Source organism: Lysinibacillus sp. NPDC096212, assembly GCF_044763105.1.
In the GTDB taxonomy this organism is placed as follows: Bacteria; Bacillota; Bacilli; order Bacillales_A; family Planococcaceae; genus Lysinibacillus.
The window spans coordinates 1-57671 of the sequence record NZ_JBIWFQ010000033.1 but is presented as its reverse complement, the minus strand read 5'-3'; the positions used below and the strand labels follow the sequence as shown (position 1 = coordinate 57671).

Below are 57671 nucleotides of genomic sequence, written 5' to 3'. Positions count from 1 at the left end.
ATAATGTAGCCTATCAATAACACTAAAACTAATACGACCGTCTCTTTCCAACCCATACCATTTAAATTTCCGCTAGTTCCCCTATTTATCCCATCGTTTAAAGATCCAGTAGGATTGTTTTTTAATTCACTTTGTTTTAAATGCTCTCTTTTTTCTTCAGGTGTTTCCGTTTTCTTTGAATTCATACGATAAATACCTCCTCAAAAACGAATTATTAAAAGATATATGCATAATTATGCTTTGTCATGCAGCTCATCGGACGTCCAAAGGAAAGCGACCTGTCGGAACGGAAATCAACGACACGTTTTGGTGATAAGCTTAATATTCGACATAGAGTATTCAGTTTCCCTTTTGGAAGCCACTTAAAAAGAAAGACAGAATCACACATTTGTAATTCTGCCTAAAATATTATCTATGAAATGTTGTCTTGAATGATTTAATCATACAATACTTTATGCCTCTACGTTTTCTTTTTCATTCTCCAGCATTTTGTGTAAATAATTTATTATTTCACGAATACCTTCTAATGAATTCACAAGTATCTTCGGGTCAACGTATGTGATCATACGATTTTCAAGATTAGCCACAGCTGTAAAGTAGCGTGTTTTTGAATAATTGACAAGTCCCATCTGCTTTAATACTGACTCATCAAAATCAAGAATTTCACGAGCTTCTGTTACAAGTAATCCATAATTCACAACATCCGTGTTCAACACTATAATCCGTGCTGTTGCAGCATTAGAAGAACGATTATATAGAATACGCTCAAAATCAAGCACAGGGACAAGCTCGCCACGAATTCTTGTGAAGCCTAGAAGATAATTAGGCAAGTGAGGAATCGGTGTTACTTGCTCTAACTTTTCAATCGAAATCGCTTGTTCCACAGGCACTGCATATTCCTCTGTACCACAAGCAAAAACTACTGCCTTTACACTTTCCATGCGTTCACATCCTCGATTTTCATGGTTATTTTTTCGCAGACTCTTTGACGATTTCAACAAGTAAATCCGCTAATTTTTCTAATTCTTCGACTGGGATTTTTTCATTTGTTGTATGAATGTCCTCATACCCAACAGAAAGATTTACTGTAGGGATGCCAAAGCCCGCAATAACATTAGCATCGGAACCTCCGCCAGAAATACCAAGCTTTGGCGTACGATCGATGTTGTGTACAGCCGCCATTGCCACTTGAACAACTTTATCTGATTCTGTTACACGGAATCCAGGATACATTAGCTTCACTTCAACTTCAGCTTTTGCACCCAATGAAGCAGCGACTTGCTCAAACGTCTCCTGCATATGCTTCGTTTGGGCATCTAGCTTCGCTTTGTCGATCGAACGAGCCTCTGCAAGAATCGTTACTTCGTCACACACAATATTTGTTGCCTGACCACCCTCAAAGCGACCAATATTTGCTGTTGTTTCTTCATCTAATCGACCTAGCTTCATTTGTGCAATACATTTGGAAGCAACCGTTATCGCTGAAATTCCTTTTTCTGGAGCAACACCAGCGTGTGCTGTTTTCCCAATTATTTTAACGGAGATTTTCGCTTGGAATGGAGCTGCTGTTACAATTCCTCCTACTTTGCCATCACTGTCTACAGCAAAGCCGTACTTCGCTTTAATTTTAGAAGGATCTAACTCTTTAGCGCCAACAAGTCCACTTTCCTCGCCAGCTGTAATAATAAATTCAATATCACCATGTTCAATATTTTGTTCTTTTAAGCGTTTAGCCATTTCAAATAATGTGGCGATACCAGCTTTGTCATCAGCACCTAAAATTGTTGTACCATCTGAAACGATATAGCCGTCTTCACGAAGAGAAGGTTTAATACCTTTCCCCGGGACAACTGTATCCATATGAGAAGTAAAATAAATTGGGTCGATATCTAATGAACCCTTTAGCGTAGCAAGTATATTACCTGCTCCATGCCCGTTACGAGTATGTGCATCATCTTGTTCTACTGTAAAACCAAGCGTTGTTAATTTGTCGATTAAAATCGGCGCAATCACTTCTTCATGTTTTGTTTCTGAATCGATTTGTACGAGCTCAAAAAACTCTTCTACTAAACGACTTGTCATGTTGTAGGACTCCCTTAGTTTACGTGTTTTTCCACGTCATAGTATATGTATTATTTTAGCACAACGATTAAAGAGTTGAAATAATTCGCTAACATGAAATACGCTATTTTATGAAGGAATAGCAATTATTTCTTAGCGTAATTATACTGACACTTCGTTTAGATAAATAGCTTGAAATCGACTACCCTCAATTTTGGGATAAAAATAAGCCTCGTATTTTGAACAAAGTTTGATCAAAATACGAGGTTTTACCTGTTTATCTCTAATCATTTTTTATAATAAAGATTTATTATTCTGGAATATGAATCTTCAACTAAAGTACCCCATTTAGTTGAACAATGGAAAGCATTAAAAAATTTTTTCCACTGTTCCGTGAATAATTCAGGTTTGAAGATATTTTTCTAATAAATTTAAAAAGTGCTCTATATCATCTTTGCTAATATCACCAATGTTGGCTACCCTAAAAGAATTTAATTGATAAAGTTTTCCAGGATATATTGTTATTCCATTAGCATAAAAATAATCATGCATTTCTTTAAAATTATACTTTTCACTTTCGGGCTCTACTATTGCTGTAATAATTTTTGAATGATGCTCGACAGGGACGAGATTTCTTAAACCAAGTCTAGAGAGGCCTTCTATTAAGGTTTCCCAACATTGAGAATATCGTTCATATCTTTCTTTCACTCCTTCTGCTTTTAATTCTACAATCGCCTGTTTTAGCGCATAGATGGTTTGCACAGGTGGAGTAAAACGCATCTGACCTGTCTCGATGAAATGGTAATATTGAGAATAAAGATTCAAGTAATAATTTGTCGGCTTTTTTGTTTTTCCTTTTTCTAGTTCGCTTTTTTTTGCTATCACAAAAGAGACTCCTGCCATTCCTTGAAGGTTTTTATTGGAACTAGCTGCCAAATAACTTATTTTCATTTTACTCATATTAATAGGAATAGCCGCAAACGAACTCATTGCATCAACCATCATATTAATCCCATTTTCTTCACAAATGAAGCCAATCGATTCTATATCGTTTAATAATCCCGTTGTTGTTTCATTATGCACGACAGCTAGAAAGGAAACTTTTCGCGGAATTGTTTGAATGAATGAATGTAACTGATCTAATTTAATCGGTTGATCGGGTGGACTTAAAAACTCAATCCAATCCAGCTGATAAGCTTCTGCAATTTCACACATTCTTTTCCCATAGGCTCCATTATTAATGATTACTAAAACCCCATCAGTCATAACTGAACTCAAGATTGACTCTACAGCAGCAGTACCTGAACCACCGAATAAAACGGTTGTATATTGATTCTCTTCTGAAACTAAACTAGTAATTTCAGAAGTAACAAATTGCAATAATTGGCTGAAGTCATCTTCACGAGGGCAAATATCAGGTACCACTTGTGCGTATTTAACCGTATCTGTTGTAGTAGCAGGTCCAGGATTCAGTAATATATTTCTTTTAATATTCTTCACGGTACTCCTCCCTTTAATTTTATTACATTTCTATACGCGGTTCGGATTATCTCCCTCCAACTAAGTTTTAGTACGGTAAAGAGGCTTCTTATAGGCAAGTTCAACCTGCTAATATTCATTTTCAGAACAATTATTTAATAAATCTCTGTAGACGAGTTTTAACTTCACTCGGAGTAACTTTTGGGCGTCCTAGATTCTGTTTAGATCCCTTTGAGATTTTCAAATAAATAAAAGTCAGCCCTTTTGTCATTTTCCATTCTTGAATACACCTTTCAAGTTCATGTAAATTATGGATATAGTATGACTTTTCATAACCGCAATCTGCAGCAATATTGACAAAATTAACATTGTGAGAAATGGTATTTTGTCCCCCAGTTGAATCGTGAACTTGATTATCTAAAAGAATGTGGAGCATATTTTCAGGTTGATAGTAGCCGTTTGTAGATAAGCTCCCCATCCGCATAAGGAGGGAACCATCTCCATCAATAACAACTACATCTATATCTTTTCGAGTATAGGCTAAGCCTAAGCCTAAAGAACCGACACAACCCATGGAACCAACCATATATAGATTATTATCAGAATCCTCAACCTCATATAGTTCTCTTCCTGTTTTACCAGTTGTGGCCATTAATACTGTTTTCATATCTTTGATTCCATTTATCACTTTTAAAGTTTCAAAACGACTTGGCAGTTCATCTAAGTCAGTTTTTTCACTTTTTTTCATATTTTTATGATTAAGACGTTGCTCTATCTTCAATTTCTCACTATTAAATGTTTCTTTTTTCACTACAAAAAAGAATGGTTGATTTGCTTCAATCCACTCGTTAGCTTCTTCAAGCTGTCTCTTTGCCTCACTTTCATCAGGAGATAAGAACTGCCATTTTATTTGCATGAGATCTAATAGTTGTGTCGTAATTTGTCCCATTAATTCATGCTGCGGTTCATCATTCAATCCGGGTTCTCCACGTAGACTAACAAACCCAAGTATAGGTATTTGGAAGGGGTAGTTTAAGGAAGTCAAAGGAGAAATACAATTGGTTAGACCGGAGTTTTGCATTAAAACAACGGATTTCCTCCCCCCAAGGTATGCTCCTGAAGCAATGGCTACAGCATCACCTTCGTTGGCTGCAGCAATATATTCACACTCATTTATGGAATAGTTAATAAGATTCTTTAAAAATGAACATGGGACCCCACTGTAAAAATCAAAACCAAGTCTTTTAAGCTCATTTCCAAATTCGTTTGTATTTAACATACCATCACTCCGTTCCGGGTTGTGATTGGTTATTAGTTGACGGCAAATATTTTATTTCCGCTTTTTGAAGCTCCTCAGCATTTTGGAGTCTAAAAATCTCTTGCACACTTACAATCGATTTTTCTACTTGAATGAGACTTTCATCTTTTAGGATTTGTTTGGAGATGTTCTGCATAGCAGTGATCGATGCTCTTAAGTTATGGTTAGCCCAGATTGCAGTACTTATTCCTACTTTTCTGAATTCATTAGTTGGGGTTGTATAATATTTTGTTGGCACAATAACCACTGGATGCCTTCCCCTCCATTCTTTCATAAATGCTTCAATTTCTTTAAAATCTGACTTTTTACTATGCACAAGAATTGCATCGGCGCCTGCCTTCCTGTAGGCTTCCGCACGTTTAAGGGCTTCATCTAATCCTAAGCCTGCAATAAAAGCCTCGACTCTAGCTACAACCATAAAGTCTTCATCCTCTTGAGTATCTTTCATTGCTTTTATTTTCCCGCAAAATTCTTCAATCGATGCGAGAGGTTGTGTTTCTCCATTAATAAATGAGTTCGTTTTTGGAAAAATTTTATCCTCGATACAGACTCCAGCAATATTCAATTGCTCTAGTTTTCTAACTAACCTCCGAGCATTATTAAAATTCCCATATCCTGTATCCCCATCTAATAGGATGGGAATTGTTGTCGTATCACTCATAAATTCAAGTATATCTAATACCTGCGTCCATGATGCTTCATTATTATCTCTTACACCCAATGATCCTGATATCGATAGACCACTCGCCCAAATCCCTTTAAAACCGACTTCTTCTACAATTTTTGCGGAAAGACCGTTATGTGCTTCCATTAAAAACTCCAGTTTGTCTGAATATATTATTTCTTTTAATTTCGTTGTTTTTTTCAATATATTCCCTCTCCTTACTCGACATGTCATATTATCATATGGCTAAAAGTAAAGATTTGTAGGGCAGTTACATTAGAAACTAATACTTTTGAAATCAAAAAATGAATGTATAGAGAACAATCATAACGCTACTTATCTAGTGTAGTAAATTTAATATGGGACTCTAGCAGAAAGATGGGAGAGAATAATTGCGTTACCAAGTCCTACCCACCCATGCAAGATAAATCTATTTCCATACAATACAGTAATCACCATAAGTAGAGAGGACTACCCTATTTATACAAAAGAAATAAAAATACCTTACGAAATGAGGCGAATTTATTGAAAAACGCACTAGGAAAATGGGAACAATTCTTACTTTTAAATCAAAATTCTTTAACAACTAACTTCATTCCACAATCAACACTTTATAGTCTAGAAAACCTAATTTATTTATTAAATAGCTATGAGTATGTTTATGTGAAACATGATAGCACTGGACAAGGTAGAGCAATTTATAAAGTCTACAAAAGAAAAGATGGACAGTATTGTTTTAACGGATTTAACATGCAAGGTGAAGAAATAAATAAGTGTTTGGCAACAATTGAGGATTTCCATCAAGTTCTACATCCATATGAGAAACACGATAGATTAAGCGGAATTTATATTATACAGGAGGGGGTCATGAGTCTTACCCCCGATGGGCATTCTATATCCATTCGTGTTCATGTTCAAAATCTAAAGGGAGAATGGATAATTGGTGGGATTTACGGAAGGATCGCAACTGAGGATCATGGGATTGTCAATTCAAATCGGGGTTCTCAAGTAATACCGATTGATGAATTATTATCAGATTATATGATGATGGATAATACAGAGAAAGATAAAACAATAGATTCTCTAAAAGAAAATTCAATTTTAGCATCTGAAGTAATAGCATCCCACTTTCCTTGTAGAGAATATGGCATTGATTTCGGGATAAATCTTGAAGGCGAAACTATATTATTTGAAGTAAATACAACGCCAAGCATAAGTAGTTTTGCCAAAATTGATAGGGCGATCTGGAAGAAAATTATTGAAATTAGGAAAATGCAAAATGAAGGCGAAGTTTGAAATGTAGTTATTTTTCATGTTAGTCACCAGCATATTTCTATTCAATAGACATACATCAAACAATTACTTTCCCTACTATATTTATAGAAAAAAAGAAACTTAATTGCACCGTTATTTGTGAACGTTTAGGAATTTACCTTTTTAAAAAAATGGATTATGGTTGGGTAGGCTACACTTGGTTAGACAGCTCTTATAGGGACTAGTACACTAAAAAGACTACCCAAAGAAGTCTGTCAAAAATGAGACGAGAACATAAAACCTAAAAAGCAGATTTTAAGTTATAAATGGTGAAACTTTATGAAAATGACAAGTCTCGTACAGACATTGCCAGAGAATCAACAAGTTCATTGATTTGGCGAAGTATATTATCCTTTGGCACAACAATATCGTAGATCGCCATATATGGACCTAAATTAAGGGTTTCTTGATTTGAAATCATCGGGGGCACCACCTGCACATTAATTCTTTTATTATAAAGGAAAGCGTGACTAAAATAATAGAGTGATACATTGCGTTGTTTGGAGAAGCATCGCTCGACTCCTGCGGGAAAGCGAGACAGACGAGACCCCGCACGAAGCGAAGCGTAGGAGGAGGCTCGGCGCTCGCCCGCGGAAAGCGAGCGGAATGCTTCGGAAAACAACAGTAGAGTCACAGTGCCAAATGAAAAAAGCGAGGTATTCAACGATTTAATCGTTGAATACCTCGCAATGTGAGAAGATATGGACTTTTTCAGTGCCCTCAAAAAGAGGGGAACTCTTTTCACAGGTTACTTAATATCTACGTTTTGAAAGATCGCTTCTTTTTCTTTATGTAGAGACTGCAAATAGTCATCCGCCTTATTATGTTTATCCTGTAGACGCAAGATCGTATTATGTACATCATCTTGTACACGAGAAACCTGCTCTCTTGCGGTAGATATTTTAGAATGGACAGACCAAGCTGAAAAAATATCATCAAAGAAATAGTCCGCAAATTTTACAAATCCATCTGTTTCAACTGCTAATGATTTCGTTGACATATCTTGCACATCCAGTAGTTCGTTTTGGAAGCGCTGTAATGCAATTTGAGCATTATGAAGATAATTTTCGGACTCATCAAGTGCATCATGCTTTAAATGTGTAGCAATGAGACCTCCACCAAAAAACGTATCCCACGCTGAATAACCACTTGCAGAATGCAAGGACTCTGCAGCTTGTCCAAGCTTAGTAAGTGCTGCTTCACCAGCTTCTTCTGCTTCTTTTATCTCTATAATAAGTTGTTTCGTTAACATTTCTTCATGCGCTAATTGTTCAAGCCTTTTTGCCTGTTCAGGTTCATGTATTTGGAAGTAGCCTTTCTTTTTAGCATTTAATTGCCTTAAAGCTTCTTGCAACTCTTGTTCATTTATTTGAGTAAGTTTAGTGTTTATTTGTCGTAAATCATCTGTCAAATCAAGTTCCATCTTCTTTGCTTCATTTATTTTTAATTCAAGAATAGCTGCTTCATCAATTTTTTCAGTACGTAGCTCATCTCGTTGCCCTGTCCACGTACGAATCATATTCATAAAAGAAAAACCTTCTAACTTATCGAGTTTCAAACGAATTTGATTGAGTGCTTTAGAATGTTTGTAAATTTCCTGTTGTGCACGCTCGATTTGCCTTTCAATTAAATCCTTTTGTTCACTTAACCTACTAGCAGTTCTTAATTGTGCATGAATCATTTCTTGCTCTTTTTGTAATTGTTTCCATTCCATTTATCTCAACTCCTCTTACATATATGTACGGATGAAACGTGGATATGTTTCAATTATCTGTAATTTTTAATAGATCTTTTATTATCGAAAATTAGTTCAAGTCAAAAAGAAAAGCCTAGTAATCCTCATGGATACTAGGCTTGTACATTTTTATAGAGGAATGTTTCCGTGCTTTTTATCTGGACGTGTTTCATGTTTGTTCGATAACATATCTAGCCCTTGAATTAGCTTAATACGTGTATCACGTGGGTCGATAACATCGTCTACCATACCACGAGATGCTGCCACGTATGGGTTTGCGAACTTTTCTTTATATTCTTCAATTTTCGCTGCACGTGTTGCTTCTGGATCTTCTGATTTTGCAATTTCACGCGCGAAGATAATGTTAGCTGCACCTGCTGCACCCATAACAGCAATTTCTGCGTTAGGCCAAGCAAATACTAAGTCTGCCCCAATTGATTTAGAGTTAAGAGCAACGTACGCACCACCATATGCTTTACGCAGAATCACTGTAATTTTTGGTACAGTTGCTTCTGAATATGCATAAAGGATTTTCGCTCCGTGACGAATGATACCGCCATGCTCTTGTTTAACGCCTGGGAAGAAACCAGAAACGTCTTCAAATGTGATAATTGGTATATTGTAAGCATCACAAGTACGAATGAAACGAGCAGCCTTGTCTGAAGAGTCAATGTCTAACCCACCAGCTAATACTTTAGGTTGGTTACATACAAGACCAACTGATTCACCAGCAATTCGCGCAAAACCAACTACTACGTTTTTTGCAAATTCTGCATGAACTTCCATAAATGAGCCTTCGTCCACTATTTGCTCGACTACTTTACGTACATCATAAGGACGAGTTGTTTCGATCGGTACAGTATCCACGATTTCCGGACGATAGTCATCACCCTCTGGACGTGCTTGACGAGGAGCTTTTTCTTTATTATTTTGTGGTAAGTAGCTTAATAGTTTTTTAATTTGATCAATAGCTTCTTCTTCAGATGGTGCGCGGAAGTGTGCATTACCACTTACAGCGTTGTTTACTTTTGAACCACCTAAATCTTCAGCAGAGATTTTTTCACCTGTTACTGTTTCAATAACTTTCGGTCCTGTAATAAACATTTGAGATGTTTTATCAACCATTAGAATGAAGTCTGTAATTGCTGGAGAATATACCGCTCCACCAGCACATGGTCCCATGATAACTGAGATTTGAGGAATTACCCCAGAGTAGATTGCATTACGATAGAAAATATGACCATAACCATCAAGTGAAAGTACACCCTCTTGAATACGAGCGCCACCTGAATCATTAACACCGATAAATGGTGTACCATTTTTTGCGGCTAAATCCATCACTGTTGCCATTTTTTTGGCGTGCATTTCACCAAGTGCTCCACCAAATACTGTGAAATCTTGAGAGAATAAGTATACTGGACGTCCATTAATTTTACCGAAACCAGTTACTACACCATCACCAGGACCTTCCATCTTGTCCATGCCAAAGTCTACTGTACGGTGTGTAATGAATGGGTTGATCTCGAAAAATGTACCTTCGTCTAGTAATAATTCAATACGCTCACGAGCAGTTAATTTGCCTTTATCATGTTGCTTCTCGATGCGCTCATAGCCGCCACCAAGTTCAATTACTGTCTTACGGTCATACAAGTCATTAATTTTGTCGAACATATCCATACTGATCACTTATCCCCTTTTCCACTTTTATCGCATAATTCATATAACACACCGAAAGATGATTTCGGATGCATGAAAGCAACTTCTGCACCACCAGCACCTGGTCCTGGCTCTTCAGATAAAAGGCGGACGCCTTTTTCACGAAGCTCAGCCATACGCTCACGAATACCTGTTACACCGAAAGCTACATGGTGAATACCTTCTCCACGTTTTTCGATGTATCCGTGAATAGTACTTTTTTCACTCATCGGTTCTAATAACTCAATTTTTACATTACCCGCGTCAATGAATGCAACACGAACCTGTTGAGATTCTACCTCTTCCACTTTCAGCAGCTTTAAGCCTAAAGTTTCTGTATAATATGTAATGCGTTCATCAAGATCACGCACTGCAATCCCAATATGATCTACTCTCTCCATGGTGACATCTCCTTCTGTTATGGTACATAATCTATTTTACAGACTTTTTCGTCAAAACTCTACTACTTGAGAAATTTTTCAGATTTGATAAACTATTTATAAGAAAAGAAGGAGCGAACGAGCATATGAGTAATAAAAAATTTCAAAAAATCGTCGTTTATACGATGGTTGCAATCATGGTAATTTCATCTCTAGCATTCGGCTTATCAATGTTTGTGTAATGAAAAGCTAGGCGTCCGCATTACTGCGGGCGCTCTTTCTTTACCTTTATCCCCTTGAAAGACTGCTTAATTTCTAAATATCGATCCATTTCCTCTAGAAATTGATAGAGTGCTGCTTGTGCTAGAAATTGCTCATGATTTTTTGGCAAAGGTAATTGGGCGAAATCTAGCTTTACTTGCTCTAACTTCTCCCTAAAATGACTAGCCGTATTTCCTGAATGAACATGCTCACCGAGGTCTTGTAAAAAGTCAGCGACGATCACTGCCTCTTGTACTATAACAGGAAGTGCCGTTATTTTTGGAAGAACCCTATCGATAATTTCTAGCTGCTGTTCACGCATATCAAAATACACGTAGTAGTCATTTTCACGTCTCGTAAAATGATTTTCAACATCTTTAAACGCTAGGGATTTCGCACTATTTAATGCTTTTATCGCGTCTATAATTTCCTGCCCATCCCACAATGTATCGCCTTCTCTTAAATAGTTGGCAATTTCTAAAAAAATCTTACTGTAAAGTTCCTCAATTTTAACTCGATAGTAATTTAATTCCTTTTGAATGTCTGGCATATACATATTTATAGCTATTCCTGTACCATAACCGATTGCCATTAATGCGAATTCATTAGAAACAAGTGCCCATGAAAAGCTTTTTGCTGCATAAATATGCATGATAATTACTGCACTTGAGACAAAGCCGTCTGCTACTTTTAATGACACAATTGTTGGTATAAAAACAATTAACATACATGCTAATGTAAGCGGATGATAGGAAAATAGCTCAAAGCTCAAAAATGCATAAAGCATACCGATAATACTTGCGACGAATCTTGTATAAGCTGCATGAAGAGATTTTTTCTTCGTTGGCTGTACACATAATATTGTTAGAATACCAGCAGATGCATAAGAAGCTAATTCAAAGTATTGGGCAATGGCAATAGCGATTGCTGCACCAAATGCCGTTTTTAATGTACGATAGCCGATTGAAAACTTCTTCAAGTCGACTGCCTCCTATCTTTCAGTACTCTAATTTTACAAATGTGTTGAAGGCTTTATATCACTACAAACATAGGCACATCACCATAACGTGGGGTTGATTTCCGTTCCGGCTGGGCGCTTTGTTGCTGTCGCTTCGCTTTCGCACAGAGCAAAGCTTCCTGGGGGCGTCCGATGAGCCGCTTTTCCCCAAGGAGTCGCCCAGCCTCCACTCCAATCAACTAATATTCATTGAATAGGTTTTTACAAATGTCACCCACAACTTTTAGCGATGAGCCGCAATATATAGTTTTAGAAAAACAATGGGTTTCACCACAATAATGCCCAATATTTCTAATCAACACACCTGTTAATTTTATTCATTTCGAACTTTAGGTGAATCATTTAGCCAATATTTCAAATATTCCGAATGTCAATTGACTAGTATCTTGAATATAAAAGAAGATTATCTATGAAGTCATGCAAATCGGGGATCATCTATCATGGCTAAGTAGTAAGCCTCCGCAGATGTTTTCTAACTGCGGGGCTTCCTACTTATAGAATAGCTTCTCTTTTATTTCTATGAATAAAATTAAAGTTCGTCGCAATATTCCTCAAAGTTTGCTTGTAAGTTTGTTACTACTGACATTGGGTCATGTCCCTCAATTTCATAGCGTCCAACTTCTGCTACTACTTGTCCATCCTTTAATAACACAAATGATGGGGAAGATGGTAAATGATCTTCACCGAAGTGATAACGAGCAGCTGCAGTTGCTTCTTTATCTTGACCAGCAAATACCGTTACAAGATGGTCTGGACGTTTATCGTAATGTACGGATTGTGCTGCTGCTGGACGTGCAATACCGCCTGCACAGCCACATACTGAGTTTACCATGACTAATGTTGTACCTGGACGAGCAAACGCCTCTTCAACAGCTTCTGGCGTGCGAAGCTGCTCATAACCAGCACCCTCAATTTCTGCACGTGCTGTTTTTAAAATTTCTTGCATAAATAAATCGTAATCCATATTCATATAGCGATAGCTCCTTTCAAGTTCGCGTCATCATCAATCATGCCCCGGCATAATTACTTCCGGAAGCCTTAACTTCTTTCAGCTGAAAGAAGTTAAACTTACTAGCTTTAGATAGTCGACGCACATACATCTCCTATCATAGCAGTTAGTGACGAATTTGTGCACCTAGTTGCTCATATTAAGGATCATATTATTTCTGTGATTGTTCATCGCTAAACAAACGATCTACACCTTGCGTGACTGTCAGCTGTCCATTTAAAATTTGACGTTCTAAAAGTTGCACCTGTACTTTACGTTCTGGATTACCATAAAACATATCGATTAATTGGTCGGTAATCATCGATTGGAACCAATCTCTCGTCTGATTTTGGCGTCTAATTGACCAGTAATTATTTGCCTCAACGATTTGTCTGAACTCCCCTATTGTACTCCATACTTTGTCGAGACCACGTTTTTCCCATGAGCTTACCGGCATTGCTGTAGACATCCAACCTAGAGTAGCAGGCTGTAAGAAATGTAAAATTTGCTTATACTCAGATACCGTTTTTTTAGCAAGGCGAACATTATCACCATCAGCCTTATGAACAACAATGGCATCCGCTAACTCCATAATGCCCTTTTTCATGCCTTGTAACTCGTCCCCGGCACCTGTTAAAACTAACAGCAAGAAGAAATCAACCATACCACGGACATACGTTTCACTTTGTCCAACACCAACTGTTTCTATTAAAATGACATCATAGCCAGCCGCTTCACAAACAAGCATCGTTTCACGTGTCTTTTTATGAACACCCCCTAGGGTACCTGCTGTTGGAGAGGGACGAACAAATGCATTAGGCTTTCTCACGAGCTCCTCCATTCGAGTTTTATCGCCTAAAATACTTCCTCCCGATAAAGAAGAGCTTGGATCAATCGCAAGGACTGCCACTTTTTTCCCCATCTCACAAAGCATCGTTCCGAAAGCCTCAATAAACGAACTCTTTCCCGCACCAGGAACGCCTGTGATCCCAATACGGACACTGTTTCCTGTATGTGGTAGAAGCTCTTGTAGCAGTTCTTGTGCTTGCACTTTATGTGTTGCATTTGAACTTTCAATGAGTGTAATGGCTTTTGACAAGTGTGTACGAGAGCTTGCACGTACTTCTCGTGCAAGCTCCTGTATGTTTACATTGTCGGCTTTTTTCTTTCGGAATTTTTTAGGTGTACCATATTGCATTCCGTCGTGAGTTGCCTCTACTCCGTCCATAACAAATAGCGCACTTTCAGGCATTCCTTTGTTTTTGTCCATTATTCAGACACTTCCTCATAGCCTAAACGTTTGTAAATCTCCTCAATAATCTTTTGTGCCGATACAGGAATAACTGTACCAGGTCCAAATATCGCTACTGCGCCAGCTTCATAAAGGAAGTCATAATCTTGTGCTGGAATCACGCCTCCAACAATAATAATGATATCTTCGCGGCCCAGTTTTTCTAACTCTGCTACTAATTCAGGAACTAGCGTTTTATGACCAGCTGCTAATGAAGATACACCAATGACATGAACATCGTTTTCCACAGCCATTTGAGCTGCTTCAGCAGGTGTCATAAATAATGGTGAAATATCTACGTCAAAACCTAAGTCAGCATATCCCGTTGCCACAACCTTCGCACCGCGGTCATGTCCATCTTGTCCCATTTTCGCTACTAAAATACGTGGGCGACGACCTTCATTCTCAAGGAATTCCTCTGTCATTTGTTTCATTTCAGCAATTTGCTCTTCATCTGAGAAGTTTGCAGAGTAAACGCCAGAGATTGAACGAATCACTGCCTTATGGCGACCTGAAACAACTTCGATTGCATCAGAGATTTCACCTAAAGAAGCACGAGCACGCGCTGCATCAACCGCTATTGCTAATAAGTTTTCTTCACCATCTTGCGCCGCTTTCGTTAATCGAGCTAGATGTTTTTGTACTTCTGCCTCATCACGAGCTGCCTTCATTGCTTCTAAACGTTCAATTTGCTTTTGACGAACTAATGTATTATCAATGTCAAGAATGTCGATAGGTTCTTCTTTTTCTAAACGATATTTATTTACACCAACGATTGTTTCTGTTTTAGAGTCGATTTTCGCTTGACGTTTTGCCGCAGCTTCCTCGACTTTCATTTTCGGAAGACCTGTTTCAATCGCTTTCGCCATGCCGCCAAGTTCTTCGATTTCTTCAATTAATGCCCACGCAAATTTTGTAATTTCGTCTGTTAATTTTTCCACATAATATGAACCGCCCCATGGATCAATAACCTTTGTCATTGCTGTTTCTTCTTGTAGGAACAGCTGTGTATTACGTGCAATACGTGCAGAGAAATCAGTTGGTAGCGCAATCGCTTCATCAAGTGCATTAGTATGCAGGGATTGTGTATGCCCCATTGAAGACGCATTCGCTTCGAATAGTGTACGTGCCACATTATTAAATGGATCCTGCTCTGTTAAAGACCAACCAGATGTTTGTGAGTGTGTACGAAGTGCTAATGTCTTAGGGTTTTTCGGATTAAACGTTGACATCATCTGTGCCCAAATTCGGCGTGCAGCACGCATTTTTGCAACTTCCATATAATAGTTCATACCGATTGCCCAGAAGAATGATAAACGCGGTGCAAAGGCATCAATATCGATTCCAGCTTTTAGCCCCGTACGAACATATTCAAGACCATCTGCTAATGTATAAGCAAGCTCAATGTCATTTGTTGCTCCCGCTTCTTGAATATGGTAACCAGAGATCGAAATTGAGTTAAATTTCGGCATATATTTCGCTGTATATTCAAAAATGTCTGCAATAATTTTCATCGACATTGCTGGTGGATAAATATATGTGTTACGAACCATGTATTCTTTTAAAATATCGTTTTGAATCGTACCCGCTAATTGCTCTGGTGTAACGCCTTGCTCTTCAGCAGCAACGATATAGAATGCAAGAACTGGTAATACAGCGCCATTCATTGTCATAGAAACTGACATTTGATCCAAAGGAATTTGGTCGAATAAAATCTTCATATCTTCTACAGAGTCAATCGCTACGCCAGCTTTACCAACATCCCCTGTTACACGAGGATGATCTGAGTCATAGCCACGGTGAGTTGCTAAGTCAAAGGCAACAGAAAGACCTTTTTGACCCATCGCTAGATTACGCTTGTAGAATGCATTTGATTCTTCAGCTGTTGAGAAACCTGCATATTGGCGAACAGTCCAAGGACGAGCTACATACATAGTAGGGTATGGACCGCGCGTATTTGGCGCAATACCTGCTACATCATTTAAATGTTTTGCCTCTTTAATATCTTCTTTTGTGTATATATCTTTAATTTCGATTCCTTCATTGGTCATGAATTTTTCTTCTGACGCTTGAGGAGCTTCTGCTGCTAAAACTTTTTCGATTTCAACTGCACTAAAATTTGGCTTGCTCATCGTTGGACCTCCTTCATGCTAGCGAACACTGAGTTTAATTTTTCGATGATGTTCTGTCCTGCGAAAATAAAGCCGTTTAAGCCATTTGCTAACCAAGCTTCTTCTTCGTCTTTAAATTTACCTGCAACGTCAACAATGACGTTAGCTGGTTTGCCTGCTAAAATTGCTTGTACTAATTCTTTTGTATCGTCATCATTACCTGCAATTACCACATATGTTGCTTCTGTAGCGTTTAACCAAGCTAATGCTTCTTCAGCCGTAGCAACTGGTTCGCTTTTTTCTGGAACTAGACCTACAGTGTTTAAGAAACCTGACACGAAATCAGCACGTGGTTTTGAGCTTTTAAGTGTACCTAATGATAAGATTCCCGTTTGCACATTTGCCGCAGTCATTACCGCACGTAATTCCTCAAAAGGTTTAGCAATTCGCTTAATTTCTGCGAACGCTGGGTTTGTTTCGCTTTCAAGCACATCTGCTGGATTAGCATAAATATTTGTACCTATTAATGATTGCTTACGCGTTTGTACCGCTTTGATACGAGCTTGATAGGATTTTTCTAGTTCCTCCATAAGCTTTCCAGATACAGTGTAAGCGTCGATGCCTCCAGCTGCTTCAATTTCTAAGAATAATGCCCAAGCTTCTTTCACAAAATCTGCTGTTAATGACTCAATAAAGTAAGAGCCACCAGCTGGATCTATAACTTTTAAAACATTTGTTTCTTCTTTTAAGATTAACGATACATTACGTGCAATACGAACTGATTGATCGGTTGGCTTCGTTAATGCATCATGAGGGTGAACTGTAAAGACATCCGCACCGCCAATTAAGCCTGAAAGAGCTTCATTCGCTGAACGTAATAAGTTTACATATACATCCAGCTTCGAGAAGCTTCTTAATGATGTTTCAGCAATAGTTGGAACTTTTACGCCATTAGATACTCCATATGCGGATGAAAACGCTTTCCAAAGTACTTTAAAAGCACGGAGTTTTGCAATCTCTGTAAAGAACTGTGTATCCACTGCAAAGGATACATAAAATTTCTTCGCGAACGCTTCAAAGCTTTCTTCTTGATTTGCGTATTTTGCGGCTAATGCAAGGGCATATGCTAACTCTTGTACTGTGTTTGCTCCTTCATTATGATAAACCGTCGTGTCCGCACCGATTGAGCGCACGCTCGGGAAATTATTTAAAGTGATAGAGATAGGGTATTTCGATACGATGAAACCTTTTACAGCTTCTCGCTGATCAATTGCTATTTTGTCGAACACTGCTAATAATGGGTCATTTGAATTTTCAACCGTAATTTTAAACGAATATTCAGAGAAATAAGTCGCTAATTGTGCCAATACTTCTTCAGTCCATTCAAAATTCACACGGCTATCAACTGTTACTACTTCATTGCCTCGAGCTAAGCTATCATCAAGCTGTACAAAAAATGCCTCGCTTGTTTCAGCATATACTTGCTGTGCCACTCGAAATGCTTCGTTATTTTGTAGGGAACGGATTGTAGCAACTTGTTTATCAAGTTCTTCACCAAGTTTTGCTACTAAACTTTCTTGGGTGTAAAGAGGTTCTAATGTAATACCTTCACTTGTTTTCGTTAAAAGAGACTCGAATGGTTTCCCTTTTAAAGCCTTGATTGCTGCATCTTGCCATTCTGAATAGGACGGCTTTTCAAATTCAATATTTTTCATGTTGTTTGACATGCGGACGCTTAATCAGCTTCCCCCCTTAGTAGTTTCTATTTGTTATTCTACATGACAAATTGCGACTCGAAAAGTAAAAAAAAATCGGAAACCGTTATATAACAGGTTTCCGAGAAGTCATCAGTAGACTGACGTCGAAGATTTATTTGCATTTTCGAGTATTTCTTTTACTCTATTAAGGAATTTACCACATACAAGTCCATCGAGAACGCGATGATCTAAAGATAAACATAAATTCACAATATCTCGTGCAGCAAACATTCCGCCAGGTAAAACAACTGGTTTTTTTACAATACTTTCCACTTGGAGGATAGCTGCTTGTGGGTAATTAATGATGCCCATCGACTGTACAGAGCCGAATGCACCCGTATTATTGACCGTAAATGTACCACCTTGTATATCATCCATCGTTAGTTTTCCGGCACGAACTTTCACTGCAAGCTCATGAATTTCCTTAGCAATACCTTTAATTGACTTTTCATCAGCGTGTTTTATTACAGGAACAAATAGTGCATCATCTGTTGCGACTGCAATGGAAATATTTATGTCATGTTTTTGGATGATTTTATCTTCTGCCCACATGGAATTCATCATCGGGAATTCCTTTAGAGCTTGAGCAACTGCTTTTACGAAGAAAGCAAAATACGTTATATTAAAGCCTTCTTTTTGCTTAAACTCTGTCTTAATGCTATCACGATATGTTACTAAATCTGTTACATCTACTTCCATCATCATCCATGCATGTGGCACTTCATGAACGCTTCGTACCATATTATTGGCAATAGCACGGCGCACCTTTGTTACCGGAATTTCAATATCGCCTGCTTGAATTGGTTGTGTCGGTGTGGCTGGTTTAGTATTCTCCTGTGATGCTTGTACCACAACAGGTACTGACTGCGGAACGGCTGAATCGATTGCAGGCGGTGTTTCCACTAGAGAAGTTGGCACATTTCCTGCTTCAATCAGTTTCATTAAGTCTTTTCTTGTTATACGTCCCCCTTCACCAGTACCTGTGATTTGATCAAGTGCAATTTCATACTCTTGTGCAAGTCGAAGAACAGCTGGTGAATAACGCACTTTATCCTGTCGAACTGTTTTTTGTGGGGCTACTGTTGCTGTAGTTGGCTGCTGAGCCTCCTGTTTCTTTTGTACACCTGCATTTAAAATTGCTGTACTTACCGCTGATTTTTTCGGCGGAGGCGGAGGTGGTAACTCACTGTCGCCTGCTATTTCAACGGAACAAACGACTGCACCAACTGGTAACGTTTGCCCTTCCTCTGCAAGTAGCTCTGTAATGACTCCTTCAAAAGAAGACGGGATTTCTGCATTAACTTTATCTGTTACAACTTCTGCTAATGGATCATATTTTTTTACCGTATCACCTGGCTTGACAAGCCATTTTTCAATCGTACCTTCTGTTACACTTTCGCCGAGCTGTGGCATTGTAATATTTTGAATAGCCATCATCTATTCCCCCCATCAATTATGCCTAGGTGTATTTGTATCTATCAAATTACTATCATATTTATAATAAACTCATCACAATAAAGTGGGGGTTGATTTCCGTTCCGACCGGACGCTTTCCTGGGGGCGTCCAGTCTCCACTCCAATCAAGTTATATACATGACATAACGTTCTAAGAAATGTCATCCCAAACTTTCTATGAAGAGTCTTAAAATACCTGTGATATTTATAAGCTTTAGGCTATGACGCGTAGATAAACAATCACACGGATTTTAACTTTTCATAAGCTTCTATTTACTACAATGAGTAGATAACGTTTTACTTCCAGTCAAATTTTGTAGATCCGCCAGAGGTATAAACTTTTAAGCTCTTCTATATTAGAATGCTGCAAGTTCTCGCATCGCACGCTCTACTTTATCAGGGTTGATCATAAAATATTTTTCCATCGTTGGTGCATACGGCATAGCTGGAACATCTGGTCCTGCAAGGCGCTGAATTGGTGCATCGAGCTCAAATAAACAATGCTCTGCAATAATTGCTGCAACCTCACTCATAATGCTACCTTCTTTATTATCCTCGGTAACTAGTAAAACTTTACCTGTTTTACTAGCCGCTTCAATGATCGCTTCTTTATCAAGTGGATATACCGTGCGTAGGTCAAGAATATGCGCTGAAATACCATCTGCTGCTAGGCGCTCTGCCGCTTGTAATGCAAAATGGACAGCTAAACCATACGTAATGACAGTAACGTCTTCCCCTTCCCGCTTAACATCTGCCTTACCAATGGGCAATGTATAATCGTCGACAGGAACTTCACCTTTAATGAGTCGATATGCACGCTTATGCTCAAAAAACAGTACTGGATCCTCATCTCGGATCGCTGCTTTTAACAAGCCTTTTGCATCATACGGTGTTGATGGTATAACAATTTTCAATCCTGGTGTTCCTGCAAAAAGTGCCTCTACAGACTGCGAATGATAGAGCGCTCCGTGAATACCGCCGCCAAATGGTGCTCGTATAACCATTGGGCAAGACCAGTCATTATTTGAACGATAGCGGATTTTTGCTGCTTCAGAAACAATTTGATTAACGGCAGGCATGATGAAATCAGCGAATTGCATCTCGGCAATCGGGCGCATCCCATACATTGCAGCACCAATACCAACACCTGCAATTGCACTCTCAGCAAGTGGCGTGTCAAGTACACGATGTTCACCAAATTGCTCGTAAAGACCTGCTGTTGCTTTGAAAACCCCGCCTTTGCGACCAACGTCCTCTCCTAAAATGAAAACACGCTCATCACGTTCCATCTCTTCCTTCATCGCTAATGTAATCGCATCAATATAAGACATCACTGCCATTACACATCACCTCCGTCCACTGGTGCATATACGTATTTCAAAGCATGCTCTGCTGTTGCATACGGAGCAGCTTCTGCATAATCTGTTGCTTCATTCACCTCTGCCATGACACGTTCTTCTATTTCAGCACGTAGTTTTTCTGTCATAACTCCTGCATCCATAAGGTACTTTTCAAACAACAAAATTGGATCCTTTGCCTTTCCTTCTGCTATATCCTCGGCAGTTCGATATTGACGATCATCATCATCCGAAGAATGAGCCGTTAAGCGATAAGTCACTGTTTCTATTAAACTTGGACCTTCACCACTACGTGCGCGATCAGCTGCTTCTTTCACAACCTTATAAACTTGTAACGGACATTTTCCATCAACCGTAACACCTGGCATACCATAGCCAATACCGCGATCTGATACTTTTGCACAGCCTAATTGACGTTCTACAGGCACAGAAATTGCATATTGATTATTTTCTACCATTATAATTACTGGCAGCTTATGCACGCCTGCGAAATTCGCACCTTCATGGAAATCACCTTGGTTAGAAGAACCTTCACCAAGCGTAACAAAAGTAATAAAATCTTCTTTTTGTAGACGACCTGCTAGAGCAACTCCCACCGCATGTGGAACTTGTGTAGTAACTGGCGAAGAGCCTGTTAGAATACGATTTTTCTTATGTCCGAAGTGACCTGGCATTTGACGCCCACCCGAGTTTGGATCCTCTGCTTTAGCAAATGCGGATAACATCAATTCTCTTGGTGTCATGCCAAAATGTAAAACAACTCCCATATCTCGATAGTAAGGTGCAATATAATCTCTATTATGATCAAGAGCAAAGGCTGCCCCTACTTGTGCTGCCTCCTGTCCCTGACAAGAAATAACAAACGGAATTTTACCAGAACGGTTTAATAACCACATACGTTCATCTAGTCTTCTCGCCATTAACATCGTTTCGAACATTGCAAGTACATCTTCTTTTGATAAACCTAAATCCTCATGCTTAATTTGAACACCTTGCATACGAACACCCCTTCCCGACGTTTCACTTTCGCTACCAAAAGAGAAATTAAAAATGAATGGCGCGATTATCCACTGCTAACGCTGATTCCGCTAGTACCTCATTTAGTGACGGATGTGGATGAATGGCCTGACTAATTTCCCACGGCGTTGCATCCAATAATTTAGCAAGCGATGCTTCTCCAATTAAATCTGTCACATGTGGTCCTACCATATGAATACCCAATATATCATTCGTTTCTTCATCGGCAATCATTTTCACAAAGCCATCTGTCTCTCCATTAACTAGCGCTTTTCCAATCGCCTTGAATGGAAACTTACCAACCTTCAATGAATAACCTTGCTCTCGAGCAGCACTCTCTGTTAAGCCAATACTTGCAACCTCAGGATAAGAATAAACGCATTTTGGTACATTTAGAACATCAAGTGCCTCTGTTTTACCCGTTGCAATATGCTCAATCGCAGATACCCCTTCATGCGAAGCAACATGAGCTAATTGTAAGCCACCGATAACATCCCCTATGGCATACATATGTGATTCCTTCGTTTGATACGAATCCTTGACTTTGATAAACCCATTTTCAACTTCTATTTCAGTATTTTCTAATCCGATACCTTGTGTATTTGCTTCACGTCCAACACAAAGCAATACTTTATCAGCCTCAAATAATTCATCCTTATCATCGACTTTTGCAGAAATGAAAACGTTATCATTTTCAATTTTAAAGGTCCCCGTATCTAAGCGGGCGTTAGTCACAATGCGGACGCCTCTTTTTTCAAGCTGCTTGGTTACTTCTTTTACAATGTCTGCATCCTCTGCTGGTAAAATGGATGGCCCATATTCAATGACCGTTACGTAAACCCCAAAATCACAAAGCATCGAGGCCCATTCAATTCCAATAACTCCTCCGCCGACAATTAACAATGACTTTGGCAAATTTTCCATTTCCAACGCATGATCAGAGTTCATCACATATTTACCATCAACCGTTAGTCCGGCCATTCCTCTTGGCTTTGACCCGGTGGCAATGACCACATTTGTTGGAACTAGCATTTCATTTTCATCGCCATTATTCATTTCAACTGAAATAGTGCCAGGCATTGGTGAGAAAATAGAAGGTCCTAAAATTCGCCCTGTTCCCTGATAAACGTCTATTTTGCCCTTTTTCATCAGTGTATTCACACCTTGGCTCAATTGCTCAACAATCGTTTGCTTTCTCGCCTGCACTTTGTCGAATTGCAATGTAACGCCTTCAATATCAACACCATATTCAGCAGCTGTTTTATTTGCCATACGATACACTTCTGCACTTCGAAGTAAGGCCTTACTCGGTATACAGCCTTTATGCAAGCATGTTCCACCTAGGCGCTCACGTTCAACAATAGCTGTTTTTAAGCCCAGCTGTGCAGCTCGAATTGCTGCAACATAGCCACCTGTACCTCCGCCTAAAATGACAACATCATAATTTTGAGCCATATGGATTCCCCCTTATGAGAAAAATGCTAAAGCATCTTGTCCCTTTGGTACCTAAGATAAGTGATCTGTCCTTGCCGTTTAAATTCATTTAAACTATTAAATCTATTAATTTACTATAAAGTTAGAAGAAGTCGACAATGCGACTTCTCTCAACGAATAATCGGTTCTTAACGACCGTGTAAAATATTTTTTTCATTTTTTAAGAATTGGCTACGAGACTTCGATACTCGAGCGATACGTTCTTCTGCTAAACGATTAGCTGCAACATATGTCGGTATACCATCACGTTTAGAAATCTCGAAGATTTTTTCGATACTATCATAAATGCCTTCAACACGCTTCATCGCACGCTCACGGTTATATCCGTATAATTCATCAGCTACATTTATTACTCCACCTGCATTAATCACATAATCAGGTGCGTACACTATCCCTAATTCATGTAAATAATCACCATGGCGAGAATCTTGTAGCTGGTTATTAGCAGAACCTGCGACAACCTTTGCTTTTAGTTGCGGAATCGTTTCATCATTTAAAATCGCTCCTAATGCACAAGGTGAGAAAATATCAACTTCCTGTGAATAGATTTCCTCTGGTGCCACAGCAGTCGCACCAAAATCATTCACAACTCGATCAATTGCCGCTTGGTTAATATCTGTAACAACAAGTTTTGCACCTTCATTATGTAAATATTCGCAAAGCTTGTAGGCTACATTGCCCAGACCTTGTACAGAAATAGTACGCCCCTCTAGTGAATCAGATCCAAACGCTTCTTTTGCCGATGCTTTTATACCACGGTATACCCCGTAAGCAGTTACTGGAGATGGGTTTCCTGATGAACCAAAAGCCGGAGATATTCCCGTTACATAATTTGTTTCCTCATGCATTAAATCCATATCTGTCACTGTTGTACCAACGTCTTCTGCCGTAATATAGCGACCATTAAGCCCTTGGATGAAACGTCCTAGTGCACGGAACATTTCTTCATTTTTATCTTTAAATGGGTCACCGATAATGACCGTTTTTCCTCCGCCTAGGTTTAAACCAGCTGCAGCATTTTTATAGGTCATCCCTCGTGCTAAACGTAATGCATCCTCGATCGCATTTTCTTCTGATGCATATGTCCACATACGTGCCCCGCCTAGTGCTGGCCCAAGTGTTGTGTCATGGATAGCGATAATCGCTTTTAACCCTGATGCTTCATCTTGGCAAAATACCAATTGTTCATAATCATACTTTTCCATATACTTGAAGATTTCCATGAAAACTCGCCCCTTTGCTTTAGAAAGTGCATCCCCAAATGCCCATTCCAATTCAGTATAATAAATGTTCAAAAATTGTTTAACAATGGATAATAATGCTCCATTTATTTTTACAATACTCACAATTTCACAATTTATCAACTATTATTACACTTTCTTGTTTAATTAAGAATTTTCTAAACATTCAGTTACAACTGATCTAGTATGTCTTTACTAGTTGTTGGGTACTCCAGTTACATAGCTTCCTTGACATTCCAATATCCACAGGTACAATTAAAATTAGGAATAAGGGGGGACATGCATGGCTCGTTTAGCTGCATTTATTGTAATGCTTATTCCAGGTCTTATGGCTGCAGGTGGCATTAAATTTATGCGTGATACATTATTTGGAAAGCTCATCTCACCTTTCCCATTTTTATGGCTACAATTCGTCGTTGGCATTATTCTCTTTGTTATAGGCTTTGGCTTTTTCGCAGGATTCTTACTCCACCGCGATCGAAAAAATGGAAAAGTGGCTCCACGCTTCCAAAAAAAATAAAAATAGCTATCCTTTTAAGTCCAAAAGACTTATTGGATAGCTATTTTTATCTTCATTCATCAGAATGATTAACGTTGCTGTTTCGCAATTACTTTATCAGGAAAATCAGTAATCCAACCAATTACAGAAGGATGCGGATTCAATAAAAATGTTTCATCCCCATCTATTGCATAAAAACGACATGCTTTATTACTCGCTACACAGGCCTCTAAATATCTTGGTTTATAATACCTTTTATGCATATGAACACTGTCAATAGCTTTGTAATCACTAAGCAAATCCCATTTTAATTTTTTTGTTGCTATAAGTGCTGTTTCATAGTCCGGCTTAGATTGTTTCACAATCTCCAGAAGCTCATAGTGAAACGATGAAAAATGACTGCCAACTGGCAAAGTAAGCCCTTGAAGCATTTGAATAAGTGCGCTTTTATTATCTAGAATTGTTGATTTTAATTCGATATTAAGGGGTAGCTGTTGTGAATTTGCCCAAGCTAAAACTACGTCAAACGTCGGGATTTTATACGTTGAAAATAATCGCCTCCAAGGCTTCCCAAGTTTAAAGCTTACTAGCTCCTCTACCGTACATTCGTTCACATGCTTATTGATGCCAACCAATCTTGACAGCTGTGGATCATGATACACAACCGGAATACCTTCTTTTGAAAGCTGGATATCTAATTCGATCCCATCTGCTCCTAGCTCTAAAGCCTTTTCAAAAGCCTTCAAAGTATTTTCAAGTGTATACGCTGAAGCCCCACGATGTGCAAATACAGGAATGAACGATTCCCTAGACATTTAACTCACCAAATTCAATAAGAAATTTACCGTTTGTCATCTTACTTAATAAGGATGATTTTTTGCCAATTTGAATATAGGTACCAGGATGAGCTTCCTTCGTCACAATAATTTCTTCTTTTCCAGCATGACGCATTTCATCCATTATTAGCTTAACCTCACGATCGATTGCTACTGCATCCGCTTTCAATTTTGTTAAGCTTTGTTTTGTTTCCTCAAATGTAGCTATCTGTTCCTTAGACATTTTATCAAGGAAAGGCAATATGCTTTTAATTTTTCCCTCGTGCTCAGAGATTTCTGATTGTAGCGACTTAAGCTGTGCAGCCCTCTCTTGCATAATAGAGTATCTTTCCTGTTTATTAACGCTTTCAATGATTAAGTCCGTTCGACGCTCTAAACGATTTCCTGAGATGGCAGTGACTATTGTATTCTTAGCTACTGCACGGCCCCCAATAATTTTCCCTTTTCGTTCGTCCACAAAAATCGAATGCGCAGAGAGCTGTGATCCTAATGAATAAAATCCTATATGAATGCTGTCAGCTGCAACTAGATTTGCTTCATTGACATGCTTAACGAAAATATTGCCGCCTGCTTCTACAATAGTTGAGCCTAAACCAAAAATCCCTCCACGAATATAAACGTCGCCTTCAATGGATTTAATAAGTTTGGCACCGCTTACACCTTCAGCACCCTCGATGGAAATATCTCCAGTAGCAATGACTGTATAGCCTGATGTAACTGTTCCTTTAATGCTTAATGAGCCATTAAATTCGAGATTCCCTGTTTCAACGCCAACGTCCCCATTAATTGGCAAATGTCTATTAACACCGATCATGCCTTTGACATCATCTAATACACCAGCTATTTTAGAACGGATGACAGTTTTCCCATCCTCTTCCACTTCATAAGCTGATTTTTTATCGTATCGTATAGGAGAATCACGACCTGGTACAGCAGCCATAATGTCGCCTAGTACATTTTTTCCTGGTTTACCTAATGTCGCAGGGACTTTTTCACCTAGCCAAGAACCTTCTGAAATTTCAGAAATAAAGTTCATGTCATAATAATCAGCTTTCCCATCTTCGCGAATTACTGGCTTTCTCTCTGGTTTAGGTAAGTATGTAATTTGTGCATCTGTTCCTGCTACAGGTGGTGTTCCTTGTGCAATTAAAAATGCTTTTCCTGGATCAATTTTAGAAATATCAAAATCTAATATTCCATGATCAATTCCTTCGTTCTCGATTGTTTCCAGAATTTGTTGAGTTAATTTCTCTTTATTCTCTAGTATATAATCGTGTGTTTCGTATACAAATATTGAGGCAGACATTTTATCTCGTGCAATTTCTGCTTCAACATTTGGAAGCCAGCGTCCAATTTCAACAGGGCTAGTATTTTCTGTTGCTAAGACATTTTTTAATATTGAAAAATTTGATAATTTAAGTCGGGGATGACTACGTAAAATACTATCAAATTCTTTTAATGGATAACCGGCACTGTAAGTAAGCATATAGACCTTGCCATTTTCTTCGGTTATTTCGAATTTATCATTACGAACTAGAATCAAGTTACCTCCTCCTTCCCTCTAACTGTAAGTATATACAATCTATTTACATTTGTTTAGAGACAATTGTCACTACCAAGAAAGATTTTACCCATACTTTGTAAGCAATACATTCATATTTTCTTTTAATTTTCACATCAAAATTAGTCGATTTATACTATAGAAAGGTATGTTTTTACTCAGATTCGAAAATCTACCTTCATTAATCGGACAAATCCCACTGTTATTAATCAGGAAATTCACAAAATCTTTAATAAATTAAAATAATACATAATGTATCTGTCATAATTTTCACAAACATACATTAGGCCTTCAATACTAACTGACTACTCCCACAGCTAAAGCAGTGGGGTTCTTATGTACTTAAGAGAAGCGTTACAAAGCTCTCCACAGATGGTGTTGCCATGTCCTGTGTACAACATCTTTGATTTATCTTCCGTTCCATAAGACTTTCTTATTTACACAACCGATGTTGTGTTGGCAATAAGTTTTAACGAAGGCAGGTAGCGCTACCTAAAGCACTTCATTCCTCCCACCTCTGAAGAAGTGGGCTTCCTGAAGCTCACTTCTGTGAATATGTCTTGTAAAACATTTATCAACTACTAATATAGGTTTCGAATAGAGTTGAAATATGTTTACAGATCATCCTCTAGAATAGCCTCAATGCGAATATGAGCGCCTAATTGATCAAAATTAAGGAGTTGTTCACGTGTCATATAGTACACACTAATGCTTCCATTAATTCCAAGTCGCACCTCAAATAAATTTTCTTCTATCTGCGTTATTTCTAACGAATTATTTTCGTCAAGCTGTAAGTTTACGCTTTTCATATGTTATCACCCAATATAATTATATACGTTTAAGCAAAGATAAACGATCAACAGTATTGTTGACCGATCAATTATACCTCGGCATAATTGGGTATGGAATCGGCTTTGTGCTCTGCAAATGTTTTTTGCGCGAAAGCGTAGTGCTAACGTAGCGGCAGCAGCAAAATGTTGATCACTCAGTCGTGTGTTGTTGCTGATTCTTCGCTTTCGTTACACAAAACATTTGTAACTGCCGTTTCACTTACGTTACACAAAACATTTGTAACTGCCGCTTCGCTTTCGTTACACAAAACAATTGTAACTGCCGTTTCACTTACGTTACACAAAACATTTGCTGAAAGAAATTAATTTTATGCCTTTCCTAATACATATTCCGCTAACACACTTTGAATTTTATAAATGTTAGTTGATTTATTAAAGTTTTTCTGAATCGGTAATTCACTACCTGAAACCCAAATTTTCAACTCTGCATCTAAATCAAACGTTCCCGCAGTTTCAACTGAAAAATGAAGAATACTCTTATATGGAATTGAATGATATTGCGTTTTCTTCCCAGTTACTCCTTGTTTATCGATTAAGATAAGTCTTTTATCCGTAAAAATAAAAGTGTCTCTTATAATTTTATAGGCATGCTTAATTGTTTCATGAGGTGTTAATAAATCTTTAACTTCTTCCCGTAATTTTTCTAGATTTACTTCACTTGCATTACCTATTATCCCATCAAATAAGCCCATCTTAACTCCTCCTCCAAATGTCCATCCTTCATTTAAAATATGAGATTATTTTTCCATACATTCAATGTAAATCTGCTGCAGTTAACCTTTAAAACTGAGTGCATTAGCATAAAACTCAGGTTAGGTGAATTAAAAAAGTAAGCACTTTCAGATTTTTACAGAAAAATCCAACATATACGTTCAATTTCGATTTTAAGACAATAAAAATACGCCCTCTCAAACAGTCAGCGCAAACTGTCTAAAAAGGCGTTATAATTTTCGCTACGTTATTTAAATTAGATTTACAGGTCAATCTCCGCTAGAACAAAGCTCAGCTTCGATATACCGATTAGCTCGCTTCATGTTGATTCATAATTGCCACGATTCCATGCTACATTTTCGACACTTAATAGAATTGAGAAAACCATAATTAGTTACTATAATTTTAGTAATCCTTAAGTTTTTCAGTGCCCACTGCCTTTTTGCTTAGTTAATCCGCGCTGGCAGATCGAAATCGTCTGAATCGTGGTTTTTTTGAACAACAAACTCAATAAGCAAATCTTCGCCTGTAAGCGCCCCTACTATACCTGTAATCAAATGACTATAATGATTCTCAAGCCAATCTCGGGCAAACGAATTTGGTGCAGCAATCGCCACAGTTGAACTACTTCCATTGTAAGACAGTAATTTTGTAGACTTAAACCACGTTTCGAAGCTTGGTTTAGAAATTTTTTGTTCAACTTGAGCCAGGATAATATTCCATAATTCTTCTAAATTTTCAAAGCTACTAATCTTTACTGCGCTCTTTAAATTAAGAATCTCATCTGGCATTTGTCCTTCTACTTCAGCTTTTTGCTTTGCAGGTTCTTCAAACATTTTTGGGCTGTTAATAACCGTCTTTTGCTTTCCTAGTTCTTCGGCTAAGAAATTAAAATTCTTTTCAACCTTATCAAAACGTTTGTCCACTTTTTCAAAGCGTTGATTCATGTCTTGCTTCATTTCAGCCATTTCGGCTTTCAATTCTTGTAGCATTTCGATTATTGTTTTTTCAGTTTCGTTTGTCATTTTGGCTACTCCTTAATTTATGTATGATACCTTATTATTTCTCATCAATTATGCCTCGGCATAATTGCGTCCGAATCAGCTTTGTCTAGGCTCTTTATTTTAGTTGTATAACAGACTTGCATTTAATAATTCATTTTGCTGGTCTAAATCGAAAAAAGCTCTATTTACTATTTCGTACGAAAAATCCTTTACAATAATTTGATTTTCTATAAGAAGAACATTCCCATCCATATTCCGTTCCACATAATCCTTTAGGCCTTGTTTAGTGCAAATCGAACACCATCGCTAAAGGTAAAAGTCATTTCAACATGTTCTAAAGATTTTTCACTTGAATCAATTATTTCATCATCAAATTTCCATTTATCCAAAACAGGAACAGTAGTCCCGTGTGGAACAAAATAATATTTTTTATACCACCTTGTTCGGTTGTTATCGCCAACTATCCTTATCTGCTCTTTTTCCTTATTCTCCTCTATGACCACATATTCTTTTCCGCGAGTTAATGCTCCACTATAAGAACCAATACTGTTACAAATTACAATTTCCTTCAAATCAGATCATCCTTAATCATAAGTCTTTTGGATAATTTTATTCTATATTATCACAACTGTTTGCTATAGTTCCCGCCACATGATTAAAAGCGGTTTTTTCTTAACTCAGGCAAAAAACTACTATAAGGTTCTAATATATTTAATAATTTTATAAAAATAAAGGATGTGCTCTTTAGTGGATTGAATATCGACTTTCAATAAACTTAAAATTCCTTTAACATACCAAAGTTCTAACGTTTGGTAGAACTCATTCAAATTAACCGAAACTTCATATTCTGCTAAAAATACTTGAGTGTATGTATCAATTGTCTCTAAACTCGGAGGTAAATATGACGCAAAAATTGCTACTAAATCAAAATATTTAGGTCCTTGCCGTGCCTCACTAAAATCGATGAAGCAAACATTTCGTTCAGCAGTTAATAAAATATTCCATGCACCTAAATCTCCATGAATCCAATTCCTCTGGCTATGATCCAACGCCTTTAACTTTTCAATTGATGGGCAAAGTTCATCATAAATTTCTGGGAAGTTTTCATGCAAAAGTTCTTTTGTATCTCTCCATAACCTATCTAATGCGAAACGATTATGACGCGCTGGTTCATAATGAAAATCCTTTAAATATTCTTGTAACATCTGATAAGTATTTAAAATCTTTTGCAAAGGAGCTTTTTCATTTACTGAAGGTACGTAAACCTGTATTTGAAATAAATTCTTATCTATTTGAGTAAATGGCTCATCCGACTTTGAAGTTAAAATCTCACTCACAATGTTAATATTTTTTGTTCTAATATGTTGTATAAGTTTATATTCAAAGTAAGCCTGCACTTTCGTATCAACGGATTTCAAAATATATTTTTTTGAAGTATTTGTATGCAATAAATAGGTTGAAGCTGTTTTTCCATTAGTCAATAGAGTTTTATTTGTAATTGTAGGTATACCGAATTCCTTTACTATTTCTAAAAAATAATCCATAACTTATCACTCCTCTTCGCAAACAAAAGTTTAGAATACAAAAAGCCACGAAAGCTGATTTAACAGTAGTTCATGGTCATTTAAATGCACATTATCTATACGTTTTTTATAAACCGTACTAACTACTTACTTATGATACAGTTCTCTGTAACGTATATAAAGAGGTTTTCTCTTCTTTACGATCGATCAATTTATTTTCTCTAAGAATACGTGAGCAAGATTTGCTTACTTGTTAATGAGACAACCTATCTAGCGTAATCCCTTCATTACGTCTTGCCTCGTTGCCCACAGAGCAGGAAATAAAACTGCCGCCATACCTATTAATGGAGAAAGAACAATTATACCTCCCAGAAGTAAAGGCATTGATGGAAATGTAGTAGCATTTAAACTTTGAAGCAAACAGTATGTGGAAATCATCGATAACCCTACTGCAAATATTCCAACTGTTCCCGTTAAAAGAGCTCCTTCAAGCAATAGCAACGAAAATAACCGTTTCTTTGTATAACCAAGTACACGTAGCATACTTAATTCTTGGATTCTTTCCTTAATACTACTGGCTGTACTATTCATTAACCCGATGATAGTAAACAAAATGATTAATCCTACAGCTAGAAATAATATGAAAAAGCGTTGTAACAATTGTTCTTCTAAGTCATTCAATTCTTCTGCTCTATTATATAAAATTGTATTAGCATACTGCGGTTGTTGGATCAGTGATTGAACTTCTTCCATTGTTTCTTGTTGGTCTATATCTGATGTAATATTCATCTCTACACTATGAAGAGTATGAATCTGAAACATATCTTCCATATTTTTTTTAGTAGTGAATACTTTGTAGTCGTCACTCATGTGCTCTGAATTGGTTATAATACCTTCGACGATAAATTCTTTCTTATCCACTTCATCCACATTTTCAGACATATCAGCTTCTATTACATCGCCTAAATGATATCCTAATTTCTTTGAAGTAGACTCTGTTATCATAACGCCGTTAGGACTCAAATCTTCCTCTAGATGAATACCGTCCTTTATCTGAACCTCATTTTTATCTAAGCTGTATTGTAAATCAGTCCCACTAAGAGCAAGTATCACTTCACCTTGTTTTGAAGGGAGATTCATCGTATCAAACAGCTTTACATTTGTGTAAAAATGCGCCTCTATATTAGGGCTTTCACTGACAAGGTCATAGAATGAAAATGGAAACCCCTCTTCTATTTCTGATCCCACAGACACTAATTTCAAGTCATTTGGGTAAGTATCCTTGATTGTTTCAGTTGTGTTCACTTTAACACTTGTTAATACCACCATTCCTATAATAGAGATGATAACCCCTAAAGTGAAAATAGTAGAGATTTGCACATTTCTGCCTAATTGTCTTAGTAAATTTTTTGTAGCTAATAAGCCTTCTGCTCTAACCCTTAATTTTCGATCTAACAGACTTATTCCTTTCTCAAATAACACAAACATTAGAGGGATCGTCATAAATATTAATGCTATAAACAAAACTGCGTTAATAACATATATAAACCTCGATTGCCACTGCCATTGATTAAGGGCAAATAATATAGTTATGAATACTGCATACAACAAACTAATCATGAAATACCTTTTAGTAATACCTTGGATGTTTTTCACACCTCTATAAACAACAATTGGTGGAGAAAGACTTGCTATATAGCCAGGAATGAGTGAAGATAAAAAAATGATTACTGTAAAAATCCCCAAACTAAATAATATATCGTGGTATGGTAATACAATACCGGCATTTGGAATATTCATTAGTCTTAAAAACACATCAAGTGTAAGAAAAGGGACTAGAATACCAACAAGGATTCCCACTGCTACAGAAACTAATCCTACCATCATCGTTTCAATTAAAACTAAAAACATAATGTGTTTTTTCCCAAAACCTAATAGGCGTAGCGTTGCAAGTTCCTTTTGTTTTTCCTGAATGGACATTCTCATTGTGCTAATAAGTATCAATGCACTTATAAGGTAAATGGCAATATTAAGCCCCTTTACAAATGGTCCAAGCCCGCCAATATTATTACGTTCATTATCAATCTCTAATCGATTATCAATAAAAAAATCCTGGTTAAGCTCTCTCAATTCTTGAACAACATCCGATTTCTTTTCAATATCATCTAACTTAATAATCAATGCGGTTGTTATTCCATCGTTTAAAGTAACTTCTTGAAGCCAATGAAAGTCGAGAATGACCATATTCGATAAGGCTTCATGCTCTTCAGTAATTCCCGATACCGTAACATCTCTTTTCCCTTGTGGTGGAAAATTCATTTCTATCATCGAGCCAATTTGCAAATTATTCAATTTAGCGTATGTGGGAGAAATTAAAGCTTCTTGTGCTTTAGGGAAATTACCAGATTTTATTGATACAAACGGATATTCATAAGCCAACTCATCATTGTTAAAACCAATGTAAGTTGGTTCGCCCCACATATCATACTCTACTTCTTTGTTTAAGTATGGGTATAGGAAGGGACTTATTTTCTCCACTCCTTCTATCGTCTCTATCGTATCAATCTCTAATTTAGTAAGTGACTTATGACTATCTTGATAACCAACTATTATGTCAAAATCGCCATGCAAATCTTTGATTGTCTGTTCATTTGATTCTTGTAAACTAGCTAATAATATTTGCACAATTACAATTAGAGCAACACCTAGAGAAATACCTAAAACTAAGAATGCGTTTCTGGCCTTATGGTTGAATATTGAATTAATAGCTGCTTTAATAAATAATCTCATAAGCTTAGTTCCTCAATCTTAGATGCAATAATCCTGACTACTTCATGATCCTTCAAGCTTGAGTTTTTTAAATTTAGCGTATCGCAGATTTTACCGTCATGCATGAAAATAACTCTATCAGCATAAGCAGCTACATTTGCATCATGTGTTACTACAATTAACGTATGTCCCAGTTCCTCACAGAAGTTACGTAGAATACTCATCATAGCTTTAGAGGTTTTTGAATCAAGGCTACCAGTAGGTTCATCTGCTAGAATTAATTCCGGGTCATTTATAAGTGCTCTCACTATCGCTACTCTTTGTTGTTGACCGCCAGATAATAGATTAGGTTTAGATTGTATAAAAGAACCTAAACCAACCAAATGCAACAAGTCAATCGCTTTTTCTTCTAATTCTTTCTTATTCTTTACAGTTAGCATTGCTGGGAGGGTAACATTCTCTATAACGGACAATACAGGAATTAAATTAAATAATTGAAAAATAAACCCTATCTTTTCTCTGCGTAAACGAGTCAATTCGTGATCAGAATACCCCTTTATATTTTCACCACTTATCAGAACTTCTCCCTGATCATATGTATCTAGCCCAGATATCATATTTAAAAGGGTTGATTTTCCAGAACCACTTGTCCCCATTATTGCGACAAATTCGCCTTTTTCAATTTCTAATTCAATATGATTTAATGCCTTTACTTGACTTTGACCTTGACCATATATCTTAGAGAGTCCTCTCACGCTAAGAACTGACATTTTTTAATCTCCCCCTTCTTATTCTTGTAAGAATTATAGCCAAGGTAAATCAATTTTCTATATAATTAGTATCAAGATTTTATCAAGAAACATCATCCTTCTATACAACAACTAGGTATACTTTATACTCACTTTCACTGTTTTGAAAAAATAACAATCAAAAAAAAACGAAGGAAGCGATTTCCTTCATTTTTATGTTTTCTGATTATTTTATTCAATGATATTTTTAGGAATCTTTATAACAATCTTTGCCCCTTTTTCCACATCATTTGCGGCTTGGATTGTTCCACTATGCTTCTGAATAATAACTTGTGCAATAGTTAAACCTAATCCCATTCTTTGTCCATCGCTAAACTTTTCTTCATCTCCTTTATATAAAGGTTTAAATATGTGCTCAAGATCCTTTTCTGCAAAGCCCTTTCCATTATCTAAAATAATCGTTTCTATAAAACTATCCTTTTCTCTAATGAATATTTCTATTTTCTCTGTCGGTGGACTATGGCGAATACAATTGATAAGCACATTTTCAAATGCTCTTTTTAGCAATAGATAATCACCAGTAATGGGGAGACTCGTTCGATTAATTACTTCTAGCGTAAGTTTTTTCTCTGAAAGTTTAAAAAACAACATCTGCTTTAAATCGTGTAGTAGATCATTAACTTGAAATACTGTTATTTCTTCGAGTTTAATTTGTCCTTCAATATTTGAATAATTAGCCAAAGACGTGACCAATTCATTCAGATGATTTGCTTGTTTCATGCTCATTTCTAAATATTGCGTTTTCTTTTGTTCGTTTTTAAAAAGTCCCTTTTTTAATCCTTCCAAATAACCTCGCAATGAAAAAATAGGCGTCCTTAAATCATGAACAATGGAAGACACAAAGAGTTTTCTTTCATCTTCTAATCTTTCGTTATTCTCTTTCGACAATTTGAGATTTTTAGCCATTTCAATAAAGGCATGAGTGGTATAGTTCATTTCTTTAATGTTGGAACTTGGTAAATCTATGCTATATGTTCCATTCGATATAAGCTGGGAAGATTTATTAATAGCACGCAATGGCTTCATTAAATTTACTTGCAGAAATAATATATAGAGTATCGAGACTAAAGAAAATGCACCAATGTAAAAGACAAAATCGTAGTTCGTACTTTTAAGTTGTTCTTCTGCAGGTATCGGAGGAGGGCTAATATATACCGTTGCAATGAACGAATTATCAGCTGAATAAACATTATAATGAGCTGTATATAAATAAGATTGAACTAGATATAAATTAGATTTTTCATCGAGATTTTCTGAAAGGGCTTGATCACCTTCAGGGAGTAGAGTATTTTCAGGTTCCTTCATTCTTTCAGTGTAGAGCAACTCATCATCTGCAAAAATAATGAGCAGATCAAGATTATCTTCTTCGGCTTTCTTTCTTAATTGACTTTTCCATTCTTCCTTATCAAACTGTGTCTTATCAGTATTCACTATATTATTCTGCACCCATGAGTCCAAATCGAATCTTTGACTCTCTTTGGATGAAAAAACATTCGTTAGTTGTGAAGCAGTTTTCGCTAAAAGGATTGGCGTGAAAACAATAGCGATAAGGCTCAACGCAATAAACGCCTTAAAACTAATCTTTGGCATTTTTTATCCTCTCATTCCTTTATGCAACTGATAACCAACGGATCTAATTGTTTTTATCTCGGGAACTGAATCAAAAGGAGCTAGCTTTTCTCTTAATTTTGCAACATGGACTCGCACACTGTGAAACCCAGTTACATCGTCATTCCATATTCTATCTATAATTTGCTCATACGTTAGCACAATCCCCTCATTTTCCATAAAATAATATAATAAATCAAACTCAATTGTCGTTAGCTCTACTGCTTGTTGTCCTACCCCCACTGACCTCGTGTCTAGGTTTAATTCAAGTTGATTGATAGATAAAACCCTCTGCACATCTATAGCTTTCCGAGAATGTATAGCTATTCTTCTTTCAACTGCCTTGACCCTTGCCACGATTTCACTTGGACTTGCCGTTTTGACAATATAATCATCAGCTCCAAGCATGAGACCTCTAATTTTATCTGCATCGGTTTGATGATTGGCACTTAAAAATAAAATAGGAACCTCTGAATCTTTTCGAATTCTCTTGCAAAGGGTAAAGCCATCAGTTCCAGGCAGCATAATGTCTAAAATAATACAATCTATTGTCATTTGACGTAACAGTGTTTCTGCCTCTTCAGCATTTTTAGCACCATAAACTTCGTAATTTTCCATTTCTAGAAAATCAGTCATTAATTGAATAATTTCTATATGGTCATCAACAATTAAAATATTTCTAAAAGGCAATTTAACCACCTCTTTAATTAAATTTCTATAGCTTATTTTACCATTTTTAACTATCTTCATACTATTCTACTATATAATTCATTAAAGAGCATGCTTTACAATTCAAACAAACCACTTCTATTTATTTTTTAAGAAAGAAATTATGTCATAGAAAGTACAAGCTGTTCCAAAAAGATCTATTACTTTTATAGTACTAGATTGTTCTATTTCAAGAAAAGTTTATTTATAAAATGTTAAAAGTCTTGATTTTTTAAATGATACTTCTGCCCCCGAAACGTCTTATCGTCTGCTACACGCTCTCGTAACATGTTCACAAATTATGTAGAACACGGCAACAACGAAAATGTATTGTATATCCTGCGTAGCCATAGCCACTCAGACCTTCCATTCCTGCCCTTTATGTTCGGCAGCACCATTCAGTTACCAAAGCCAACAAGGAGGTTTCTAGCGATATCCTAGACGTTTGTATGTGGTAGAAACGTCATAACCTGTCAAGTTTAGTTGCAATTGGTATTACTAGGTATCCACCAATAGCTAGCTCATGCTGACTAAAAAAGACAATAAGAAACTGGACCTTTGCATTCGTCTAGTCCCTTTGCCACACAATCCAACATAAAACGGTCTATTTCATTATCGAAATTAGTCATAAAAAAAAACACCTCCATGAATGGGAATTCCCATAAATGAATGTGTTTCATAGTTTAATTCAATTATTATGATCTCAGTAATTAGTCGGTATAAATTCAATGAATTCTCTCTAAATAAGTCCTGTAATCTTTTGTGGCTCTAACCTTAACTCGCCATCATATCGATGCGAATCTTGTCTGCGATCATGGCGATGAATTCGCTATTTGTCGGTTTCGATTTTAAATGATGCACCGTATAACCAAACATCGACGAAATTGATTCATAATTGCCACGGTTCCATGCGACTTCAATGGCATGACGAATCGCACGTTCAACTCGTGATGGCGTTGTATTGAATTTTTTAGCAATTTCTGGATATAAAATTTTCGTCACAGAGCCCAATAACTCGATATCTTCGAACACCATCTGGATAGCTTCTCGCAGATAAGAGTAACCTTTAATATGAGCTGGAACGCCGATTTCTTTAATAATGGCTGTAATCGTGCTATCTAATTGATGTTGATTTAATTTTTGAGGTGCAGCTGGTTGTAAAACACTTGTCTTTTTAGGGAGTGTAGCCTTCTGCCCAGCACAATGTAAGATCTTTTGAACCAATTGATCAAATTCAAATGGCTTTAGCATGAAATAGGATGCACCTAAGTCTACAGCTTGTTTCATCACATCTTCTTGGCCAAAAGCAGTTAACATTATAACTTGAATTGATGACATTCGTTCATTTTGATACATCGACTCTAAAACAGCTAACCCATCAAGATGCGGCATGATTATATCTAGAAGCAAAATATCTGGTGCGAATTCTTCTAGCATTTGTAAACAAACTTTCCCGTTTGAAGCAGTTGCAATTATTTCAATTTCAGGATGCCCTTGAAAATACTGCTCCATCGTTTTTAATAACTCACGATTATCATCTGCAATCGCTACTTTAACCTTTGTCATTTAAATTCCTCCTTTTGAACTGTGCTTTGAAATACCCCAAAGCGTCACCTATCCCCTAATGCAATTTTTGCACACTTTGGAATTTTCGACATTTTCGTTTTAAAAACCTTTTCAATTTCCAAAAATGAGTATGTAGTCCGATACTTTCTTTTTATATCGACAAGTTATGATAAATACCTGCAAAGCTTCGAATGCTTATATCATTTATTTTAGAGAAAAAACGGAGATAAAACTACAGTTTTTTTTTAGTATCGCAAATCGCTTCATAAATAAACGAAATACTTGATGAACAAGATATTTTCATGAAGAATGGAGCTACCTTTTTGGCAGCTCCTTCTTTTAAGATGATTTTTTTAACATTTCTGCTACTGTAAGCGCTGCTCCCTTTTTTGGCTCCTCCACAAACATATGTGTAACCGCACCTACAAAACGACCGTCTTGAATGATAGGACTGCCACTCATCCCCTGCAAAATACCACCGGTTTTTTCAATGAGCTTTTTGTCAGTTACTATGAATTCAAGGCGTTCATTTTCAACCTTGGTAATTTCAATTGAAAAAGTTTCCACCTTACTGCCCTCAATCGCAGTATAGATTTCAGCCTTCCCTGTTTTTATATCCTTTTCATGCATAATTTCAATTGCTTTAGGCAAACTTTGTTGATAACCGTCTTCCCAACGGCCAAAAATTCCATAAACTGTATTTTTATCTATACTCCCTAATCGATTATGATGTTTTTCAATGGATGATATTTTATAGCCAGGTTGACCGGGTATGCTTTTACGAATTTGTTGAATCGAAGCTAAAAAAATGGAGCCAGCATGAAAAATAGGGGCTTCTTGTAACGTTGAATCAACGATTTGGTGGCCTAATGCACCGTAATTTTTTGTCTCTGGATCAATGTATGTCAATGTTCCTACTCCATCTGTTTCATCTTTTAGAAAGGAAATAACATGTTCTGCTTCTTGCTCCTGTAAATCAAGTGTCATTTCTTTTCCTTCACTTTTTATCGTCCATTTCTGTTGTCCTTGCCGAGCAACAGCTTTTTTGGCATCTACAAGCGTTTTTACTGTAATATCATTTATTTTTTCAATTACAGCGCCTCCTTTCATCCACTGATTGGAAGCTAACAGTACATCATGTGCTACAAATACATGTGATAGCTGAAGTTGAATACCAATTGCTTCGCCCATCGGAATAAGCTTTTTTGCGGCAAAAGCCTTTACGGGCATGAATAATAAAACGATGAGCATAGGCAAAATGACAAATTGACGCCAACGACGATACATACGACACCTCCTTTTTATTTTTGTCTTTTTACTATGTGTTTTTGTGGCGTTCTTATAAGCGGTAAATATTTGCGCAAAAAGAAAAAACCCAGAAACAACGAGCTGTTTCTGGATTCTTTTGCTATCTCATTTGTTTTTTTCGTGCATTAGCCATGTTTAAGAGCTCTGTTGCATGCTGCAAAGTTAAATCTGTAATTTCCGCTCCAGACATCATGCGACTGATTTCTTCAATACGAGCATTCGTATCTATTTCCAGTAATGACGTAAATGTTCGATCATGCTCGACTTCTTTTTTAATAAAATAATGATGATCAGCCATCGCAGCCACTTGCGGTAAATGCGAAATACATAAAACTTGAGAATTAACGGATATTGCAGCAATTTTTTCTGCAATTGCTTGTGCTACACGACCACTTACACCTGTATCTACCTCATCAAAAATAATAGATGTTATGCCATTAGAGGAGGAGAAAATCGTCTTTAACGCAAGCATCATACGCGATAATTCTCCACCAGAAGCAATTTTCGGTAAAGATTTTGGCGGCTCACCGACATTCGTAGAAATATAAAAAATTACTTGGTCTTTACCATTTGCATCAAAGTAAGGCAATTCATCAAAATTAACAATGAATTTTGCTTTTTCCATATGTAATTCACGTAGTTCGGCCATAATAGCTTCACTTAAATTATGTGCAGCGTCCTTTCGAACAGTAGAAAGTTCTGCAGCAAGTTCAGTTAATACTGCTTCCATTTCCAATACTTTTCGTTCTTTTACTTGTAAAATTTCGTCTCGATTTAAAAGCTCATTTAACTCTGTTTTAATTTTATCGTAATACGCTAAAATTTCTTCAACTGTTGAACCATATTTGCGCTTCAAATTTTGTATTAAGGCTAAACGTTGCTCAACTTCATTTAATCGAGCTGGATCAAATTCTAATTCATCCAATACATTTTTGACCTGGTAAGCAGCATCCTGTAATGCATAAAATGCAGTCGTGACAGATTCTGATGCTTCTTTAAATTGCTCGTCAACTGTCGCAGCATCTTCTAATGCACCCATTGCATTGCCAATCCAGTCAAGGCCTTTTGAATCACCTTGAATAGCTTCATATGCGGCACTCGAGCGTTCGAAAATCTTATTGAAATTCATTAAACGGCGACGTTCATCCAGCAACTCATCTTCCTCGCCAAGTTTTAAATTGGCATCCTCTAGCTCTTTCATTTGGAATTGGTACAAATCAATACGTTGCGCCATTAACTGTTCGTCAATCGAAATCGAAGCTAATTCTTTTTTAAGTGAACGATATTCATCGTATTGAGAACTGTACAAATCTTGAATAGGTGTTAGTTGTTCCTCAGCAAAATGATCAAGTAAATAGATATGCTGTTTCTCATCCATAAGCTCTTGATTTTCATGCTGACCATGAATATCGATAAGACTAGCCCCAATATCACGTAGTACAGATAATGGCACAAGTTTACCGTTTACTCGACAAACACTTTTTCCAGAATCATTTAAATCACGGCGTAGAATAATGGTATCTTCTTCTATTTCTATGCCCGCCTCTTCAAGTTTCTTATAAACAGGATGCCCAGAACTTGAAATTTGAAATAAACCACCTAATTCAGCCTTTTTAGCTCCATGACGAATAAATTCGGAATTCCCTCGGCCGCCAGCAAGTAAATGCACGGCATCGATAATAATTGATTTTCCTGCACCCGTTTCACCTGTTAAAACTGTTAAACCATCTAAAAAACTAACTGTTAAATCCTCAATGATGGCAAAGTTTCGAATACTAAGCTCTCTTAACACAAATTGTCACCTCTGTATCAAATTACCCTGCTATTTTATAGCATTTCTAATAAGCGATTTTTTGTATTTTCACGCTCATCTTCGTTACGACAAATAATTAAAATAGTATCGTCTCCAGAAATAGTACCTAAAATTTCAGGCCAATCTAAATGGTCAAGTAGTGATGCAATAGCATTGGCATTACCAGGAAGAGCCTTCATTACTAAAAAGTGTGATGCACCATCAATGCTGACAAAAGCATCAGCTAATGCACGATGTAATTTTTGTATAGGATTGAAACGTTGGTCTGCGGGCAAGCTATATTTATAGCGTCCATCCTGTAAAGGTACTTTCACAAGATGAAGCTCTTTAATATCACGTGATACTGTTGCTTGTGTCACATTATAGCCTGCATCCTTTAAAAAATCGACTAAATCATCTTGTGTTTCAATTTCATGATTGGCAATAATATCCCGAATTCGTATATGCCTCTGTCCTTTATTCATGTCGGTCACCTCTTATAAATAGTTGAATATTTGTATATTTACACTACCATTTTAAACATAAAAGCACAAGAAAAAACACGGCTCTATAAGAGAGCACGTGTTATTTTAGTGCACTATGCGCTTCTTCAACGAGTGCATTAAAAGCTGTATATGCAGGAATTTCTTCATTACCTACAGGATTCACTAAATGGAATAAAAATTCAATATTTCCTTCGCCTCCTGTAATTGGCGAAAACGAAGCATCCTTAACGACAAAGCCAACCTCTGTCGCCATTGCAGCAGTTTTTTCTAAAACTTCTAAATGTACTTTATTATCACGAACAATGCCTTTTTTACCGACATTCTCTTTCCCAGCTTCAAACTGAGGCTTCACTAGTGCCATTACATCGCCACCTGGCATTAACACTGTTTTTAAGACAGGTAAAATAAGCGATAATGAAATAAAGCTAACGTCAATTGTTGCAAATTCTGGTAAGCCCTCTGTTAAATCTGCCGCTGTCGTATAACGGAAATTTGTTTTTTCCATTACAGTTACACGTTCATCAGAACGGATTTTCCATGCTAGTTGGTTAGAACCAACATCTAATGCATAGCAATGTCTTGCACCATTCTGTAATGCGCAATCTGTAAAACCTCCTGTAGAGGAGCCAATATCAAGCATTAGCTTCCCCTCTACAGACATATCAAAAATTTGTAGCGCTTTTTCAAGTTTCAAGCCGCCACGACTAACATATTTTAAATCAGAGCCTTTTACTTGTAGTGGTGCATCTATAGCAATTTTTTCCCCCGCCTTATCGATGCGAGTTTCATTAGAAAAAACAAGCCCTGCCATAATAGAGCGCTTTGCTTTTTCTCGCGTTTCGCATAGTCCACGCTCTACAAGTAAAATGTCTACACGTTCTTTTGGTTGTTTTGTCATTATTTATTCAAACCTACTTGCTGTTTTTGTTGAAGTAACACATGCAGACGTGCCACTGTATCCTCAGCCGTCATATGAATTTCAGCGAGAAGCTGATCTACATTACCATGCTCAATAAAATGATCAGGGATTCCCATACGATCGATTATTGCACTTAAATAGCCATGGTCATGGGCAAATTCTAATACACCACTACCAAAACCACCTTTTAGGACTGCCTCTTCAATCGTCAATATTGGCTTACGGCTTGTTAATATACGGTGAAGCATATCCTCATCCATCGGTTTAATGAAACGGGCATTGACTACCTCTATCTCTACACCTTGCTGCGCTAAAATATTGGCTGCTTCCATTGCCATTGGAATGGTCGTACCAAAGGTTAAAATCGTTGCATCCTTACCTTCACGTAATACTTCCCAGCTACCAATTGGTAACGTCATAAGCTCATCATCCAACGGAACACCTATACCATTACCTCGAGGATAACGTAATGCAATTGGACCGCCATCATAGTCTATGGCTGTTTTCACCATATGCTGACCTTCATTTTCATCTTTTGGCATCATAATTGTCATATTTGGTATATGACGAAGGAATGCAATATCAAATACGCCTTGATGTGTTTCACCGTCTGCGCCAACTAAGCCTGCACGGTCAATCCCTAGAAAGACATTTAGATTTGGACGTGCAATATCATGTAGCACTTGGTCATAGGCACGTTGAAGGAATGTTGAGTAAATGGCTAAAAACGGCTTCATGTTTTGTGTCGCTAAACCTGCCGCCATCGTTGCTGCATGTTGTTCAGCAATCCCTACATCAAAGAAACGTTCTGGGAAATCTTTTTGGATCCCTTGTAATTTTGAACCCACTGGCATTGCAGGAGTAATAGTGACAACGCGTTTATCCTCATGAGAAATTTTGCGGACTGTCTCAGCAATCAAGCTACTCCAAGCTGGACCTTTCGTCTCAGACTTTACAAAGGCACCGTTTTCAATTTTATAAGGTCCTGTCCCATGCCAATTACCAATTGTATCATCTTCAGCAGGTTTATAACCTTTGCCTTTTTTCGTAATGACATGAACGAGCACTGGGCCTTTTACTTTTTTAGCTTGTGATAAAGTTGTCTCAAGAGCATCAAAATCATGTCCATCAATCGGACCAAGATATTTAAAGCCAAGCTCCTCAAAGAACACACCTGATACTACTAAATATTTTAAGCTATCCTTTACGCGCTCAGCCGTTGTAGCAAGCTTACCACCTAGCACTGGAATTTTATTAATGAGCGATTCCAATTCTTCTTTGGCTTTTGAATATTCTTTGGCTGTACGAAGACGTCCTAGTACATTGTGTAACGCTCCGACGTTTGGAGCGATTGACATTTCATTATCGTTTAAAATGACAATCATATTTGTTTTAGCATGGCCGATATGGTTTAATGCCTCAAGAGCCATACCACCAGTTAAAGCTCCATCTCCAATAATTGGTATCACGAAATTCTTATCTTTTTTGATATCTCGTGCTGCTGCCATACCCATAGCTCCTGACAAAGATGTCGAGCTATGACCTGTCTCCCACTCATCATGTTCACTCTCCACACGCTTCGGAAAACCACAAAGCCCATTGAACTGACGTAATGTATCAAATTGATTTGCACGACCTGTCAAAATTTTATGCACGTAAGCTTGGTGGCCAACATCCCATAAAAACTTATCTTTTGGACTGTCAAACATTTTATGGAGCATAATCGTTAGCTCCACAACACCTAGGTTCGGTCCAATATGACCACCCGTGACAGAACATTTTTCGATTAAGAAGGTACGAATTTCTTCTGCAAGTCGCTCAAGACCCTTCTTATCTAAGCTTTTTAAAAAGGCTGGACTAGTTATCTTATTTAAATCCACCTTTCTCACACACCTTTTCAATAAATTATTCACCGTAATCGTGTTTCCACTATTATAACAGTGTTATTAATATGCTAAAAGTACGAACACTTTATTGTTTGCACATTGGCAAACGCCCTCACCTATTTTAGCATATTATATGCCTTTAACGCCTCGTTTTTCCCCTAGTTTTTACGATGTACAATATAGGCTGCAAACTCACGTAATAAGTTGGCGTCTACTTCCAATTTATCTAGTGCGTTAATGGCATGCTGATAATGCTCAGCAAGCTTTTCTTTTGCCCCATCTAAAGATAATAGAGCCGGGTATGTGCTTTTATCACTTGCTACATCTTTACCTGCAGTTTTACCTAGTTCTTCTGTAGTACCCTCAATATCTAAAATATCATCTTGAATTTGGAAGGCAAGACCGATATGATGCGCATATTCCTTTAAAGTTTCGCGTTCTTCTTGCGTTACATCAGCTAATACTGCTCCCGCTTCAATACTAAATCGTAATAGAGCGCCCGTTTTATTAATATGGACATGCTCAAGCTCAGCTATGTTGAGCTGACGCTTCTCACCTTCCATATCGAGTACTTGACCCCCAACCATACCTTCTGCACCAGCTGCTTTACTTAACAGATTGACTAGTTCAATGCGTTTTTCAGCTGATACATCCATGCGTGCCAATATGCCAAACGCAAGTGTATTCAATGCATCGCCTGCAAGTGTCGCTAATGCCTCACCATAAACTTTATGATTTGTTGGCTTACCTCTACGGAAATCATCATTATCCATACTTGGTAAATCATCATGGATTAACGAATACGTATGGATGATTTCAATGACTGATCCTACAGTTAATCCATTCTTTAAATTTGTATTGTATAGTTCAAGAACAGCCAATACGAAAAGAGGGCGAATACGTTTACCTCCAGCTTTTAATGAATAAAGCATTGATTCCTTTAAATTGGCTGGTGCATCAATTTTCTCGACTAGTGCAAACATTTCAGCTTCAACTTGTGGTATGTTGCTTTCAATAAAATGTTTTAATTGCTCGTTCATTTCTTAGTTCTCTCCCTTTAGTGGATCAAATGCCGTAGTCTCACCTGTCTCTTGGACAATAGAAATTAACTGCTCCTCAGCATGTTGCAGCTTGCCATGGCAAAATTGTGATAGCTCCATACCTTGTTTATATAAATCAATCGCGTTTTCTAGAGGCACATCACCTTGCTCTAACTGACGGACAATTTCCTCAAGTGCCGTCATTGCATCTGCGAAAGTTTGTTGTTTCTCTGCCACAATTATTCCCCCTCATTTTTCGGCAAGATCTTTACCACATCAGCAATAACCTTTCCATCATGGAAGGAAAGTGTTAATTGATCCTGTGGCTTTACATCAACTGATGATTTTAACATTTGATTATCTTTATAAGCTACCGTGAAGCCCCTTGTTAAAATGGCAAGTGGATTCAATGCTTCTAAAGTTCTGACAGTTGCCTCAAATTGTTGTTTTTGTTTCGTTACATAATGAGTTGCAGCACGAGTTAATTGTTGGACGTGAGTTTCTAGCTCTCGTTGATGGAAAGCTAATGCCTTTTTTGGCGAGTGCTGCTCTACCGCACTATGTAATTGTTGAAACTTTGCTTTTTTCTTCATTAAATCGACCTGCATTGCTTTTTGTAATCCCGATTCAAGTTGTGCTAGCCTTTCCGTAAATGGTCGATATAGGCGTTCTGGCATTGACAACGGATAAGATTGTTGGAGCTTATTTAGACGCTGACGTTCTGCCATAAGTTGCGCTCTCACGATTTGATGCAGTTGTGATTTTTGTGTAAGCACCCGTTGATATAAATCTTGTTGATCAGGTACAGCCATTTCAGCCGCTGCCGTTGGTGTCGGAGCGCGCAAATCAGCTACATAATCCGCGATAGTCGTATCGGTTTCATGACCTACTGCACTAATAATCGGGATACGACTTCCAAAAATCGCTCGTGCAACAGCTTCCTCATTAAATGCCCATAAATCCTCAATCGATCCACCGCCACGCCCAACAATCAGTACATCGCAACTCGCATCGATATTTGCTCGCTCAATATTTTGAACAATATTTGGCGCTGCTTGTGCTCCCTGTACAAGGGTTGGATAAATAAAAACTTCAGCAAGTGGATAGCGTCTTTTTAATGTTGTACAGATATCTCGAATGGCAGCACCTGTTGTTGACGTTAAAACACCAATTTTTTCTGGAAACCTCGGAATTGGTTGTTTCCACTCAGCTTTAAAAAGTCCTTCTTGTTGTAACTGCTCTTTCAGCTGGTTAAAGGCAACAAACAGGCTACCTATTCCATCTGGTTGCATTTCCTGTACATATAATTGATATGTACCGTAGCCTTCATAAACGTTTACATCTCCACGGATAAATACTTGCATACCTTCCTTTGGTTCAAACGCTAATTTTGTGGCTGCAGTTTTAAACATGGTAGCCGCAATTCGTGCTCCATCATCCTTTAATGTAAAGTAAATATGTCCTGATTGATGAATCTTGACATTGGATAGCTCTCCCTTTACATAGACTTCACGTAAATGCGGATCAGCATCAAATTTCCGTTTAATATATTTTGTTAATGCTTTTACAGTTAAATAAGAAGCAGATGACATTTTCCCGGCTCCTTTACTAAAATCAAGTTTTTCACAAAACTACACCTATCATAACATTTTTTATTGCGCTTGACGTGCCAAAATGCAGTTTCGTTAGAAAAAACGACTGTCTTTCATAGTATTGAAAACCTTACTATAACATTTCTATAGTATTGTTACCTGAATAAAGCTTCTTTAAAATGATATTGCTTATGCAAACGAATCGCATTTAAAAATTTCGATAATTCACTGAAATAAAATAAAGAATCACAAAGCTATGAGATTTTCATGTTATTTTTAACTAAGGGATATATTAAATAAAGTATGGCTTTCAATGCAAAGCGAGGGGTTGATTTCCGTTCCGACTGGGCGCTTTCCTGGGGGCGTCCAGCCTCCACTCCAATCAACCATTTCTCTTATATGTGTCTTTAGGTCGTTACTCTAATTTAGAACTCCTACCATTTCGTTTTTCAACATCAAGAAAACCTCACAACTAAATATAGTTATGAGGCTTTTTAAATTAATACCTATGTTTAAGAACTTTGTTGATATTTGATAAGAACGAACTCAGATGGAAGAAACGAGTCAAGGGGTTTATCATATTCGAATGTAAAAAGTTTTCATAGTCGTTTGAAAGCTGGATAAGTCGATTTAATGGCGTGGCGACGAAATACCTTGACCATTATTTAAGTTGCTTTCAATTTTTCACAAAATAACCGTAATGATGATACAACAGGTAGCAAGATCATTATTGAAAATTGCTTGTTCTCAACGATTGTTACCTATGATAAACTCAAGCTATCAAAATTTTCCATTTAGAAAAATAATCAGGGGGAAAGAGGATGAATACAACTGAATTACCAAAAGTCAATTTAAGAGAATTAACTCTTAATGATGTTGAAGACCGTTATCAATGGTGTCTTGATAAAGAAGTGATAAAACATTTAAATATGCCAGCGAAATATCCACCTTTTAGTAGGGAAGAAACTGAAGGTTGGATTAAAATGTGCATTACCAAAACAAATGGATATGAACAAAAAGCGATCATTACAGAAGAAGGAAAGCATATAGGTTGGATAGATTTGAAGAACATCGACACACTCAACAAACATGCAGAACTAGGGGTGGCAATAGGAGATAAAACCTATTGGGGTAAGGGCTATGGATTATCTGCAATGAAAGAAATGCTTTTGTGGGGCTTTAATGAATTAGACCTTAACAAGATTTGGCTTAGAGTAGAAGTTGACAATGCAAAAGCAATTAAGTCTTATAAGAGAATTGGGTATGTTGAAGAAGGTATACTAAGACAGGACCGACTAAGAAATGGTGAATTTATTGACCGTTTAAGAATGAGTATTCTGAAACACGAGTTCGTCAGTTAGCAAGAGCATAAATAGAGAAAGGGAACTCCAAAGATGTAGTTCCCTTCTAACAATATTCTTTAACATAGCTAAATTAATAAAATATTAATAAGAGAATACCTACAAGAAAGCAATAATATGTAAAGTAGCTAAGCTTGCCACTTTTCATGATTCCCATAAACCAACGCATTGCAAAATAAGTCATAAATAATGTCACAATAAATGTCGAAGCGTATGGAATTGCTAATACACCTTTATTTGGCTCATTTAAAAAATCTGAAATTCCAAGGACAACCCCACCAAGACTTACAGGAATATAAAGCATGAAGGAAAATCGCAAAGCAGTTTCCTGCTTCATACCAACTGCAACGGCTGAAATAATGGTCGCTCCTGAACGGCTAATGCCAGGTGTTAAAGCTACAGCTTGACCAAGACCTACGATAATGGCGTCTTTTGCAGTCAAATCCGCATCCTTTTTCGTACCACGCATATTACGGATTAGCCATAGGGCAATACCTGTCACAAATAGCATAAGTGCTATCGTAGTCATACTAACATTATCCGCAATAACATCCCTTAATAAAACACCTAAAACGCCTGCTGGAATAGAACCAATCACAATGAAAACGGCAAAACGGAAATCAGCTTTATAACGATTCTTTCCTGTTTTGAGATACAGGAAAAAGTTTGTAATGAGTCGGACAATATCCTCTCGATAAATATAGACAATAGCTAGTAAAGAAGCTGTGTTCGTTAAAATAGCAAAAGTAAAACCTTGCTCACCAAGACCAAGAATTTCGCTAGCAATCATAACATGTCCGCTCGATGATACAGGAATTGGCTCAGTAAATCCTTGTACAAGACCGATAATGATATGTTTGATTATAAGTATTAAATCTATGTTTTCCATAAAAACCTCCCTATTAAAATGTATGACCCAAACATTACATTAGACGTTGAAGGCAATGAAAAGTTCATAAAGAATACCTGAAAAGTAAAATAATGCAAAAAAAAGCCACCTCAATAAAAAAATTGAGGTAGCTTTTTTGCAAACTAAAGAGTCATTCAATCATTCAAAATTATAACTTAACTGTATGTGCAAGCTTATTTTCTGCTGCTTGAACTGTGTTGAATAGAAGCATAGTAATTGTCATTGGTCCTACACCGCCTGGTACAGGTGTAATGTGAGAAGCAATACCATCGACCTCACTAAAGTTTACGTCACCGCAAAGCTTGTTATTTTCATCACGATTAATACCAACATCTATAACAACTGCTCCTTCTTTAACGTGTTCCTTCGTAATAAAGTTTGCACGTCCAACTGCCGCAATTAATATATCTGCTTGTTTAGTGAATGAAGGTAGATTCGGTGTTTTGGAATGCGTATATGTAACGGTTGCATCTTTTTGTAGTAGTAGTTGTCCCATTGGTTTACCCACGATATGACTACGCCCCACGATGACCGCGTGCTTTCCTGCTACTTCAATTCCTGAATATTCAAGAAGTTTCATTACGCCAAACGGTGTACAAGGCAAAAATGTTTCTTGGCCAAGCATCATTTTCCCAACGCTTACTGGTGAGAAGCCATCAACGTCTTTTTCCACAGCAATTGTGGCAATAACAATATCCTCATCAATATGTTTTGGGAGTGGTAATTGTACTAAAATACCATGAATATCTTCACGATTATTTAATAATTCGATTTGTGCTAATAATGAATCCTGTGTAGTTTCTTCTGGCAGTTTGATTAACTCAGAAAACATACCAATCGCTTCACAAGATTTTTGCTTATTTCTCACATATGTAGCCGAGGCTTGGTTGTCTCCTACTAAAACAACCGCTAAGCCTGGTGTTAATCCTTGCTCTTTTAAACGCGTTACTCGCTCTGCTACTGAATTACGAATTTCTTGACCAATTTCTTTACCATTAATAATTGCACTTGACATAGACCTTAGTTACTCCTTCCAATTCAACACATTTTATTGTTCTGTAAATTTAGAAAGTACGCCATTAACAAATTTCGACGAGCCATCGTCGCCAAATGTTTTGCATAACTCGATTGCTTCATTAAGTACTACTCTTTTTGGTGTTTCTGGCATGTATAAAATCTCGTATACAGCTAGACGTAAAACCGTTCTTTCAATTTTAGGTAAACGGGCAAGTGACCACTTTTCAAGATGCTGCTCTATAGTAGCATCGATTTCCTCTAAATGTTCAACTGTTCCAGTAACAATCTTTTCGTAGAAGACATTTGTTGGTTGTCCTTTAATATGACCCATTGCTTCTTCTACTGTTAGTTCAGTATTGTCTAGCTGAAACAAAACTTGCAACGCTTTTTCGCGTGCCTCATGTCGTTTCATGTAAAGCTCTCCTTCTTAAGTGGCATTAAGGTTTATAATAGCATAAATTCGTGAGAGAAACACGAATTCAAGCAAGTTTTAAATAATCTGATACCTTTTTCAAGCAACTTTTTGCTTATTTTAACACCCTGCAATTAACTTTTCTAAGAAATATATTGAAATTAAAAATCAACCTTTATTGTTTAAATACCAAGAATGTTATAATTAAGGAAATTAAACATCATTTTTCAGGTGTTCATTACGCATTATGAAGTTATATGTACAAGCCGTAAAAGAACGAACGCAAATCCCGCCTATTTTACTGCGATATTTGTAAATATAAAATTCATTTTGATGCGATATAAAACTTCTTTAGCTCTTACCAGTAAGGGCATTTTATGAATGAACGTAGAGAAATAAATATGCCTGCTCCATTGACATCGTATGAAAGAAATATATAACACTTTGTATAACCGCGAACGAATACTTCCACACTTATAAAAAGTTAAAACAAATCTTTTGACTCTATAGTTACTATAGGGTTTATTGTATTACTTGGAAATATTCTAGTAGACTTTGATTCATGTATCGTGAAAGATTGAAGGAGAACAATATGAATAAGCAACAACTTTTAACTTTAAGTATTTTATTATCGAATTTATTCATTGCCTTTTTAGGTATTGGTTTAGTTATACCTGTGCTACCAACACTTATGAATGAGCTGAAAATTTCAGGCTCTGTCGTTGGTTATATGGTGGCCGCATTTGCTATCACTCAACTTATCGTCTCGCCGATTTCTGGTAAAATGGTGGATAACATTGGCCGTAAAATTATGATCGTTGCGGGTCTTTTTATATTCGGTTTTTCAGAGCTATTATTCGGGCTTGGACGCACAGTTGAAATACTCTTTATCTCACGTATGTTAGGTGGTATCAGTGCTGCTTTCATCATGCCTGCGGTAACTGCATATATCGCTGACATTACAACCCTGTCACAACGTCCAAAGGCATTAGGTTACATGAGCGCAGCGATTAGTACTGGCTTTATTATCGGACCAGGTATCGGTGGATTTTTGGCCGAATTCGGAACGCGCTTACCGTTTTATGCTGCTGGTATACTCGGATTTTTAGCAGCGCTCTTGTCATTCTTTTTACTAAAAGAACCGACACGTGCTGCCGATGATGAACAGTCTGCACCATCAATTTTAGGCAGTATGAAGCGTATTTTTAGCCCACTATACCTTATTCCATTCGTGCTTATTTTCGTATTATCATTTGGTTTAGCTGCATTTGAATCGTTATTTAGCCTATTTGTGGATCATAAATTCGCATTTACACCTTCAGATATCGCGATTATTATTACGGGAAGTGGAGTAGTCGGGGCTCTTGCTCAGCTAGTTTTATTCGATTGGCTAACAAAGAAAATGGGCGAGATTAATCTTATCCGTTATTCACTCGTCCTATCTGCTGTTTTAACATTTGCTATGACATTTGTAAGCCACTATTTCGCAATATTATTTGTCACATTCTTTATTTTCGTCGGCTTCGATTTAATTCGTCCTGCCGTTACCTCTTATTTATCAAAAATAGCTGGTAATGAACAAGGGTTCGTTGGTGGCATGAACTCCATGTTTACAAGTCTTGGTAATATCTTCGGCCCTATTTTAGGTGGAGTATTGTTCGATATCAATTTGAACTACCCATATTACTTTGCGACAATTGTTTTAACACTCGGTGTTATCCTTGCTTTGTTCTGGAGAAAACCAAAGCATATTGAAATATAATAAAATAGCAATACTAATCACTGCTGATCAATTTCCATTAATAACGTAAAAAGAAGGATTGCCCTATAGGCAACCCTTCTTTTTATTCTTGTACGGCTACTTCTTCTTTTTCAAAGTGAATACCTGTAATGTGTACATTCACTTCTGCTGTTTCAAGTGCTGTCATATTATAAATCGCTTGGCGAATTTGAGTTTGTACTTCCTTCGCCACTTTCGGAATTGTATAGCCGTATTTTACAGAGCAAAATACATCAATGGCAATCTCACCAGTTTCAGTAACACCCGATTTAATGCCCTTATTGTGAACTTTTTTACCGAAGCGTTCTACTACGCCAGTAGCAATATTACCACGAGTGGCCGCGACCCCTTCTACCTCGTTCACTGCGATTCCAGCAACAACCTCGATTACTTCCGCTGCTACTTCAATTTTCCCAAGTTCTTCTTTTCCAGAAGGCGTTGGTTGTACGAAAGATTGTCCTACTTTCTCTGCCATACAAATATCATCCTTTCCCTTACACATCACAAACAAATGCTGTACTTACGCTTATTATACTATAAAAAGGGAGGTTTGGCTTCGTAAAGCAGATTTAATTTATATGAGACAGATTTATGTCTATATATTTAAAAAGTTGGGCGATAAAAATGAAAAGCGAAAACAACCGCTACCTCTCAATAAATTTTCCACTTCCCTCTTTGTAAAATAATCAAATTTAACTTACAGAAGATTGAATCCTCCTACTAGCCATTTTTCACTCGGAACCTGACGTTGATTTTATCACCTACGACTTCTTATTCCGATAATCAACATCCCAAAATATTTCATTTTTTCCATTTTGATTTCAATAAACAATCATAATACACTATAATTCTCTTATATACGGATTTTCTGAATAATTAAGAAATATGTAGGAGAAGGAATTGAACAACATGGATATTTTTACGTTTATATTAGTATTAATTTTAGTTTTCACAGGTTTAGCAATAGAAAGAATTATGAAGGATATACGGGAACAAAATAAAGAAATTATTGAAATATTGAAGAAGAACAACCGAGATACAGAAGAAAATACAAGCAATTAAATTGAACATTTATTCTAAGTTTCTGCGTATGAAATTAACTCTAGAAAATTTAAATAAATTGCAGAGTCAATGTATTTTCACAAACAAAACCGCTTTTAAGCGAGATCGATAAATATAAAAAGTTGGGCGATAAATCCAAAATTTTAATCGTTAAATTCAAATAACCTCTCGATAAAAATTGAAAAGCGAAGAAATCTTCGTAGGTTTCTTCAGTATGGGGGAATTAGATTTGTTTATTGTCAATGTTGAAGGGGCTATAAGAAAAGATGATAAGTGGATAATTGTTGAAAGAAGTAAAAAAGAAGAACATGCGGGTGGATTACTTTCACTTGTTGGAGGAAAAGTAGATATTGAAGGAATTTCATCAAATATATTAGAAAAAACTTTAAAAAGAGAAGTTTTTGAAGAAATTGGTATTAAAATTAAAGAGAATTTAAAATATATACATAGCACTTCATTTGTAACAAATAAAGGTGAAAACGTTGTTGATATTATTTTCCTCTGTGAATATGAATCAGGTGATATTTTTGTTAAACAACCTGAAGAAGTAGAAAAAGTATTTTTATTAGCTACGGAAGAGATACTTAACAACCCTCAAGCTCCTAAATTTTTAAAAGAGTATATCAAATATGCTGAATTAGCACTGTTCTAAAGTAGGTGAAATAATGGGGAAATAAAAGTAGCAGTATAAAAAACATAATGTTTTCGAATTACTCTAAAGGGAGCAATTTTTTCCTTACGTTGTGCAATAATAGCTCCCTTTAATGAACTACCTAATCTACTTCTAAAGCGAAGGCGTAGAAAGCGTCGCCACGAGATAAATTCGCTTCCTTTTCATCCTTCCACCATACACCATATGAATAATAATAAACTCCACGTTGTGTTGGTGCGGTAAAACGATTGTCTTTCACCATTACTTCAGTTTCCTTTTTATCACTTATTAGGACAAGATTAAATTCATTTGGTTTTGGTTCGTATTCCATCACAAGAGTTATATTTTTACCAGATTTAACTTTTATAGGTTTTTTACCTTCTAATAGTTCAACTGGTCCAGCGGTATCAACGCATTTATTTGGCCAACAATAGGTACCGAGTGTAGTTTCAAATTTTTTATTATCAATTTCTATATAGACTTTTGGAGGCTTTCCTCCTGGCAATCCATTAGTATTTGAACACCCCATTAAGGTGAGTCCAAAAAGAGCTGCTAAATATAAAAAATATTTCTTCTTCATGCACATCCCCCTCAATATTTGGCGAACTCATTTATACTACGTTACAAAACAATTTTTATATTTTCTGATCCGTTTCATATTTTTTTGTTTTATCACATGGATATGTATCATTTCTTCGATATATGCATTTTTATTAATTTGATTCATATATTGTTAATTTGTAAACAATCAGCTTTTTCCCCTTTCTTTTTCTATATATTCTCTAATTGCAATAATCGTTCGTCTAAAATAATCTCGTCCTATAAATCTACGCCTGAATAAAACCTCCTGACTAGTAAAAGTCAGAAAGTATAAGAAATAGACGTTAGCGCTTTATTCCGTTGTTAACGAATCAATTCCTTGCTTGTCCCCAAAACATCATTCTCTTCTAGGAAATTCGTATTGAATTGAGCTGATTTAAAGACGTCATTGTTCATTAATTCTGCTTTTTGACACTTATCAAAGACTGATTAAACTTGACTGACTCTTCCCACTGGGGAAAATGACTTGAGTTTTCGAACCAAATGAGTTTTTTTGTCGTTTTTATCGTGTGATAGTAATCCTCTACTAATGAAGAAGAAACATGCTGATCATGACGCCCCTCAAAAAACGTAATAGGGACATCGAAACTCTTGTATTCACTAAAATCAATTTCCATGAGCTCTTGCCACAAATATTGTATAGATTGTAGACTACCTTTTTCGCGATTGATTAAATCTTTAAATGTGTACTTTGATGAAAAAATGAAATCCCTTACCAGTTGGTTGTAATTGCTTTTCCCATATAAAGAATGTCTGTATCGAACCACTAATTTAGTAACAAATAATAAATCGTTTAACCAATCTTTTTGAGTCAATGAAAGGTCAATATTTTCCAATCGCTGAACAATCTTTTTTTTATTTTGTTCTCGACTTTCTTTCAAAACAAAATCATATTGACACTGCAATCCTTTTTTCATGTTAACTACTTGACCACATCCAAAATAACTATGTACTAATTGTGGATATTTTTTAATGAAAATTAAGCCTAGGACACTTCCCCATGAGTGACCTAAAAGGTAAACTTTCTCTTGTTTAAACGTTTCTAACAAATAATGAATTAAACTGTATAAGTCTTCTATATAAGTTTCAATAGTTATTTGTTCCTCTTCCGAAAAAGTATAGTAAGATTTCCCCGCCCCTCTTTGTTCCCAGACTACAACATTAAACGTTTTTCCAAGTTCTGAGTTATATTTATAAATCAGTGGTAAAGCGGCATCACCTGGACCACCGTGCAAATACACTAAAAGAGGCAGATCGTTATCTTCACCAAAAATAGAAATAAATTGTTCTGAAGAGCCTATTTTTATATAGTTTGACACTTGAGTTTTCATTTTCTTCTCCTTCCTTACTATCGATTTGTTCCAACTTGTAATTACCGCGTTGTTTAAAATAAGGAACAATTTAGTTTTTGAATTATGGCTCTTCATCAAAATGTATGCTTGACTGTATATTCCGTTACAGGTGAATGCTTTCCGTCGGCACAGCTTTGCTTTCGGAACTAAAACTCGCCACCATTGCAAGTACATATTTTGATGTTGGCCTGAATTATATTTATTGTATCATTTTCCCAAAAAAGATATTTTATTTAAGCGTTAAAAAGTACATTAGTATATAAAAAATAAGCCGATCAATAATCGACTTATTAAACACCCTAATTGATTGAGTCCGTATAATTGTGTAAAAAGAAAAGGGGTCATTTTCTTTCCTCTTGGTTACAATGTTTTCAACCACAAAAATAAAGTAAGGAGAGGA

At 36.8% G+C, this 57671-nt stretch carries 52 protein-coding genes and 2 pseudogenes (1 of these 54 running past the window's edge); 8 read left to right on the top strand and 46 right to left on the bottom strand.

What is annotated here, in order from left to right; genetic code table 11:
- From ACIQ7T_RS23995 to aepX, 6 genes are all read right to left on the bottom strand, one after another.
- Window positions 1-185, bottom strand: partial view of a DUF6366 family protein gene (locus ACIQ7T_RS23995; protein WP_402874155.1) — the 5' portion only. 22 nt of this gene lie to the left of the window's left edge; only the first 185 of its 207 coding nucleotides appear in the window; its start codon is at window positions 183-185; its stop codon lies off the left edge, out of view.
- Window positions 186-452: 267 nt separating this feature from the next.
- Window positions 453-941 (bottom strand): chemotaxis protein CheW, encoded by a 489-nt coding sequence (locus ACIQ7T_RS23990; RefSeq protein WP_053483746.1) that lies wholly within the window; start codon window positions 939-941, stop codon window positions 453-455.
- A gap of 25 nt (window positions 942-966) precedes the next feature.
- Complete coding sequence (locus tag ACIQ7T_RS23985; protein WP_370081665.1) at window positions 967-2082, bottom strand: M20/M25/M40 family metallo-hydrolase; 1116 nt, start codon at window positions 2080-2082, stop codon at window positions 967-969.
- Between the two features lie 381 nt (window positions 2083-2463).
- Window positions 2464-3561: a 2-aminoethylphosphonate aminotransferase gene (locus ACIQ7T_RS23980; RefSeq protein ID WP_402874152.1), complete on the bottom strand. Its 1098-nt coding sequence runs from the start codon at window positions 3559-3561 to the stop codon at window positions 2464-2466.
- Between the two features lie 130 nt (window positions 3562-3691).
- On the bottom strand, window positions 3692-4819 hold the full coding sequence (aepY, locus tag ACIQ7T_RS23975; RefSeq protein ID WP_402874149.1) for a phosphonopyruvate decarboxylase: 1128 nt from the start codon (window positions 4817-4819) through the stop codon (window positions 3692-3694).
- 4 nt (window positions 4820-4823) lie between these two features.
- A complete protein-coding gene (aepX, locus tag ACIQ7T_RS23970) occupies window positions 4824-5726 on the bottom strand; it encodes a phosphoenolpyruvate mutase (protein WP_402874146.1) in 903 nt (300 codons plus the stop codon).
- 321 nt (window positions 5727-6047) lie between these two features.
- On the opposite strand from aepX, the gene ACIQ7T_RS23965 reads away from it, so the two are divergent.
- Window positions 6048-6818 carry a YheC/YheD family protein gene (locus ACIQ7T_RS23965; protein ID WP_402874143.1) on the top strand — a complete coding sequence of 257 codons (771 nt, stop codon included), beginning with the start codon at window positions 6048-6050 and terminating at the stop codon, window positions 6816-6818.
- Window positions 6819-7113: 295 nt separating this feature from the next.
- Here ACIQ7T_RS23965 and ACIQ7T_RS23960 read toward each other — a convergent pair whose 3' ends face one another.
- The 4 genes from ACIQ7T_RS23960 to mce all read right to left on the bottom strand — a co-directional run bounded on the left by ACIQ7T_RS23960 (window position 7114) and on the right by mce (window position 10667).
- Entirely contained in the window at window positions 7114-7257 is a 144-nt protein-coding gene (locus ACIQ7T_RS23960) for a hypothetical protein (RefSeq protein ID WP_402874172.1), read from the bottom strand.
- A gap of 327 nt (window positions 7258-7584) precedes the next feature.
- Window positions 7585-8550 carry a hypothetical protein gene (locus tag ACIQ7T_RS23955; RefSeq protein ID WP_402874140.1) on the bottom strand — a complete coding sequence of 322 codons (966 nt, stop codon included), beginning with the start codon at window positions 8548-8550 and terminating at the stop codon, window positions 7585-7587.
- Between the two features lie 150 nt (window positions 8551-8700).
- Window positions 8701-10248, bottom strand: coding sequence for an acyl-CoA carboxylase subunit beta (locus tag ACIQ7T_RS23950; protein WP_402874137.1), 1548 nt, complete (start codon window positions 10246-10248; stop codon window positions 8701-8703).
- Between the two features lie 5 nt (window positions 10249-10253).
- Window positions 10254-10667 (bottom strand): methylmalonyl-CoA epimerase, encoded by a 414-nt coding sequence (gene mce / locus ACIQ7T_RS23945; RefSeq protein ID WP_337989624.1) that lies wholly within the window; start codon window positions 10665-10667, stop codon window positions 10254-10256.
- 125 nt (window positions 10668-10792) lie between these two features.
- Here mce and prli42 point away from each other — a divergent pair, with 125 nt between their 5' ends.
- A complete protein-coding gene (gene prli42 / locus ACIQ7T_RS23940) occupies window positions 10793-10888 on the top strand; it encodes a stressosome-associated protein Prli42 (RefSeq protein ID WP_370081649.1) in 96 nt (31 codons plus the stop codon).
- 20 nt (window positions 10889-10908) lie between these two features.
- On the opposite strand, the gene ACIQ7T_RS23935 is transcribed toward prli42, so the two are convergent.
- The 10 genes from ACIQ7T_RS23935 to ACIQ7T_RS23890 form a co-directional block, all read right to left on the bottom strand.
- The gene (locus ACIQ7T_RS23935; RefSeq protein ID WP_370081647.1) at window positions 10909-11886 is read right to left on the bottom strand and encodes an aromatic acid exporter family protein; all 978 of its coding nucleotides are present in this window, start codon (window positions 11884-11886) and stop codon (window positions 10909-10911) included.
- Window positions 11887-12454: 568 nt separating this feature from the next.
- Window positions 12455-12895, bottom strand: a complete 441-nt coding sequence (locus tag ACIQ7T_RS23930) for a BrxA/BrxB family bacilliredoxin (RefSeq protein WP_370081645.1) — start codon at window positions 12893-12895, stop codon at window positions 12455-12457.
- Between the two features lie 190 nt (window positions 12896-13085).
- On the bottom strand, window positions 13086-14183 hold the full coding sequence (gene meaB, locus ACIQ7T_RS23925; RefSeq protein WP_402874132.1) for a methylmalonyl Co-A mutase-associated GTPase MeaB: 1098 nt from the start codon (window positions 14181-14183) through the stop codon (window positions 13086-13088).
- Window positions 14183-16336: a methylmalonyl-CoA mutase gene (scpA, locus tag ACIQ7T_RS23920; RefSeq protein ID WP_402874129.1), complete on the bottom strand. Its 2154-nt coding sequence runs from the start codon at window positions 16334-16336 to the stop codon at window positions 14183-14185. Before scpA ends, meaB begins: the two co-directional genes overlap by 1 nt.
- The gene (locus ACIQ7T_RS23915; RefSeq protein ID WP_402874127.1) at window positions 16333-18030 is read right to left on the bottom strand and encodes a methylmalonyl-CoA mutase family protein; all 1698 of its coding nucleotides are present in this window, start codon (window positions 18028-18030) and stop codon (window positions 16333-16335) included. The genes scpA and ACIQ7T_RS23915 overlap by 4 nt, the downstream gene beginning before the upstream one ends.
- A 132-nt stretch (window positions 18031-18162) precedes the next feature.
- Complete coding sequence (locus ACIQ7T_RS23910) at window positions 18163-19506, bottom strand: dihydrolipoamide acetyltransferase family protein (RefSeq protein ID WP_370081638.1); 1344 nt, start codon at window positions 19504-19506, stop codon at window positions 18163-18165.
- Window positions 19507-19883: 377 nt separating this feature from the next.
- The gene (locus tag ACIQ7T_RS23905; RefSeq protein ID WP_142507157.1) at window positions 19884-20867 is read right to left on the bottom strand and encodes an alpha-ketoacid dehydrogenase subunit beta; all 984 of its coding nucleotides are present in this window, start codon (window positions 20865-20867) and stop codon (window positions 19884-19886) included.
- Window positions 20867-21883 (bottom strand): thiamine pyrophosphate-dependent dehydrogenase E1 component subunit alpha, encoded by a 1017-nt coding sequence (locus tag ACIQ7T_RS23900; protein WP_370081636.1) that lies wholly within the window; start codon window positions 21881-21883, stop codon window positions 20867-20869. The genes ACIQ7T_RS23905 and ACIQ7T_RS23900 overlap by 1 nt, the downstream gene beginning before the upstream one ends.
- Window positions 21884-21929: 46 nt before the next feature.
- The gene (lpdA, locus tag ACIQ7T_RS23895; RefSeq protein WP_370081634.1) at window positions 21930-23357 is read right to left on the bottom strand and encodes a dihydrolipoyl dehydrogenase; all 1428 of its coding nucleotides are present in this window, start codon (window positions 23355-23357) and stop codon (window positions 21930-21932) included.
- Between the two features lie 167 nt (window positions 23358-23524).
- Window positions 23525-24619, bottom strand: a complete 1095-nt coding sequence (locus ACIQ7T_RS23890) for a Leu/Phe/Val dehydrogenase (RefSeq protein ID WP_370081748.1) — start codon at window positions 24617-24619, stop codon at window positions 23525-23527.
- 301 nt (window positions 24620-24920) lie between these two features.
- Between ACIQ7T_RS23890 and ACIQ7T_RS23885 the strand changes: the two genes are divergently transcribed.
- Window positions 24921-25157 (top strand): DUF2627 domain-containing protein, encoded by a 237-nt coding sequence (locus ACIQ7T_RS23885; RefSeq protein ID WP_132356638.1) that lies wholly within the window; start codon window positions 24921-24923, stop codon window positions 25155-25157.
- Between the two features lie 68 nt (window positions 25158-25225).
- On the opposite strand, the gene ACIQ7T_RS23880 is transcribed toward ACIQ7T_RS23885, so the two are convergent.
- From ACIQ7T_RS23880 to xseA, 20 genes and pseudogenes are all read right to left on the bottom strand, one after another.
- Window positions 25226-25951, bottom strand: a complete 726-nt coding sequence (locus ACIQ7T_RS23880) for a glycerophosphodiester phosphodiesterase (RefSeq protein ID WP_370081632.1) — start codon at window positions 25949-25951, stop codon at window positions 25226-25228.
- Window positions 25944-27515, bottom strand: coding sequence for a flagellar assembly protein A (locus ACIQ7T_RS23875; RefSeq protein WP_370081630.1), 1572 nt, complete (start codon window positions 27513-27515; stop codon window positions 25944-25946). Before ACIQ7T_RS23875 ends, ACIQ7T_RS23880 begins: the two co-directional genes overlap by 8 nt.
- A gap of 632 nt (window positions 27516-28147) precedes the next feature.
- Window positions 28148-28342, bottom strand: a complete 195-nt coding sequence (locus ACIQ7T_RS23870; protein WP_402874122.1) for a hypothetical protein — start codon at window positions 28340-28342, stop codon at window positions 28148-28150.
- A gap of 350 nt (window positions 28343-28692) precedes the next feature.
- Entirely contained in the window at window positions 28693-29076 is a 384-nt protein-coding gene (locus tag ACIQ7T_RS23865; protein WP_370079899.1) for a PH domain-containing protein, read from the bottom strand.
- Window positions 29077-29547: 471 nt separating this feature from the next.
- Window positions 29548-29886, bottom strand: a pseudogene (locus ACIQ7T_RS23860) (DnaA N-terminal domain-containing protein); the annotation flags it as partial.
- 485 nt (window positions 29887-30371) lie between these two features.
- Window positions 30372-30671, bottom strand: coding sequence for a hypothetical protein (locus ACIQ7T_RS23855; RefSeq protein WP_402874119.1), 300 nt, complete (start codon window positions 30669-30671; stop codon window positions 30372-30374).
- Between the two features lie 120 nt (window positions 30672-30791).
- On the bottom strand, window positions 30792-31643 hold the full coding sequence (locus tag ACIQ7T_RS23850; RefSeq protein WP_402874116.1) for a phosphotransferase enzyme family protein: 852 nt from the start codon (window positions 31641-31643) through the stop codon (window positions 30792-30794).
- 249 nt (window positions 31644-31892) lie between these two features.
- Entirely contained in the window at window positions 31893-34412 is a 2520-nt protein-coding gene (locus ACIQ7T_RS23845) for an FtsX-like permease family protein (protein WP_402874113.1), read from the bottom strand.
- Window positions 34409-35161, bottom strand: coding sequence for an ABC transporter ATP-binding protein (locus ACIQ7T_RS23840; RefSeq protein WP_370079891.1), 753 nt, complete (start codon window positions 35159-35161; stop codon window positions 34409-34411). Before ACIQ7T_RS23840 ends, ACIQ7T_RS23845 begins: the two co-directional genes overlap by 4 nt.
- 210 nt (window positions 35162-35371) lie before the next feature.
- Window positions 35372-36790 carry a HAMP domain-containing sensor histidine kinase gene (locus tag ACIQ7T_RS23835; protein WP_370079889.1) on the bottom strand — a complete coding sequence of 473 codons (1419 nt, stop codon included), beginning with the start codon at window positions 36788-36790 and terminating at the stop codon, window positions 35372-35374.
- Window positions 36791-36793: 3 nt separating this feature from the next.
- Window positions 36794-37558, bottom strand: a complete 765-nt coding sequence (locus tag ACIQ7T_RS23830; RefSeq protein ID WP_402874108.1) for a response regulator transcription factor — start codon at window positions 37556-37558, stop codon at window positions 36794-36796.
- Between the two features lie 732 nt (window positions 37559-38290).
- Window positions 38291-39082 carry a sporulation transcription factor Spo0A gene (gene spo0A / locus ACIQ7T_RS23825; protein ID WP_370079885.1) on the bottom strand — a complete coding sequence of 264 codons (792 nt, stop codon included), beginning with the start codon at window positions 39080-39082 and terminating at the stop codon, window positions 38291-38293.
- Window positions 39083-39421: 339 nt separating this feature from the next.
- The gene (locus tag ACIQ7T_RS23820) at window positions 39422-40369 is read right to left on the bottom strand and encodes a SpoIVB peptidase S55 domain-containing protein (RefSeq protein WP_370079883.1); all 948 of its coding nucleotides are present in this window, start codon (window positions 40367-40369) and stop codon (window positions 39422-39424) included.
- Window positions 40370-40490: 121 nt separating this feature from the next.
- Complete coding sequence (recN, locus tag ACIQ7T_RS23815; RefSeq protein WP_370079881.1) at window positions 40491-42182, bottom strand: DNA repair protein RecN; 1692 nt, start codon at window positions 42180-42182, stop codon at window positions 40491-40493.
- A gap of 35 nt (window positions 42183-42217) precedes the next feature.
- A complete protein-coding gene (gene ahrC, locus ACIQ7T_RS23810) occupies window positions 42218-42667 on the bottom strand; it encodes a transcriptional regulator AhrC/ArgR (RefSeq protein ID WP_079561797.1) in 450 nt (149 codons plus the stop codon).
- Window positions 42668-42767: 100 nt separating this feature from the next.
- Window positions 42768-43586, bottom strand: coding sequence for a TlyA family RNA methyltransferase (locus ACIQ7T_RS23805; RefSeq protein ID WP_402874103.1), 819 nt, complete (start codon window positions 43584-43586; stop codon window positions 42768-42770).
- The gene (gene dxs / locus ACIQ7T_RS23800) at window positions 43586-45487 is read right to left on the bottom strand and encodes a 1-deoxy-D-xylulose-5-phosphate synthase (RefSeq protein ID WP_402874100.1); all 1902 of its coding nucleotides are present in this window, start codon (window positions 45485-45487) and stop codon (window positions 43586-43588) included. Before dxs ends, ACIQ7T_RS23805 begins: the two co-directional genes overlap by 1 nt.
- Window positions 45488-45651: 164 nt before the next feature.
- Window positions 45652-46533: a polyprenyl synthetase family protein gene (locus ACIQ7T_RS23795; protein ID WP_370079875.1), complete on the bottom strand. Its 882-nt coding sequence runs from the start codon at window positions 46531-46533 to the stop codon at window positions 45652-45654.
- Window positions 46534-46536: 3 nt separating this feature from the next.
- Window positions 46537-46770 (bottom strand): exodeoxyribonuclease VII small subunit, encoded by a 234-nt coding sequence (gene xseB / locus ACIQ7T_RS23790; RefSeq protein WP_370079873.1) that lies wholly within the window; start codon window positions 46768-46770, stop codon window positions 46537-46539.
- Between the two features lie 2 nt (window positions 46771-46772).
- Entirely contained in the window at window positions 46773-48125 is a 1353-nt protein-coding gene (gene xseA / locus ACIQ7T_RS23785; RefSeq protein ID WP_370079871.1) for an exodeoxyribonuclease VII large subunit, read from the bottom strand.
- Window positions 48126-48690: 565 nt separating this feature from the next.
- Here xseA and ACIQ7T_RS23780 point away from each other — a divergent pair.
- Window positions 48691-48808 (top strand): annotated as a pseudogene (locus ACIQ7T_RS23780) (IS1595 family transposase); the annotation flags it as partial.
- Window positions 48809-48946: 138 nt separating this feature from the next.
- On the top strand, window positions 48947-49486 hold the full coding sequence (locus tag ACIQ7T_RS23775; protein WP_370079869.1) for a GNAT family N-acetyltransferase: 540 nt from the start codon (window positions 48947-48949) through the stop codon (window positions 49484-49486).
- A 73-nt stretch (window positions 49487-49559) separates the two neighbouring features.
- On the opposite strand, the gene ACIQ7T_RS23770 is transcribed toward ACIQ7T_RS23775, so the two are convergent.
- The 3 genes from ACIQ7T_RS23770 to nusB form a co-directional block, all read right to left on the bottom strand.
- Window positions 49560-50375, bottom strand: a complete 816-nt coding sequence (locus ACIQ7T_RS23770; RefSeq protein ID WP_370079867.1) for an undecaprenyl-diphosphate phosphatase — start codon at window positions 50373-50375, stop codon at window positions 49560-49562.
- 169 nt (window positions 50376-50544) lie between these two features.
- A complete protein-coding gene (folD, locus tag ACIQ7T_RS23765) occupies window positions 50545-51411 on the bottom strand; it encodes a bifunctional methylenetetrahydrofolate dehydrogenase/methenyltetrahydrofolate cyclohydrolase FolD (RefSeq protein ID WP_370079865.1) in 867 nt (288 codons plus the stop codon).
- A 33-nt stretch (window positions 51412-51444) separates the two neighbouring features.
- Window positions 51445-51825, bottom strand: coding sequence for a transcription antitermination factor NusB (nusB, locus tag ACIQ7T_RS23760; protein ID WP_142507174.1), 381 nt, complete (start codon window positions 51823-51825; stop codon window positions 51445-51447).
- Window positions 51826-52417: 592 nt separating this feature from the next.
- On the opposite strand from nusB, the gene ACIQ7T_RS23755 reads away from it, so the two are divergent.
- Entirely contained in the window at window positions 52418-53587 is a 1170-nt protein-coding gene (locus ACIQ7T_RS23755) for an MFS transporter (RefSeq protein WP_370079863.1), read from the top strand.
- An 82-nt stretch (window positions 53588-53669) separates the two neighbouring features.
- Here ACIQ7T_RS23755 and ACIQ7T_RS23750 read toward each other — a convergent pair whose 3' ends face one another.
- Window positions 53670-54080 (bottom strand): Asp23/Gls24 family envelope stress response protein, encoded by a 411-nt coding sequence (locus tag ACIQ7T_RS23750; RefSeq protein ID WP_132356667.1) that lies wholly within the window; start codon window positions 54078-54080, stop codon window positions 53670-53672.
- Between the two features lie 425 nt (window positions 54081-54505).
- Here ACIQ7T_RS23750 and ACIQ7T_RS23745 point away from each other — a divergent pair, with 425 nt between their 5' ends.
- Window positions 54506-54667 carry a hypothetical protein gene (locus ACIQ7T_RS23745; protein WP_370079917.1) on the top strand — a complete coding sequence of 54 codons (162 nt, stop codon included), beginning with the start codon at window positions 54506-54508 and terminating at the stop codon, window positions 54665-54667.
- Window positions 54668-54896: 229 nt separating this feature from the next.
- Entirely contained in the window at window positions 54897-55319 is a 423-nt protein-coding gene (locus ACIQ7T_RS23740) for an NUDIX hydrolase (protein WP_370079913.1), read from the top strand.
- Window positions 55320-55440: 121 nt separating this feature from the next.
- Here ACIQ7T_RS23740 and ACIQ7T_RS23735 read toward each other — a convergent pair whose 3' ends face one another.
- Window positions 55441-55899, bottom strand: a complete 459-nt coding sequence (locus tag ACIQ7T_RS23735; RefSeq protein WP_370079861.1) for a hypothetical protein — start codon at window positions 55897-55899, stop codon at window positions 55441-55443.
- 415 nt (window positions 55900-56314) lie between these two features.
- Window positions 56315-57250 carry an alpha/beta fold hydrolase gene (locus ACIQ7T_RS23730; RefSeq protein ID WP_402874094.1) on the bottom strand — a complete coding sequence of 312 codons (936 nt, stop codon included), beginning with the start codon at window positions 57248-57250 and terminating at the stop codon, window positions 56315-56317.
- Window positions 57251-57671: the final 421 nt, after the last annotated feature.

What these genes read in the sequence shown, in the direction of transcription:
- ACIQ7T_RS23990 (WP_053483746.1), bottom strand. Translation starts at nt 941, where the DNA reads ATGGAAAGTGTAAAGGCAGTAGTTTTTGCTTGTGGTACAGAGGAATAT.
- ACIQ7T_RS23985 (WP_370081665.1), bottom strand. Translation starts at nt 2,082, where the DNA reads ATGACAAGTCGTTTAGTAGAAGAGTTTTTTGAGCTCGTACAAATCGAT.
- aepY (WP_402874149.1), bottom strand. Translation starts at nt 4,819, where the DNA reads ATGTTAAATACAAACGAATTTGGAAATGAGCTTAAAAGACTTGGTTTT.
- ACIQ7T_RS23960 (WP_402874172.1), bottom strand. Translation starts at nt 7,257, where the DNA reads ATGATTTCAAATCAAGAAACCCTTAATTTAGGTCCATATATGGCGATC.
- ACIQ7T_RS23955 (WP_402874140.1), bottom strand. Translation starts at nt 8,550, where the DNA reads ATGGAATGGAAACAATTACAAAAAGAGCAAGAAATGATTCATGCACAA.
- ACIQ7T_RS23950 (WP_402874137.1), bottom strand. Translation starts at nt 10,248, where the DNA reads ATGGATATGTTCGACAAAATTAATGACTTGTATGACCGTAAGACAGTA.
- mce (WP_337989624.1), bottom strand. Translation starts at nt 10,667, where the DNA reads ATGGAGAGAGTAGATCATATTGGGATTGCAGTGCGTGATCTTGATGAA.
- prli42 (WP_370081649.1), top strand. Translation starts at nt 10,793, where the DNA reads ATGAGTAATAAAAAATTTCAAAAAATCGTCGTTTATACGATGGTTGCA.
- ACIQ7T_RS23930 (WP_370081645.1), bottom strand. Translation starts at nt 12,895, where the DNA reads ATGAATATGGATTACGATTTATTTATGCAAGAAATTTTAAAAACAGCA.
- meaB (WP_402874132.1), bottom strand. Translation starts at nt 14,183, where the DNA reads ATGGACAAAAACAAAGGAATGCCTGAAAGTGCGCTATTTGTTATGGAC.
- scpA (WP_402874129.1), bottom strand. Translation starts at nt 16,336, where the DNA reads ATGAGCAAGCCAAATTTTAGTGCAGTTGAAATCGAAAAAGTTTTAGCA.
- ACIQ7T_RS23915 (WP_402874127.1), bottom strand. Translation starts at nt 18,030, where the DNA reads ATGAAAAATATTGAATTTGAAAAGCCGTCCTATTCAGAATGGCAAGAT.
- ACIQ7T_RS23910 (WP_370081638.1), bottom strand. Translation starts at nt 19,506, where the DNA reads ATGGCTATTCAAAATATTACAATGCCACAGCTCGGCGAAAGTGTAACA.
- ACIQ7T_RS23905 (WP_142507157.1), bottom strand. Translation starts at nt 20,867, where the DNA reads ATGGCAGTGATGTCTTATATTGATGCGATTACATTAGCGATGAAGGAA.
- ACIQ7T_RS23900 (WP_370081636.1), bottom strand. Translation starts at nt 21,883, where the DNA reads ATGCAAGGTGTTCAAATTAAGCATGAGGATTTAGGTTTATCAAAAGAA.
- lpdA (WP_370081634.1), bottom strand. Translation starts at nt 23,357, where the DNA reads ATGGCTCAAAATTATGATGTTGTCATTTTAGGCGGAGGTACAGGTGGC.
- ACIQ7T_RS23890 (WP_370081748.1), bottom strand. Translation starts at nt 24,619, where the DNA reads ATGGAAATCTTCAAGTATATGGAAAAGTATGATTATGAACAATTGGTA.
- ACIQ7T_RS23885 (WP_132356638.1), top strand. Translation starts at nt 24,921, where the DNA reads ATGGCTCGTTTAGCTGCATTTATTGTAATGCTTATTCCAGGTCTTATG.
- ACIQ7T_RS23880 (WP_370081632.1), bottom strand. Translation starts at nt 25,951, where the DNA reads ATGTCTAGGGAATCGTTCATTCCTGTATTTGCACATCGTGGGGCTTCA.
- ACIQ7T_RS23870 (WP_402874122.1), bottom strand. Translation starts at nt 28,342, where the DNA reads ATGAAAAGCGTAAACTTACAGCTTGACGAAAATAATTCGTTAGAAATA.
- ACIQ7T_RS23865 (WP_370079899.1), bottom strand. Translation starts at nt 29,076, where the DNA reads ATGGGCTTATTTGATGGGATAATAGGTAATGCAAGTGAAGTAAATCTA.
- ACIQ7T_RS23850 (WP_402874116.1), bottom strand. Translation starts at nt 31,643, where the DNA reads ATGGATTATTTTTTAGAAATAGTAAAGGAATTCGGTATACCTACAATT.
- ACIQ7T_RS23845 (WP_402874113.1), bottom strand. Translation starts at nt 34,412, where the DNA reads ATGAGATTATTTATTAAAGCAGCTATTAATTCAATATTCAACCATAAG.
- ACIQ7T_RS23840 (WP_370079891.1), bottom strand. Translation starts at nt 35,161, where the DNA reads ATGTCAGTTCTTAGCGTGAGAGGACTCTCTAAGATATATGGTCAAGGT.
- ACIQ7T_RS23835 (WP_370079889.1), bottom strand. Translation starts at nt 36,790, where the DNA reads ATGCCAAAGATTAGTTTTAAGGCGTTTATTGCGTTGAGCCTTATCGCT.
- ACIQ7T_RS23830 (WP_402874108.1), bottom strand. Translation starts at nt 37,558, where the DNA reads ATGAAGATAGTTAAAAATGGTAAAATAAGCTATAGAAATTTAATTAAA.
- spo0A (WP_370079885.1), bottom strand. Translation starts at nt 39,082, where the DNA reads ATGACAAAGGTTAAAGTAGCGATTGCAGATGATAATCGTGAGTTATTA.
- ACIQ7T_RS23820 (WP_370079883.1), bottom strand. Translation starts at nt 40,369, where the DNA reads ATGTATCGTCGTTGGCGTCAATTTGTCATTTTGCCTATGCTCATCGTT.
- ahrC (WP_079561797.1), bottom strand. Translation starts at nt 42,667, where the DNA reads ATGAATAAAGGACAGAGGCATATACGAATTCGGGATATTATTGCCAAT.
- ACIQ7T_RS23805 (WP_402874103.1), bottom strand. Translation starts at nt 43,586, where the DNA reads ATGACAAAACAACCAAAAGAACGTGTAGACATTTTACTTGTAGAGCGT.
- ACIQ7T_RS23795 (WP_370079875.1), bottom strand. Translation starts at nt 46,533, where the DNA reads ATGAACGAGCAATTAAAACATTTTATTGAAAGCAACATACCACAAGTT.
- xseA (WP_370079871.1), bottom strand. Translation starts at nt 48,125, where the DNA reads ATGTCATCTGCTTCTTATTTAACTGTAAAAGCATTAACAAAATATATT.
- ACIQ7T_RS23775 (WP_370079869.1), top strand. Translation starts at nt 48,947, where the DNA reads ATGAATACAACTGAATTACCAAAAGTCAATTTAAGAGAATTAACTCTT.
- ACIQ7T_RS23770 (WP_370079867.1), bottom strand. Translation starts at nt 50,375, where the DNA reads ATGGAAAACATAGATTTAATACTTATAATCAAACATATCATTATCGGT.
- folD (WP_370079865.1), bottom strand. Translation starts at nt 51,411, where the DNA reads ATGTCAAGTGCAATTATTAATGGTAAAGAAATTGGTCAAGAAATTCGT.
- nusB (WP_142507174.1), bottom strand. Translation starts at nt 51,825, where the DNA reads ATGAAACGACATGAGGCACGCGAAAAAGCGTTGCAAGTTTTGTTTCAG.
- ACIQ7T_RS23755 (WP_370079863.1), top strand. Translation starts at nt 52,418, where the DNA reads ATGAATAAGCAACAACTTTTAACTTTAAGTATTTTATTATCGAATTTA.
- ACIQ7T_RS23750 (WP_132356667.1), bottom strand. Translation starts at nt 54,080, where the DNA reads ATGGCAGAGAAAGTAGGACAATCTTTCGTACAACCAACGCCTTCTGGA.
- ACIQ7T_RS23735 (WP_370079861.1), bottom strand. Translation starts at nt 55,899, where the DNA reads ATGAAGAAGAAATATTTTTTATATTTAGCAGCTCTTTTTGGACTCACC.
- ACIQ7T_RS23730 (WP_402874094.1), bottom strand. Translation starts at nt 57,250, where the DNA reads ATGAAAACTCAAGTGTCAAACTATATAAAAATAGGCTCTTCAGAACAA.